The following is a 57,671-nucleotide window of genomic DNA, read 5'->3' on the forward strand; positions in this document are numbered from 1 at the left end:
TGAACAATCAGATAAAATTTACTGATATTTATAAAATAAATGAAACTTCTGTGAAAAAATTTGTCTCAGAAAGGATAGTAAATATTGATGAAGTACTTTCTTTAGATATGTCAGCCAGAGAATATGCTCAAGAAATTGTCAAACAATTAACGGGTAAAAATCGTTTAAATGAAGATAAGGTAATATAGTTTAGTGATTGATTTTATTTGGAATTTATCTTCATTTATTATTGCATTAGGTATTTTAATAACCGTGCATGAATACGGCCATTTTTGGGTGGCTAGAAGAAATAAAGTTAAAGTTGAACGTTTCTCTATCGGTTTTGGTAAAGCTATTTGGCGCAAAACAGATAAACAAGGGACAGAATATGTGGTTGCGCTTATTCCCTTAGGTGGCTACGTTAAAATGCTTGATGAGCGAGTTGATGAAGTTGCTCCCCAAGATAAAGATAAAACTTTTAACAGTAAAACAGTTTATCAGCGTATTGCGATAGTGGCTGCGGGCCCTTTAGCAAACTTTGTTTTTGCAATTTTTGCTTTTTACTTAATGTTTCTATTAGGTATGCCTAGCGTAAAGCCCATTGTTGGAGAAGTAACACCACAATCGATCGCTGCGAAAGGACAAATCACGAGTCAAAGTGAAATTGTCGAGATAGCAGGACAAGCCACACGAGATTGGCAAGATGTGAATTTAGCCTTAGTAGCGAATATTGGCGAACCTCGTTTAGTGATTAAAACGGTAAACAAAGACAGCGCATCAGCGGTAAGTCACCAACTAGATACCCGTGATTGGCAGTTTTCACCAGAAAAAACTTCCGCTATTGAAAGTATTGGTTTAATGCCATTTAGACCAAAAGTTCATAATGAAATTGTGGTTATTGCTAAAGATAGTCCAGCAGAACGGGCGGGATTAAAAATCGGTGATCAGCCAATATCGGTTAATGGAATTGCGGTAAACAACCAATGGCAAATTTTTTCTGAACAAATTAAACAATTCCCTAACCAAGAAATTGTGATTGAAGTTAAACGTGAAGGTCGTATTGAACAATTGACTGCGATTCCAGATAGCATTGAAAGAAATGAGCAGTTGATAGGTTATTTAGGCTTAGCGTCAAAGTCTGATCCATACCCAAAAGAATATCAATTTGAATTATCTTATGGGCCTATTGATGCCATCAGTCAGAGTTTAGATAAAACATGGCAGCTGATTGTCTTGAGTTTTAAGATGATTGGTAAATTAATCACTGGCGATGTTTCAGTTAAAAATTTAAGTGGCCCGATTTCAATCGCACAAGGTGCTGGTGATCATGCGGGTTATGGATTGGTATATTTTTTAGGCTTTTTAGCCTTAATAAGTATTAATTTAGGGATAATAAACCTTTTACCTGTGCCAGTACTTGATGGCGGGCATTTAGTTTATTACGTTATAGAGCTTTTTACCGGTAGACCAGTGCCAGAAAAAATTCAAGAAATTGGATTTAAATTTGGTACACTAGCGTTATTAGGGTTAATGAGTATCGCATTGTTTAACGATTTATCGCGATTATAAATAAGAAGAAGTAGTTAAGTTTATATTTTATGATGATTAAAAAAATTGCCCTAGCGGTTCTGTTAGGTACTTTAGGTACAACAGCTCAAGCTGCAGAAGAATTTCAAGTAGAAGATATTCAAGTTAAAGGTCTACAGCGTGTTGCATTAGGTGCAGCGTTAACTCATATACCTTTTAATGTCGGTGATACACTCAATGATTTCCGCATTTCACAATCAATTAAAGCCTTATATAAATCAGGTCACTTTAACGATATTGCTGTTTTTAGAGATGGTCAACGCGTTATTTTTAAAGTGAGAGAACGTGAAACTATCAGTGAAATCACCTTTGAAGGTAACAGTGATCTTAAAGATGAGCAGTTAATTGAAAGTCTTGATGGCTCCGATATTCGCGTTGGTGAAACGTTAGATAAAACTGTTATTACGGGTCTAGAAGTTGGTTTAGAAGATTTTTATCACAGTGTGGGTAAATACAATGCTGATGTTAAAGCTGAAATAACTCATTTGCCTCGTAACCGTGTGAATTTGAAGTTTGTTTTTACTGAAGGTGATGCAGCTTCTATCCAACAAATAAATATTGTTGGTAATGAAATATTTTCTGATGAAACATTGTTAGATAAAGCAGAGCTAACCTTTGACTCTCCTTGGTGGGATTTTATGGCGCAAGATCGCTATCAAAAGCAAACCCTGCAAGGCGATATGGAAACCATAGAAAGTTACTACTTAGATCGCGGTTACCTACAGTATAAAGTTGATTCAACACAAGTCTCCATGACTCCTGATAAAAAAGCGGTGTATATTACGCTCAACGTAACTGAAGGTGAGCAATATACTGTGAGTGAAGTTGATTTTGTTGGTGATATGGCAGGCTTTGAAGGCACCATTCGAGCGATCAATCCGTTGCGTGCTGATAAATTATATAACGGCGCTGAAGTAACTTATACCGAAGAAACGATCAGTAAATTTTTAGGTCGTTTTGGCTATGCGTATCCTAAAGTAACGACCATTCCTGAAATCAATGAAGAAGATAAAACCGTCAAACTAAGTATCTCAGTCGATCCTGGTAAGCGAATTTATGTTAATCGTATTAATTTCAAAGGTAATCATGTTACCGCAGATCGCGTACTTCGTCGTGAGATGCGTCAAATGGAAGGTGCGTGGTTATCCAATAGTTTAGTTGAAGGCTCTAAAGCCTGGTTACAACGTTTACCTTATATGGAAGAAGTTGAATTTGAAACTATTCAACTACCAGAAGAAGATGATCTTGTTGATATAGAATATACCGTTAAAGAACAACCATCCGGCTCTTTTACTGCGGGTATTGGTTATGGTTCAACCACTAAATTAAGTTTGAACGCGGGTATCCAACAAAATAACTTTTTAGGAACTGGTAATCGTTTAGCGGTCAATATTAATACCGTTAGTTATTCACGCAGTATTAATATGTCCTACACTGACCCATACTTTACGGTTGATGCGATTTCGTTAGGTGGTTCTATTTTCTACAATGAGTTTGATGCGGGTAGTGCAAACTTAGTTGAATATAATAATAAAACTTATGGCGTTGGTTTAAATTTTGGTTTTCCAATCAACGAATATGTACGTTTGAATTTTGGTGTTGGCTACAAGAGTAATGGTATTACTCGTTTACAAACTTATGAGCAAATTCAAAGCTTTTATGAATTATATTCAGATCCAAATGATCCTGACGCAGGTTTAAAATTTGATAACTTTGATATAACCGCTGCTATCTCACGTAGTACTTTAAACCGTGGTACTTTCCCAACCGCAGGTTCGCAGCAAAGTTTATCTTATAAAATGACGACACCAAATTCAGATACCAATTACTTTAAGATCAATTTAGATACTAAATGGTATTTCCCTATTGCCAGAGGTTGGAGCTTTAAAACAAGCTTACAATTAGGTTATGGTAATGGGTATGATAGTATCAATGGTAATGACCAAGTATTACCATTTTGGGAAAACTTTAGAGCAGGTGGTGGTTCGGATACCTTACGTGGTTTTGAAACCAATATTGTCGGTCCTCGTGCTATCTTCCGTTACCCAACATCTATCCCCGGCACACCTGATGCCCTTGGCGGTGGCGGTTGTTGTTTAGGACCAGATCACGATGTTGTGAATGGTTCTCAACGTTCCGTCGGTGGTAATGCTATTGCATTGGCAGGTATAGAATTGATTGTACCAACACCATTCTTAGACGAAGGTTTTACGAATAGTGTGCGGACAAGTTTCTTCGTTGATGCTGGTAATGTTTGGGATACAGAATTTGATATGAATGATTATCGAGATCTAGCACCAAAAGAATTTGCTAAAATTGATGACTATTCTGATGTCGGAAGATATCGTGCTTCAGCAGGTTTGTCTGTTCAGTGGTTGTCGCCAATGGGGCCAATGATCTTTAGTTTTGCTAAGACGCTAAAAGAAGAAGAGGGTGATGACACCAAATTCTTCAACTTTAATATCGGTCAAACCTTTTAAACGGCTAATCGATCCCAATATAATTAAAAATGTGTAAAGAATATCTTTAAGTTAGGAGAAGAAATTGAAAAAACTATTTAAATCAATTGCGCTAGCAACAGTTGCATCAGGGGCTTTATTATCAAGTGCAGCAATGGCTGCTGATCAAAAAATTGCCGTGGTTAATTTCCAAGAAGTTATGGGTAAAATTCCACAAACTGCTGCTGTTATGCAAAGCTTAGAAGCTGAATTTAAAGACGCTAAAGCAGAACTTACTCAACTTGAAAAAGATATTAAGTATTACCAAGAAAAGAAACAACGTGACTCTTCTTTAATGAGTAAAAAAGAAATTGAAGAACTAGATACGAAAATTGCGACTTTTTACCAAGACTACCAAGTAAAAGGTAAAGACTTACAGCAAAAAGCTGGTGCTCGCCAAAATGAAGAAACAAATAAAATTGTTGCTTTAGTTCGTCAAGCGATTGATGGTATTGCGGCAAAAGGTAATTATGACTTAGTACTTGAACAAAAAGCGGTAGTATTTGCTAAACCAGAAACTAGTATTACTGATCAAGTCGTTGAGCAAGTGAGCAAAATTAAATAATAAACTCACCTACTTAATGTCAGGTTATTTATTTTAATTAAAAAGCTAAATTTTTAAAGATACGTTACTTTGTCAAAGTAACGTATCTTTTTATTTCTTTTTCAATAATTAATAGCTTAAACTAGTTATTGAACACTTAAATCCCTTTAATGAAGAAAACGCGATAGATGAGTTATACACTTAAAGAACTTGCCGATAAAATAGGCGCGAGTGTTCACGGAGATGACACTTGTTTAATTAATAGTATTGCCACTTTATTAAATGCAAAAGCTGGTCAAATTGCTTTTTTGTCGAATGTGAAATATCGTCAGCAATTAAGTGAAACCAAAGCAAGTGCCGTTATTATCACTGAAGATTGCCTCGCTGATTGTCATACCAATGCATTAGTGATGGCTAATCCTTATATGGGATATGCACTACTTGCTCAACTATTAGATACAACGCCAAGAACTGCAAATAACGTTCATCCGTCTGCAGTAGTCGATGCAAGTGCAATTATCGGGGCGAATGTTTCCATCGGTGCAAATGCCGTTATTGAGTCCGGTGTTGAATTAGCTGAGGGGGTATCGATTGGTGCCGGTTGCTTTATTGGCAAGCAGGCTAAAATAGGTAAACAAACCTCCCTTTGGGCCAATGTATCTATTTATCATCGAGTTGAAATAGGCGAGAACTGTTTAATTCAGGCGAATACGGTTATCGGCTCTGATGGCTTTGGTTATGCAAATCATCAGGGAAATTGGCTTAAAATACCTCAATTAGGCTCAGTGATTGTTGGTAATAATGTTGAAATAGGCGCAAGCACTACCATTGATCGCGGGGCGTTAGACGATACGATTATTCATGATGGTGTGATCTTAGATAATCAAATACAAATTGCGCATAACGTGGTTATTGGCGAAAATACTGCCATGGCGGCATGTAGTGTGATTGCTGGTAGTACAGTGATAGGTAAAAATTGTACGATTGCAGGAATGGTTGGCATCAATGGTCATATTACTGTTGCTGATGGTTGTGTCTTTACAGGCTTTGCAATGGTGACTAAAAACATCACAGAAAGTGGGGTATACTCATCTGGTTTACCTGTTCAATCGAATAAAGAATGGCAAAAAACCAATGCAAGAATACGTAAACTTGAGTCGACCAATAAAAAAATAAAAGCATTAGAAAAAGAAATATCTTTATTAAAAGGCGAAAGTTCGTCGTAAATTTATTACGCATTTAACTTTCGCTGCTACTCAGTCAATAAGAAGGACAGTGATTTGGAATCGCAAAAAAACGTTATTGATGTTCAAGAAATTCAAACATTAATCCCACATCGTTACCCGATGTTACTTGTCGATCGTGTGTTAGATTACGAAGCAGGTAAATGGTTACACGCTATTAAAAATGTCACCTTTAATGAGCCTGTTTTTACAGGGCATTTTCCTGAGTTAGCTATTTTTCCAGGCGTACTCATTCTTGAAGCGTTAGCACAAGCAACCGGCGTACTAGGTTTTAAAACTACACAAGGGCGTGAAGATGATGAAATGTATTTATTCGCATCTATTGATAATGCCAAGTTTAAAAAGCCAGTAGTCCCAGGGGATACCATGCATTTACATGTGGAATTTGTTAAAGAACGTCGAGGCATGTGGAAATTTTACGGCGAAGCAAAAGTTGATGGCAAAGTTGTCTGCTCTGCCGATTTAATGTGTGCACGTCGTAAGTTGTAATCGCTTAATAGGAGCAAATTCATTTGATTCATGAACAAGCAATCATTGAAGAAGGTGCGGTCATTGGCAACAATGTCACTATCGGACCTTGGACATATATCAGTAAAAATGTCGTGATAGGGGATGATTGTCACATTAGTGCTAATGTGGTGATTAACGGCCCGACTCGAATGGGTAAAGGTAACCGTATCTTTCAATTCGCTTCTATTGGTGAAGATTGTCAAGACTTGAAATATGCTGGAGAACCAACGGAATTAATTATTGGTGATAATAATGTTTTTCGTGAATCATGTACGATTCACCGTGGCACGATCCAAGATAAAGGCATCACGCAGATAGGCAATAATAATTTATTTATGGCATACACACATGTTGCTCATGATTGTATGGTGGGTAATAACTGTATTTTAGCGAATAATGCGTCAATTGCAGGGCATGTTCATGTTGGTGATCATGCTATATTAGGCGGTATGTCTGGTGTACATCAATTTTGTCATATTGGTGCGCATAGTTTTGTCGCTGCTACTTCATTAGTACTAAAAGATATTCCTCCTTATGTGATGGCTTCAGGTAATGCAGCGAAACCTTATGGCTTAAATGCAGAAGGTTTAAAACGAAGAGGCTTTACGGCTGAAACCATTCGCAGTATCAAACAAGCTTATCGTAAAGTTTATCGTCAAGGTTTGACGGTTGAAGTGGCAATGAAAGAGATAAAAGAAGGCAGTGAAAATAGTCGAGAACTACAACTATTTACTGATTTTATTGAATCTTCACAACGCGGAATTATCCGTTAAACGTCTGAATGATGAATTCAGATACTGACATTAAAACACCAGCTGCTCAATCTCCTGTGTTTGCCATCGTTGTCGGCGAACATTCGGGTGATACCTTAGGCGCAGGTCTTATGACCGCGCTTTTAAAACGATTCCCGAATGCCAAGTTTATTGGCATTGGTGGCCCCAAAATGTTGGCGCTTGGTTTTGAAAGTTTGTTTGATATGGAAGAGCTTTCCGTGATGGGGATCTTCGAAGTATTAGGACGGTTAAAACGTCTATTTCATGTCAAAGATAGCCTTGTAGATCATTTTTCTGCTAATAACCCCGATGTCTTTATTGGCATTGATGCGCCCGATTTTAATTTACGTTTAGAACAACAATTAAAAGAGCAAGGGATCAAAACGGTTCATTATGTCAGCCCCAGCGTTTGGGCTTGGCGACAAAAACGTATTTTTAAGATAGCTAAAGCCACGAATATGGTGTTGTCTTTATTACCGTTTGAAAAAAACTTTTATGATCAACACAATGTGCCTTGTACTTTTGTTGGGCACCCTTTAGCCGATGATATTCCATTAACGTCCGATAAAGCTTTAGCAAGAAGTGAACTGTCACTTCCCGAGAAAAGTAAAATACTCGCATTGATGCCGGGAAGTCGTGGCGGTGAATTATCACGTTTAGTGGCACCTTTTTTACAAACAGCACAGCAGTTATTAATTCAAGACGATTCGTTGATTTTTGTGGCCCCTTTGATCAGTGAAAAAAGAGCTGCGCAGTTTAATCAACTTAAAAATGACATTGCGCCTGATTTGCCGGTACAAGTGATTATCAATAACACTCAACAAGTGATGGCCGCAAGTGATTGCCTATTAACCGCATCAGGTACGGTTACCCTTGAAGCCGCCTTGATAAAACGTCCGATGATTATTTGTTATAAATTTAACTTTGTTACTTTCATCATTGCGAAATTAATGGTTAAGCTAGAGTGGTTTTCATTACCAAATTTATTAGCGAATAAAACCTTAGTGCCTGAATTATTACAACAAGATGTATGTGTTGAAAACATATTACCGTTAGTGAAGGAAAGGTTATACAAAGATCAATCTGAGCTCAATCAAGCATTTATGACTATTCATCAAAGCTTACAGCAAAATGCTAGTGAAAAATCTGCCGAAGCGGTCATAAATTTATTGCCAGATAATTTTTCTCACGTTATTTCAACCGTTAACGAGTAAAACGTACATGACTAAAGTGAAAGCTGAAATGGCGCCTTTTGAATACCCCATTGCTTATTGTATTGCTGGTGTCGACGAAGTTGGCAGAGGACCGTTAGTTGGAGATGTGGTTACTGCTGCCGTGATTTTAGATCCCGATAATCCTATTGAGGGTTTAATGGATTCTAAAAAGTTATCGGAGAAAAAACGCCAAACGTTATCCGAAGAAATTAAAGAAAAAGCGCTGGCGTGGTCGATTGGCCGTGCGACACCTGAAGAAATTGATACCTTAAATATTTTACATGCCACCATGTTAGCGATGCAACGTGCCGTACAAGGGTTAACGATTGAACCTGATTATGTGCTAGTGGATGGCAACCGTTCACCGAGTTTTCATCATGAAAGTGGCCAAATTACGAGTCAGTCTGTCGTCAAAGGGGATGCGAGAGTGGCAGAGATAAGTGCTGCATCAATTATCGCCAAAGTCGCTCGAGATGACGAAATGATAGCGTTAGATAAATGTTATCCCCAGTATGGTTTTGCACAACACAAAGGTTATCCAACAAAAGCACATTTAGAGAAGATAATTGAATACGGTGTGTTAGACTGTTATCGAAAAAGTTTTAAACCCGTAGCTGCTGTTATCTCTAATCATCTCTAATAAAAATATAGCGTTGTAGAATCAAAAATGTCCGAATTAGAACATCAGTCTGTAGAGTCCGAAGAAACCACCAACGAACAAGCGCCTAAGTTTGTTCATCTTCGGGTGCATAGTGATTTTTCGATGTGTGATGGCCTAAATAAAGTCAAACCCATTGTTGCTAAAGCGGCAGAGCATAAAATGCCTGCCATAGCGTTAACAGACCAAACGAATATGTGTGGTCTGGTTAAGTTTTATCACGCGGCGCATGGCGCAGGTTTAAAACCAATCATCGGTAGTGACTTTTGGGTAAAAAGTGACGAACTTGGCGATGAATTATCTCGTTTAGTGATCCTCGCTAAAAATAACAAAGGCTATAAAAATTTAACAGAAATAATGTCGAAAGCGTATTTACGAGGTCACATTCAAGGTAAAGCGGTAATCGACAAAAACTGGTTAATTGAATATGCCGAAGGATTAATTTTATTATCTGGCGGTAGAGAAGGGGATATTGGTCTCGCACTCGTTAAAGGTAATCATGATCTCGTTAATGGAATGGTCGCGTTTTATCAACAATATTTTCCAGATCATTTTTATTTAGAATTAATTAGAACGGGTCGCGAAAATGAAGAAAACTACCTGCACTTAGCGGTTGAACTCGCTCGAAATACACATTTGCCAGTGGTGGCCACCAATGAAGTGGTGTTTCTCTCTGCTGATTTATTCGATGCTCATGAGATCCGAGTCGCCATCCACGATGGTTTTACCTTAGATGATAAACGTCGACCTAAAAAATATAGTCCAGAACAATACCTTCGCACAGAAGAGGAAATGATTGAGCAATTTCAAGACATTCCAGAAGCCATTGAAAATACGATAGAAATTGCCAAGCGTTGTAATGTTACTGTCACACTTGGTGAATATGTATTACCAGACTTTCCAACCGAAGGGTTATCGATAGAAGATTACCTCGTGAAAGTTTCTGAAGACGGTTTACAAGAGCGTCTTGAATTTTTATTTGATAAAGACGCCCCCGACTTTGCCGAGAAAAGAAAACCATATGATGAACGCTTAAAAACCGAACTCGATGTTATTAATAACATGGGGTTTCCGGGGTATTTCTTGATCGTTATGGAGTTTATCCAGTGGAGTAAAGATAACAATATCCCTGTAGGTCCAGGTCGTGGTTCGGGGGCGGGTTCGTTGGTGGCATATGCACAAAAAATCACCGACTTAGATCCACTTGAATATGATTTACTATTCGAGCGTTTCTTGAATCCTGAACGGGTATCTATGCCTGATTTCGATGTGGATTTTTGTATGGATAGGCGAGATGAAGTCATCGATCATACCGCAGAGCTTTATGGCCGAGATGCGGTATCGCAAATCATCACTTTTGGAACGATGGCGGCAAAAGCGGTAATTCGTGATGTTGGCCGTGTATTAGGCCATCCATACGGTTTTGTTGATCGTATTTCAAAATTGGTGCCGCCTGATCCGGGCATGACTTTGGCTAAAGCTTTTGAAGCAGAGCCAAAACTGCCTGAAGCTTATGCTCAAGATAACGAAGTAAAAGATTTAATTGATATGTGCCGTATACTGGAAGGCACAACAAGAAATGCAGGTAAACATGCGGGTGGTGTGGTGATTTCACCCACTACCATAACTGATTTCGCACCATTATATTGTGATGATGAAGGGAAAAACCCGGTTACCCAATTTGATAAAAATGACGTTGAAGATGCTGGCTTAGTAAAATTCGATTTCTTAGGTTTAAGAACCTTAACTATTTTGCAATGGGCCATAGAAATGGCTGATAGCAAACTGTTAAAAGCGGGTAAAGAACCCATTGATATTGCTTCAATTCCACTCGATGATAAAAAGTCGTTTTCATTGTTATTGAAATCGGAAACTACAGCGGTCTTCCAGCTTGAATCAAGTGGCATGAAGTCACTTATCGATAAACTAAAGCCTGACTGTTTTGAAGATATTATCGCCTTAGTAGCACTGTTTAGACCCGGCCCTTTACAATCAGGGATGGTAGATAACTTTATTGAACGTAAACACGGTCGAGAAGAGGTTAGCTATCCTGACGCAACTTGGCAGCACGAAGATCTGAAACCAATATTAGAACCGACTTACGGTATTATTTTATATCAAGAGCAAGTCATGCAAATTGCTCAAGTACTTGCTGGTTATACACTCGGCGGTGCTGATATGCTACGTCGTGCTATGGGTAAGAAAAAGCCTGAAGAAATGGCCAAACAACGTGCAGGTTTTGAACAAGGTGCGATCAATCGTGGTGTTGATGGCGAACTTGCGATGAAAATTTTCGATTTAGTAGAAAAGTTCGCGGGTTATGGTTTTAACAAGTCTCACTCCGCCGCATATGCGTTAGTGTCATATCAAACATTATGGATGAAAGCGCATTATCCAGCACCATTTATGGCTGCCGTGATGTCTGCTGATATGGATAACACTGATAAAATCGTCACCTTAGTTGATGAATGTAAAAACATGGGCATTGATTTACTGCCGCCTGATGTCAATAGTGGTCAGTACAAATTTACCGTTAATGATGACAATCAAATCGTTTATGGTATTGGTGCCGTTAAAGGTGTCGGAGAGGGGCCTATTGAAGCCATTATTGCTGCTAGAGAAGAAGGCGGTGACTTTGTCGATTTATTTGATTTTTGTGCGCGACTTGATTTAAAGAAAACCAATAAACGTGTCTTAGAAAGGTTGATAAAATCAGGTGCGATGGATGCGCTTGGTCCTAAAGTCAATCCTAATGGTAAAGAAGGTCCGCATCGTGCGGCGTTATTCGAAACATTACCTGACGCTATTAAAGCAGCAGAACAGCACGCTAAAGCACAATCGTTAGGGCAAGACGATTTGTTTGGTTTGATCAATGAAGAGCCAGAAGATACTCGTCAAGCCTTTAAAGATGTACCTATGTGGCAAGAAGAAGTATGGCTTGATGGCGAAAAAGAAACCTTAGGTTTATATCTCACAGGGCATCCGATCAATCGCTATTTATCTGAGATTAAAAAATATGCTTCAGCCAGATTGGTTGGTATGCAGCCCACGGGCAAAGATAGAACCGCTACTGCCGTCGGATTAGTACTTGGCGTTCGAGTATTAGTAAACAAACGAGGTCGTCGCTGGGCATTGGTAACCCTAGATGATAAAAGTGCCAGAATGGATGTAAGGTTATTTCCTGATGACTATGATACCTTTGCCGATTTACTGGTTACCGACGCAATTTTAGTCTGTAGTGGACAGGTCAGCTTTGATGATTACTCCGGAGGCCTTACAATGACCGGCCGAGATATCATGACAATTGCAGATGCCCGTGAAAATTATGTAACCTCGTTGGATTTACAGGTGGATCGAAATGCTATTTCACAGACCTTTATTGAAGAATTAACGCAAGTGCTGACACCGTATAAAGATGGCACTTGTCCGATACGTGTTTTTTATCAAAGAGATGAAGCACAAGCTATGCTAGAATTGGGCGTACAATGGCGAGTTACTCCAGCAGATGCATTATTGCATCAATTAAATATTTTGTTGGGTGAAGATAACATTGCCTTAAAATTTAAATAGATAGTGCTAAGTGTTAAACACTAAGCATTGTTAGCGTAAAATATAAGTACAACAGAACATAGGTAAGTAAAACATATGTCATTAAATTTTTTAGACTTTGAGCAACCAATCGCGGAACTTGAAGCCAAAATTGAAGAATTGCAATTAGTGAACAATGGTCAGGAGTTAAACCTTGATCTTGAAGAACAAATTACGCAATTACGTGAAAAAAATAAAATTCAAACACAAAAAATCTTTGCGGGTTTAGACCCTTGGCAAACTGCACGTGTCGCTCGCCATCCTCAGCGTCCTTATACGCTGGATTATTTACCACGAATTTTTACTGATTTTGATGAACTATGTGGTGATCGAGCTTATGCAAATGATAATGCCATTATTGGCGGTACAGCGCGATTAGATGGCAAACCTGTGATGGTTATAGGTCATCAAAAAGGACGCTCTACCGCTGAAAAAGTAAAACGTAATTTTGGCATGCCTCGCCCTGAAGGCTATCGTAAAGCGCTTCGTTTAATGGAAATGGCAGAACGTTTTAATATGCCAATTATTACTTTTATTGATACCCCAGGCGCATACCCAGGTATTGGTGCCGAAGAGCGTGGACAAAGTGAGGCTATCGCGACTAACTTAAAAGTGATGGCGCGTTTGAATGTTCCTATTATTTGTACGGTTATTGGTGAAGGTGGCTCTGGTGGTGCGCTAGCCATTGGCGTGGGTGATCGCGTTAACATGTTACAATATTCCACGTATTCGGTTATTTCTCCAGAAGGTTGCGCATCCATTTTATGGAAAACCGCAGAAAAAGCCTCGACAGCTGCTGAAGCGATGGGAATTACGGCAACACGTATTAAAGAACTAGATCTGATAAATAGCATTGTTGAGGAGCCATTAGGTGGCGCTCATCGTGATATGGATGAAATGGCAGCCTTTTTAAAGCAAGCGATCAAAACAGATCTTTCAGAGCTTGAAGGTTTATCAAAAGACGAATTGATTGAAAAACGTTATGAACGTTTAATGTCTTTTGGTTATTGTTAATATTTTTACCATTAACCGTTTAAATGTAGGTCAAGTAGACATTCGATTATTCAAATCTTGTCGAATAGCTCTTTGACCTACACTATTATGATTTTACCAACACTTACAAACTTTCTTAATCATTATCCTCATGCTCCTATAGTTATCGCCTATAGTGGTGGTGTCGACTCGCAAGTATTACTGCACGCTATTGCTCAATTAAAAAAAAATAATATGGTTAACCAAGCGGTGATGGCGATTCATGTTAACCATGGCTTAAGCCAATCGGCAGGTCAATGGCAACAATTTGCAAAACAACAATGTCAATTATTAAACATTGATTTCAAAACCATTAACGTCAATGTGATTGATAAACCTCGGACAAGTTTAGAAGCTCAAGCACGAGATGCACGATATCAAGCATTAGCCGATTTGAGCCCAAGCAATGCGGTGATTTTGACTGGACACCATCAGGATGATCAAGTGGAAACATTTTTTTTATCTTTAAAACGTGGCTCTGGGTTAAAAGGATTATCAGCGATGGCCATGGTTTCATCATTTGCCAACGCAAAGCAAAAATTACTTAGGCCTCTATTACAAATTTCACGAGAAAATATTGTCTGTTACGCTCAAGAAAATCAGTTAACGTGGCTAGAAGATGAATCAAATGATGATATTCGATTCGATCGCAATTTTTTACGTAAAGAGATTTTACCGCAGTTAAAAGCTCGTTGGCTTAACTTTAACGATACTGTGATGCGAAGTACTCAACATTGCCAAGAAGCGCAAAGTATTTTAGATGAAGTTGCCGCCCAAGATTTAGCTCAGTGTATCCAAGCACAACGCGTATTATCTATTGCGCCATTATTGTTGTTATCGCAAGCAAGGTTTAATCTTGTCATTCGATATTTTATTGAACAACATCAAGGCTTAATGCCGAGTCAGCAACAATTACAACAACTTTATCAACAATTAACTGAAGCAGGAAAAGATAAAAACCCAGCCGTGAAGTTGGGCGAGATTTGGTTAAGACGTTTCCAAGATAAACTTTATTTAACTGAAGATTATCAATCTGTTATAAATTGGCGGTATGATTACGATCTCGCCCAAACGCATGGCGAATATTCAATAGAATTGCCAGACGGTTTGGGGGATGTCACTGTGACTTATGATGAATTAAATGTCCATGAAAAGTCATTCACACTCTCTTTGCCTGATTCGCTTCAGTCTATGTCAATTGTCTTTGCACATGATAATCCAAAGTGCTTACCTGAGTATCGACAACAAAGTCGACCATTGAAAAAAGTGTTACAAGAGTTATCAATCCCACCATGGCAACGCAAGCGTCTTCCTTTGTTATTTATAAATGATGAATTAGCTGCCGTTATTGGTTATTTCGTTTGCCAGCCATTTAGTGAAAATAAACATCAACAGAAAATTATGGTTCACTGGCAGAAAGAGTCAGGTTAGAATAAAACTATCAGAGTGTTCCTGCTCTATAACCGTACAATTATTATAATAATCGGAGATTTTATGAATTTAGTTTTAAAGTTAATTGCTGGTATTGTTGCTGGCATGTTAATTGGTTTATACGCGCCAGATGTGCTCGTTCAATTGACTTTTACGATTCAAAACCTAATTGGTCAATTAATTAAATTTACCATTCCTTTGATCATCTTATTCTATATCGCAAGCGGTATTGCCTCATTACCACAAGGCTCCGGATCCTTGTTAGGAAAAACTGTCGGTCTTGCTTATGGTTCTACTATTATTGCGGGCTTACTCGCCTTTATTGTGGCGAGTAATGTATTACCTGGCTTAACTGCTGGTCATCTTGTAGAAGCTGTAGAAGGTGAAAAACTTAAAGGTTTTATTGATATTTCAATTACTCCTTTATTTGATGTTATGACAGCACTTGCCATCGCCTTTATTTTTGGTATCGGTATTAGTGCAACCAATGCAAACTCGTTGCGTACGACTTTAAATGAAGCAAAAGATATTATCGAAATGCTATTAAGCAAAGTTATTATCCCTGCATTACCGTTTTACATTGCCGGTGTTTTTGCTGAAATGACGGTAGATGGTACTGTGTTCAGTACACTTAAAACGTTTGGTGTTGTACTAGTCTTAGCGCTCATTATGCATTGGGTTTGGATCACTGTTTTATATGTGGTTACTGGCGCAGCGACAGGAAAGTCTCCTGCTAAATTGTTAAAAAATATGATGCCGGCGTACTTTACTGCTCTAGGAACTATGTCGAGTGCCGCAACTATTCCTGTTTCTTTAAAAGCGAATAAATCAAATAATGTGAGTGATGGTGTCGCTAATTTCACTGTACCTTTATGTGCCTCTATTCATTTAAGTGGTTCAACTATCACTATTATCACCTGTGCCACCGCTGTGATGTTAATGACTCCTGAATTATCTGTGCCTAGTATTGCTACTATGATGGGCTTTATTTTAATGCTTGGCGTAACTATGATAGCAGCGCCCGGCGCACCAGGTGGCGCAGTAATGGCAGCATTAGGGCTATTGGCGAGTATGTTAGGTTTCACTGATGCGGCATTAGCGTTAATGATTGCACTTTATTTAGCACAAGATAGCTTTGGTACTGCGTGTAATGTCACCGGCGATGGTGCGATTGCATTATGGGTTGATAAATTTGCAGGTGAAGAAGGACTTGATGTCAAAGAACAAGCGAATGAAATAAACAACTAAATTCATTGCTCTATTTATTATATTTAAAGGTCGCTAATTGCGGCCTTTTTATTACTTTCAATTTAAAGATAATTGCATTTTGCATTTTGCATATTTAATTACCATATACGCAATAAAGTGATCGCAGAAAGTCCTGTTAAGAGGCATAATAGCGGCAAATTTTATAGGAGCCTTAATATGCCTACTGAGCAAGCATTAAAAAATCGTAGTAATAATAGTTGTGAGTTTTGTACATCAACAAATAACTTAGCTGTGTATCCTGTACCCCCAACGAGTGATTTAAGCGCTCAACAAAGTGTATATCTTTGTGAAAACTGTATTAGTCAGCTTGATGGCAAAAGCGAAGTAGATATTAACCATTGGCGTTGTTTAAACGATAGTATGTGGAATCAAGAGCCTGCGGTACAAGTTATGTCATATCGTATGTTACATAAACTTTCCACTGAAAGTTGGGCACAAGATGCTTTAGCTATGATTTATATGGAAGATGACGTTAAAACTTGGGCAGAGCAGGGTATTGCAGCCGCAGAGCGTGAAGGACCAACACGCGATAGTAATGGCGCTGAGCTTAATGACGGTGATGATGTAACTCTGATTAAAGATTTGAAAGTTAAAGGGGCGAATTTTACTGCAAAACAAGGCACCTTAGTGCGTGGTATTACCTTAACTGACAATCCTGAGCATATTGAAGGTAAAGTGAATGGTACCCGTATCGTACTAGTCGCTTCTTATTTGAAAAAAGCTTAAATTACATAAAATGTGAAAACGGACTTTATAAATGATTGACATAAAAGTTGGTGGCAGTCATTATCAATTTACCGCATATTGGCATAACTTAATTGCTCAATATCACTATAAAACAATTAAATAGAATTTATTTTAATGAAATACCTTTTAATCCTCCTTTTAGTCAATTGTCGCCAGAAGAGTATGACGAATATCGTCGTGCGCTGGTGGGAATCTACTGTGGATTAAAATGTAAAACAAACCTTTAACATTTTAAAAACCGCAGTTTGTCCACTGCGGTTTTTTGTTTTTTAGCCGAATACTTCAGTGTCAATTGCACTTTTACCAAGGATTTAACCTTGGAATTACGTTAACTCAGGAATGAGAACAAGGAGAAATGCAATGAATGTTTCTACAGCCTATATTGCTGTGGTCCTTATTTGGTCTACAACACCGCTAGGTATTGTATGGAGTAGTGAATCTGTACATCCTACTTTAGCGGTACTTTTGCGTATGTTAATCGCGTTAATATTAGGACTGTTATTAATCAAAATTAATCGTATCTCGCTTCCATGGCATCGTGATGCAGTTAAGCTTTATTTATTTTCGGCATTAGGTATTTTTGGTGGCATGTTACTTTCGTATTATGCTGCCCAGTATATTTCTTCAGGCTTGATCTCACTTATTTTTGGTTTAGCGCCAATTTTATCAGGGGTGATTGCACAAAAACTGATCCATGAGCCCAAATTTACGTTAACAAAAAAAATAGCGCTAGTGGTCGCGTTAATAGGGTTATTCATTGTTTGCTTAGATAATTTGTTGCTATCGCAAAACGGCTATATAGGGATAATATTGGTACTATTTGCTGTATTATTTTTTAGCTTAAGCGGCGTATTAGTTAAAAGTATAACCATTACAATTCATCCATTATCAACGACTATAGGGGCGTTATTATTATGCACTCCTTTATTTTTACTCGTTTGGTTAATTTTTGATGGTTCATTAAATTATCAACAATGGCAACTACGCTCAATTCTGGCCATTGTTTATTTAGGGGTATTTGGCTCTTTGATCGGTTTTATTGCGTATTTTTACGTGTTACAAAAGTTAACGGCGAGCACGGTTGCGCTAATTACCATGATCACCCCAGTGTTGGCGTTGTCGTTAGGTGCGTTATTAAACAACGAACATGTGTCTTTCAATTTAATGATCGGTGCTGTTTTTGTCGTGACAGGTTTAACGTGTTTTCAATGGAGCACTAAGGTCAGTGCATCGATGAAAAAACGGCTTAGAAATTCGCACACGAAAACTCGTTTTTAGTTTAAAGCTCGTTATAATCAGGATTAAATTTTCTTTCACTTTTTGAAAAATAGTTGTTATGAAATCAACCATTAGTTTTAAAAAAGCGAGTCAACTTGATAAACCGTTTTTGCTTGTTCTAAGAAAAACATCAATGACAGCACACTTGGAAAAAGCTGGTCTGGTTATGAATGATCAACAGCACTTTCAACGTATTGATGAATTTTTTACTGATTCACATATCATCTGTAAAGATAACGAGCAAATAGGATTAGTAAAATTTGCCTTGTTAGAAGATAGGTTACATATTCGGCAATTTCAGATTCTACCCGCGTTTCATAATTGCGGTATTGGTACGCGGGTTTTATCGTTATTAAAGAAAAAAGCGCAAGAGAGAAATTTGGCGATTACTTTAAATGTGCTATTGGCGAATCCTGCGTTAAAACTGTATAAGAGACAAGGGTTTATAATAGAAAACGAGACGCAGTTAGAGTATCAAATGCGCTGGCAGCCTAGCGCAGACAAAAGCTACTGAGCCCTTTTTAAAAAGCACAAAATCGAATATAGGTGAACAAATATAAAAATATTTTAGTGATCCGATGGACGATTTTTCAATATAAAACTTAAGGTAGTTTATTGATTGGAATGATTAAAATATTTATAAAAGTATTTGCTGTTGCACTACTCAGTGGTCTTAGATAATTTAATCGCCTCACTGATTTATGAAAGTCTGATATCTTTATCTTTTGTTTATCTTCCAATGGTTAACGGTAACAAAATATCAATTCTTTTATATTCATATTAATTTATGTTGGCGTTTATTAACTTTAATTTATCAAGAACGCCCTAGTGTGTTGCTCATTTAGATTTTGTTAAGGGCTAAATAGTATTTAACGCAATCACTACAAAGAAAAATGCCGATCAACTTATGTGATCGGCATTAATTTAAATGACTGGTTTATTTAGTATTCAATAATACCTTTAAGATTATTGTTTTACCCATACCGCACTAACACCAGGCTCTTCTCCTTGAGTCCACCACTGTGCTGTGTAGGTATCGCCATTATGGATGACTTGATCTCCACCATGATAAATAGCGTTGGGGTTCCAATCACCTGTTGAGGTGTCAGGATTAACCGCTTCCCACGGTCCACCTAAGTCTGGTTGATCACCTTGAGTCCACCATTTAGCTCGATATTCAATACCTTGATAAATCACGATATCGTCGGCGGTATACACAGCGGATGGATCCCATGTATCGCTCGGGTTTGTTACATCAGTATCATTTACCGTGAGATTAAAACTGGTGCTTGATTGTTCTGTACCATCACTCACCGAAACGGTAATTATATATGTGGTGGTAGTTGAAACTTCACCGGCTTGTAATGTGATGCTTTCACCAGAGCCTGTTAATGTTATTCCTGCAGGAACCGTCCACTGATAGCTAAGTGGATCATTATCTGCATCGGAAGCCGTTACGGTAATATTAACCGATACGCCTTCATCAACCGTTAGGTCGTCAATAGGGTCAACTACGGGGGCGTTATTACTCGACGATGGCGCGATAACACGTACCACAACACTTTTACTGACCGTGTCGGTACCATCACTGACGTTAATGATTGCAGTGTAGTCGGTATCTTGACTGACATTTGGTGCGGTAATACTTACGGTTTCAGTATTACTGCCTGAAAGTGTTAATGCACTATCAGCTGTCCAACTATAACTTAAGGGGTCATTATCGGCATCGGTTGCCGTTGCTGTAATAGATGTCGATTCACCCGAATTTACCGAGACTAAATTGGTGACAGACACGACCGGTTTTTTATTCGTCGGTGGCGTACCGTCATCTAAACCTTGGTGCATGGCATTTAAGATATCACCATTATCAGCGTCAATTTCCCAAGCAAATAAACCGCCCAAATCATGTGTTTTAACATACTGACCTTTAGCGATAACAGAACGAGGACTATCATAAGTGATTAATTTACCATTTGAACGATTCCAAACATACGCAGCCTCTGCAGCTTTGTCATAACCAATTTCAAAGCCATTGATACCTGTTTCCGCCGTGCCAATCATATTGGCTTTGATCCCTTTGTAATCTATTACACCAGCTTCCCATACACCTTCTGCAGAAGTACCGGTCAATTTACCATTGCCGGGCGCGGTCATCGGATTACCAGAAATGTCAGCGTTGCTATCTAAGACACCTTCCCAGCCACGACCATACATAGCGGTGCCAACGACGATTTGTTTCGACGGAACGCCTTGCGCTAATAACAAATTTAACGCATTGTCTATGGTATACGACGGTCCTTTGCGAGGTTCGCCTTCATCATCTAAGCCAGTACCATTACATTCATCAGCTGATAAATGGGAACCACAATAAATACCTGTTTGATGACCAGTAACATTGTTCCAAGCCCCATAAAAATCATATGACATGGCAAAGATATAATCCATGTGTTGTGCCGCATTACCATAGTCAACATCTTCAATCTTGTCATAACCGACACCTATAGCGGAAGTCAGTTGATATTCACGGCCAGTATCCGATTCAAGTTCATCTAACATGGCTCTTAATTCAGCCATTAAAGCTACATAGGCGGCTCCATCCTGGGCTGGATCACCTAAGGTAGTACTTGCGCCATCGCCCCCAGGATATTCCCAATCAATATCAACCCCGTCGTAAAACTTCCAAGTCGTTAAAAAGGTTTTAACGGAAGCGACAAAAGTATCGCGATTAGCTTTGTCAGTGAAATAGAAAAAAGGGTCTGATAACGTCCAACCACCAATTGAAGGTAATATTTTCAAATCTGGATAACGTTGCTTTAAAGCCATCATCTGTGCATAAGTACCACGAATAGGATCGCTAGAATCTACACCCGGTAACGCTTTTTGAATGGCTGCCCATGGGTCATGAATGACTACTTCAAAATCGTTTGAGCCTCCACAAGCTTTCACTAAAGCATTGTGACTGCCACCATTTTCAATTTCCTTTAGTGATTCATTTGGGCCACAAATTGGAATAAAGCCGTAAAGAATATGGCTTAGGTTATGGGCTGGAATATTGGTTACGTCAAAGTCGCGACCATAAATGCCCCACTCGACAAAATATGCTCCAGTTACCAAATCTTGTTTTGTTCCATAATCGCCGTTATTAGGATCATAATCCATGGGTAACGGCGCTAAATGTCCACCATCGGTATCGGCAATAACAATTGGTTTTCCATCACTTCGGGCACAGGATGTACCTTCACATAACTCAACATATAAAGTGTGGCGACCAGACTGTTGATAAGGAAAATTAATGACGCCACTTTTAGTGCCTGTTGGTAAAGTGCCTGAGTTAACTAATTGCTGGTCAAAATACACTTTATAGTTATCGCCACCATCGCCACTCCATGCATTCCATTCGATGTTAATGTTAACTTCATCGTGTACGGTAACAATATCTTTATAGGAGCCATTTCCTTCAAGGTCCACTTCTACAAAGGAGTATTCTTGAGGTTCCCAATTTATACTTGGTGTGGATGGAGCAGCAATGGACTGCCAAGACATTACGGCAGTGCTAATCGCCATCATAGTTAATAATCGTTTATTCATGACTTCACCTTTTAGTTATTATTTGTATTGAAATTTATTTAACGCTTTGTAATGCAACCACAAACTATTTAAGTTGTGGTTGGGCATTATTAATTACAGACTTGCTGCCAATCTGCTGTGGTCCCTGGTTCAGTGTTTGTCCACCATTTCGCTTTGAAAATGGCATTATTGTGCGACATTAAGTCACCACCAGTAGCGTGACTTGGATTACCAGCCCAATCGGTTTGTGGCCAATCTGGATAAATCGGAATATCGCTAATTGCAGTGCCTTCGCACTCTCCATTCGGATCAACAGGATCGCTTGGATCAGCTGGATCATTTACTTCAGCAATAGGCAAAGTCGGATATTGAGCACTGAACGCATAAACTTGACCGTCTTTTTCAATTGAAAAATTTACCGGACCTGTGATTGGCATGTAGTACATGACTTGAGCATCTATGGTTTGATTTGGAGTAAATGATTTTGCTTCTCCTCCCCATTCATTAATAAAAGTGATTGAAAAACGATGAAATTCGTTATCAAAGCCACCAATGTTATTACCGGCTGCGTTTGAGGCATTCACTTCTACAGCCATACCAAGTTTCTCTTGTGCATCCCAGTTGGACTTAAATATTGCCGACGTTGCTACAGGTACATCAAAGCTAACTTTGGCTCCGCTTAAATCAAGTTCAGAACGGTTGGTAAAACTAAAGGTTGGGCTAATTGGGTAATTGTTATCACCGATTGGAAAGTCTTTTACGGTAAATTCAATATCGACGGCCTTACTTGGCACGACAAAGTTTGGATTGCCGGTATGGATGTCATATTGAACACCACTTTGTTGAAATTGATTATAAGCCAAGCGAGTTAACGACGAGCCCATAAAGTATTCATCTTGGTCAGCGTCATAATCAAAATCACCCGCCAACTCCCAGAACATGATGCCACCTAGACCATTATTAATGACATATTCTACTTTTGTGGTCATAGACTCTTCATCTTCGATGGAAATAAACACTTTCTTCTGTTCATTCCATAACCAAGGTGCAACGGCTATTTCGTCATAAAATCGTTGGTAAGTTCCAACTAGCTGATCTTGTGGATCATTTTGAGGATCAAGTCCATAAATATTAAGGTAACTAGGTATTACGCCATTTTGGAGGTTTTTTACATGCCATAATGGATTACTTCCTGCCGGGATTTCACGGTCATTTTCAACATCGTGCCATAAATTATCGATTCCAATCGCACCATTTCCACATTGGTTTTTATCACCACTACCGGTACCTTTTGGACATTCGTTTTGATCTGGTAACGGCGCTTGTCCCCATAAACCATTCTCTCCGCCGGATACATCTTTAAAACCTCGTGTATAATAAGGAATACCGATATTAATACGACCCGCACTCAGTGCCCCTCTAAAGTATCGCACCGCCCAGTCGGTATTTAGATAACCTATACCTTCAAATTCTGCGGTTTCATATACCCCCCAGGTTGCTAATTCAGAGTCTTTACCCGTGCCAAATAATGAAGCATTATGACCGACATGTGCATTCCAAGCACCGTGTAGATCATAAGACATGATATTTACGTAATCTAAATATTGTGCCGCTTGGAATGTTTCCATGCCACGTAATAAATAACCCGAAGAAGGGGAGGCGATAGTGAGTAAATAATGTTTCCCTGCAGATTGACCTGCAATATCTAAGGTTTCTCGAAGGGTTTTCATTAATACTTGGTATGAAGCATTTAATCCGGTACGTCTTGCATTTGAAATATCAAAATCATCCGGATGACCAGCATCATTCATAGATGATGGGTATTCGTAGTCAATGTCGACACCATCAAAACCATAGGTTTCAATAAAGTTTACGACACTGTCACTAAAATCTTGAATGCCTTGATAGTTTACACTGCCATCAGCATTGGTGGTCATGGTATAAAAACCGCCGCTGGCGACACGTCCGTTTTCTCCAAAGTAGCCGCCAGTTTCAGCCCAACCGCCAACTGAGACTAAAGTTTTAACATCTGGGTATTGTTTTTTGTATTTGTTTAGAAGATTAAAATGGCCTTTGTAAGAAAACTCAGGATCCATTTCTGCACCCACAACACCGGGCCATTCCATATTAGTCGCGGGATTATTTTCAGCCAGCGGATCGCCAATTGATACCTTGTTATTATCATCTACATGAGCAAAAGCATAATTAATATGTGTGATTTTATCCCAAGGAATATCATTAACTAAATAACTTGGTTGACCGTTAGCGCCATTACGCCAACTGGTGAAATACCCAATAATGCGACGAGGATGATCTGCCCCCATGATCTCCCGGCCATTAACGTCATAGACAGTACAATACGGAGTATTAACATTTGGTGTTTGATATAAGCCTGCAGGGCGGCATTCGTCTGGATCTTCGCTAGTGCTGGTTGCTGTAACCGTCACCGAATAGTTAACCGAATGACTTGCTCCCTCGTTATCGGTTGCCTGTAAAGTAAATGAATATGTCCCCACAGCTGTAGCTTGCCAGCTATAAGTGGCTTGAGCGGCGTTTACCGTAATAAGAGAATGTTGCGCTTGTACAAATTTTAGTTCGTTAATAGTACCGTCTTCATCTGTAGCTGTTAATGTGAATTGAATTGAATCCCCCGGCTGCAAAGGATCTGAATGTGCAGCGGTGATATTAGCTACTGGAGATTGATTACTAGGAGTGGTTGATGATGAAATGACCACGTTGGACGAAACACTTGATGATTCCACTCCTTGATTATCGGTCGCTATGGCGGAAATAACATGATCGCCAACCATTGCTTGCCACTGTGTTTCATAAGGTTCGCTAGTGTCTGTTATCAATAGTTGACCATCAATATAAAATGCAACCTGTGCGACTGATTGATCATCGGTTGCATTTGCAGAGATGACAACGCTGTCATTTTCGGTCGCAGTAAATCCAGAATTCGGAATTAAATGAGTAACTTGGGGCGCTTGATTGCTGACAGCGCTGTCACAGTCGCCCAAAAGAGACCAATCTTGCCATTGACCAGAATTCTCCACAGGGTTAGTTTGTGTCCACCAATTGGCTTCATATAGAGCATTATCGGCAACGACTTGGCTGCCACCGTTATGCGTTTGACCTGTCTGCCATGTCGCTATGCCGGTACAGTCAGCAGCCAGTAATGTAGGTGAAACTAATAGAAAGAATAACGTGCTGATAGCAGTCATTTGAGGTTTTATTTGACTTGTTTTCACTTGAACCCCCTTCGTGGGTTGTGTTGTTATTTTTAGTTGTTCAAAAATTAAACTAGCATACAAATTCCCAAGATTTCAATGATGTTTTTTTCATCAAAACTTAAAATGTAACAATTTTGTAATAATGTAAGCCTTTACATTTTTTATTTAATTAAATAGGAATACCGTGCAAAGTAGAACTGCATTATTCAATGTAAATAGCTGCCAGCTTGGAAAATACAAGCAATGAAATTGCTGTCACTTGTCGATAAAAGTTGGGTAAAAAAAGGGTATGAAAAAAAACGTATATTCTTTTTGGTTATATGTTATAACTGTTTTTGTGTTGTTGGTTGATGCTTTATAAGGGAGAGACTAAGTTTAAAAATTTTAACAAAGGCTATGAAAAACTGATTTAAGGGGCTTATAAATAGAGAAAAAAAGCACTCTAAAGAGTGCTTTTATCAAGTGAACAAAGGTTAGTTGTTCGCTTGTCGATAAGCTTCACAAGCTTGTTCGTCTTCACACTCACCGTATAAATATAAACTATGATTGGTGAGTTTTATTTTATGGTGTTTTGCAATATCAATTTGACGTTGTTCAATAACGTCATCTTCAAATTCAACCACTTTACCGCATTTTAAACACACTAAATGGTCATGATGTTTTTTATGACTTAATTCGAATACTGATTTCCCACCTTCAAAGTGGTGACGCGAAACTATACCTGCATCATCAAATTGGTTAAGAACGCGATACACAGTCGCTAAACCAATTTCTTCGTTATGATCGAGTAAAATTTTGTAAACATCTTCAGCACTAATATGCTGGTTTTGAGGATCTTGCAAAATGGCTAAAATTTTTATTCTCGGCAGTGTAATTTTTAATCCTGCTCTTTTTAGCTCTTCATTTTGATCTGGCATGCAGTTCATTCTCAACTTTATAAATATGGATAAAATTATAGGAGGTATTGAAGTGGGTTAAAAGACTTAATTGTGAAAATTGATGTTTTTTACCAATTATTATTGATTGTTAACTGCGAAAATTCATTCTAAATATCCTTAAAATTCATAAGGATTAACGAACTTTGAATGAGAAAAAGCCCACGTTTACGCGGGCTTTTTCTATGCATCGAAACACTTGATGAGGATTAATCAGCTAATTCTGCTAAACACATTTCATCATGAATTTGATTTACCCATTTATCAACGCGTTGCTCGGTTAATTCGGGTTGTCTGTCTTCATCCACACACAGACCAATGAAAGTATTTTCATCAATTAAGGCTTTTGATGCTTCAAATTCATAACCTTCATTAGGCCAACTACCCACCATAATAGCGCCTTTTGATTCACAAATATCACGTAATGGCTCCATCGCATCACAAAAATATTCGGCATAATCTTCTTGATCACCTAAACCAAAAATAGCGACTAATTTATCAGTAAAATCAATTTCTTCAAGCTCAGGTAAAAAATCATCCCAATCACATTGGTTTTCACCATAATACCAAGTTGGGATACCTAAAATTATCAGATCAAATTCAGCGATCTCTTCTTTTGTACTTTTAGCGATATCTTTTACATCAACTAATTTCTTGCCCAATTTCTTTTGGATCATTTTACTTACAGCTTCGGTGTTGCCAGTATCACTACCGAAAAATAAACCTACAATTGCCATTGAGTTATAACCTTTTTAAATCTTTAATTTTCATCTAACGCTAGTGCTTTTACTAGCAGTGATTCAATTAACTCACTACGGTTACTGCCCGTATTTTTCGCTAATTGATCCAATTGGTTTATCAAGTTTTCATGAATTTTAAATTCAACGCGTTTCAAACCATTCGTTTTATCGCGTTTTACTTGATTTCTTTTATTAATTCTTACCTGAACACTCCGAGAGTGCGGGTTTGTTTTAGGACGCCCAGGCCTTTTATCGTCACTAAATAAATCGATTGTTGTTAAATCTGTTGCTTCTTTTGCCATTGTTAACCTACGCCTTGGCTTTCCCAGATAAACTGAATAATACCTTTTGCAATAAATCCTGCACAACCTAGGAATAATACAAAATAAACCGTATAACGGCCCATTTTAGGTACATCATTTTTTTTCATAATATCGTGAATTGATAACCCTATGAAAATAAAGATAAAAGCAAAAAATAAGTTTAGTCCAATCGTTTCAATTAGTACAAAGTGTTCTGCAAGCATATTCCACCCTAAAAATTTCACGCAGGACTATAGCATAATGCGATGACTAAACACATTATTTTTACCTGTGTTTATACTGGATCTGCAGCAGAAATAGTTAATTTAGATCATGAAAAGTTAAAATAGCTATATTTTCATAAAAATGGATGATTGTTTGTCAAGCTTCCTGTGATAGAAAGCTTTTAACCGAGTTATTAAAAGCCGCCGTTTTTTCAGCATGAAGCCAATGTCCCGTACCTTGAATAATTTTCGCTTTACTGTGAGGGAATAACTGACGGATGATGGGCCGATGTTGTTCGGTGATATAATCAGAATCGCCACCTTTAATAAATAAGGTAGGCTTTTGAAAAACATGACTCCCTTGATAGCCTTTAATAATTTGCGGATAACATTGAGCAATGAACGACAGGTTACATTTAAATGCCAACTTATCTGCCACTTTATGTAAATTCCTCAACAAAAACTGTCTTACGCCTTTATCATCAACGTATTGAGCAAGCTGTTCATCCGCTTGTTTTCTATTGGTTATTTTACTTAAATCAATCGATTGAAGACCCGTAATAATATGATCATGGTGCTGTGGATATTGAACTGGCGAAATATCAGCAACAATCAGTTTATTCACTCGTTCAGGAAAATCTAACGCTACTTGCATCGCTATTTTTCCACCCATTGAGTGACCTAATAAATGCGTTGATTCAATATTTAAATGATCTAAAGTATCGATAATGTCCAGTGCTAAAGTAGGGTATTCCATATTATTTTCATGAAATGATAAACCATGATTTCGCACATCAAGGTTAGTGACACAGAAATCTTGATTTAGCGTTTTCGCCACCATGTTAAGGTTTTCTAAACTGCCAAAAAGCCCATGTATCAAAACGAGGTTTTCACCTTCTCCTGATTGTTGATAATTAAGTAATGCCATTGAAATATTTTACCGTTTTTTAAAATTAAGCGATTGAATGGATGAAAATAATTTGGAATATTGTATTTTGCCTATAGAGACTTAGCAGCAAGCTCAGTATAATCATCTTGTATTAATTATTCTATTAACGTCCCTTAGGTTTTCAATGAAACATATAGAAATAGATGAAGAACTTTATCAATATTTAGCTTCCAAGACACAATATATCGGGGAAAGCGCTTCTTCAATTCTTCGTCGTTTATTATCTTTACCTGCTGATTTATCTGAGCAAAAAACAGCAACACCCAAAAAAATTGAATCGGTTCTTGTGCAATCATCGTCGTCTGACAATACTCCGTTGATTCATCAAAAAACGGTTGCTACTTTACCGCGTACTGCAGAGAGCGTCTTTAATTATATTAATAAAGAAGAGTTAGCCACTCAACGAGGCGTTGTCGGTCGCTTTCTACTTATTCTTTCAGCATTACATCGTGTTCATGGTGAGCAGTTTTCTGCTGTGATCGAAATACGTGGTCGCGACAGATTATATTTTGCGCGTAGTGAACAAGAATTAGCTGAAAGTGGCAGCAGTACTAAACCGCGTCAAATCCCTGATAGTTCATTTTGGGTCATGACCAATTCAAATACGACTCGAAAAAAAATGATGATCACTGAAGTCGCAAAAGCGCTGGGTTATCAAGCAGTTGAAATTGAAAAAATACGAGATTTATTGTAAACACTTTTTAAAATCACCAAATAAAAGGAACTAATATGTCAATTCATCCGCGTGCAGGGCAAACCTCTTTACCAGAAGATAGAGAGAATATTGCTCAAATAGTGACAGATTATTATATCAAGCAACCGGATGTTTCTATTGAGGCACAGCGTGTTAGTTTTGGTACGTCTGGACATCGTGGTAATGCGAAGAAAATTAGTTTTAATGAGCAGCATATTATTGCGATTTGCCAAGCGGTGGCAGAATACCGAACAGCACAAGGATATCAAGGCCCGTTATTTTTAGGGAAAGATACCCATGCGTTATCGGAGCCAGCTTTTGCAACCGCACTTTCTGTCCTGATCGCAAATAACGTTCCTGTGGTAATTCAATCTGATGAGGGTTTTACTCCAACGCCAGTGATTTCACGCTTAATCATTGTCCATAATAAAAACCATGATGACCAAGCCGATGGTTTGATCATAACCCCATCACATAACCCTCCTTGTGATGGTGGCATAAAATATAACCCACCTCATGGTGGTCCTGCTGAAGGTGAAATTACTAAGCTCATTGAAAAGCGGGCTAACGATATTATTGCTAATGAGATGTCAGAAGCAAAACAATTCTCTAATCAACAAGTTCTTAATTCTACGTTACTTACAAAACAAGATTTTATTGCTTTTTATGTTGATGAGTTGAGTCAAGTAATTGATATGGAGGCTATTGCTAAGGCCGGGGTTCATATTGGCGCTGATCCTTTAGGTGGCTCTGGTATTGATTATTGGTCGGTTATTGCCAACAAATACCAATTGAAATTAGACGTGGTTAATCCTGTTGTTGATGCGAGCTTTTCTTTTATGCCATTAGATAAAGATGGCAAAATTCGAATGGATTGTTCTTCTCCTTATGCTATGTCGGGGTTAATTTCATTAAAAGATAAATATGATGTGGCGGTTGCTAATGATCCAGATTTTGATCGCCACGGAATTGTGACGAAGTCGGGTGGTTTAATGAACCCTAATCATTATCTTGCCGTTTCAATTCATTATTTAATGACACATCGTCAATGGCCGAAAAGCTGTAAAATTGGTAAAACGTTAGTGTCAAGTTCGTTGATAGATCGAGTTGCTAAACTTATCGACAGACCACTTTCTGAGGTACCTGTTGGCTTTAAATGGTTTGTCGATGGGCTTCATAGTGCTGAATATGCCTTTGGTGGGGAAGAAAGTGCAGGCGCTTCCTTTATCGCAAAAGATGGCAGTTGTTGGACAACCGACAAAGACGGTTTTGTTATGGCATTATTAGCAGCGGAGATTTTAGCGGTAACGGGTAAAGACCCGTATCAATATTATCTAGAATTAGCAAAAGAGCTTGGCGAGCCGTGTTATGGACGCATTGAAGCCGTGGCATCGCCAGCGCAGAAAAAGGTATTAACTTCATTGTCTGCTGACAATATTACCAGCGATACTTTGGCGGGAGAAAAAATTCTTCAAGTCCTTTCTCATGCACCAGGAAATAACGCTGCGATTGGCGGTATCAAAGTAACCACTGAAAATGGCTGGTTTGCGGCACGTCCTTCGGGAACAGAAGATATTTATAAAATTTATGCAGAAAGCTTTATTAGTCAAGCGCATTTAAACGAAATATTTACCGATGCTCAAAAATTAGTCAATAACGCTTTTTCACAAGCGGGTTTATAACGTAAATTCGATTAATGTGACAAAATAATGGCGAAATTATTTATTTGTGCAATAGTTTGTGTAGAGCAACTATCATGAAGTTAAATGAATGCCTCATAGAACATATATACATCGTCCAACCGTTAAAAAAGATTTATCGATTATTGCAGCGGTAAATCTTTTTTTGTTAATCCTCTATACTCAAGTGGACTTTTTAGCACACTTATATTTTTTCTCCCAAGAACATCAATCTTTGCCGGTAGGCACTTTGTTATTGCTTGCTTTAAGTGTCAGTGTAAGCTTTTTGATTTTCGCTTATCGCCGTATTAAAGAATTAGGTTTAGTCGCAAGTACGTTAGAAAAAATGTCGTTAGTTGACCCCTTATCTGGATTGCCTAACCGACGTGCTGGGCAAATTAGTTTAATTACGTGGTGTGAATTGGCGCAAAAAAAAGATCAATTGTTTACGGTTTATCAAGTAGATTTAGATAAATTTAAAAAAATTAATGACAGTTATGGACAAATTGTCGGTGATGCCGTGATCCAACATGTTGCTCAACGACTGAACAATGTTATCCCTTACTCTGCACAAATATTCCGTTGGCTTGATGATAATTTTTTAGTCGTAGTTCCCTCAAAAGATATCATTAGTCCCAATGAGTTCGCCTTGCAATTACAAGAGTGTGTGAATGGTAAAATCATGCCTGCTACTTTATCGCTGACTTGTAGTATTGCATACGCTGTTTGGCAAAAAACAGATTCTGTAGACCACTTATTACATAATATTGAAGATGCTTTGATCCAAGCTAAACATAAAGGTGCAGGCACTATTCAAGCGGTTTAAATTATATTTTGTTCGGGTTCTTGTGATTACTGCAAGTGATACTAAATGGAAGTGTCGATGAAATGTTTTATCAAGTTGACAAAAACTAAGTTTTTTTCCATCACTATTTTTCGTTAAATAACACATTCATTGATAAATTTACGTACAATATAACCACGTATTTAGCATTTTAAGAAATATTTGTGGATAACATTCAGCAGCAATTACAAGAAACTGGCGACTTTTTATCTTTAACTCGTCAATACGAGTGGTCTTTACCCAATGGTTTTTCATTTACCGTTAAGCATCAAAGCAGCCAAACAAAAAGCAAAGTAACCGTTTTAGAAACGGGATTGATAACCTTTGAGCCTATAGAACGTTCAACAAGCAAAGATATTATTTTATCCAGTGGTGTACATGGCAATGAAACTGCTCCTATTGAAATATGTGCAAAGCTTGTTCAACAACTGATTTTAGGAAAACTCGAATTAGCTGAACGAGTGCTATTTATTTTTGGCAATCCTGCTGCGATGAATATTGCTGAACGATTTGTCGAAGAAAATATGAACCGGTTATTCTCCGGTGGGCATTCAATTGATCAAGGTGCAGGTTCGGGGTTGATCAATAAAGAGCGCCATCGTGCATTATTGCTTGAAAATACTGTCAGTAACTTTTATCTTGAAGGCGCGAAATTATCCGCGTCAAGACAACGATTTCATTATGATCTTCACACTGCCATTCGAGGTGCGAAATACGATAAATTTGCGGTCTATCCGCATACGCATGGTAAAGCAAGAAAAACAGAACAATTACAATTTTTGAAAGCTTGCGGTGTTAATACTATCTTACTGTCAAATTCTCCGACAACCACCTTCAGTTATTATTCTGCTCATCAATTTGGCGCCGATGCCTTCACTGTAGAATTAGGAAAGGTTAAGCCATTCGGTGAAAATGATATGAGTGAATTTGCTCAAGTGAAAAGCACGTTAGAAAAGTTTATCAGTGGCCAACCTCTGCATTATTCGGCATACGATGAAAACGACTTTAATATTTTTGTCATTTCTCAAATTATTAACCGAACAGCAGACAATTTTCGTTTGAACTTTAGTGACGATGTTGAAAATTTCACCGATTTCCCAATTGATTATGTACTCGCACAAGATGGCGAAAATGAAATAAAAGTAAAAAAACAGGGTGAGGCAATCATTTTTCCTAATGCGCAAGTTGCTATCGGACAGCGAGCATTATTAACGGTTGTGCCGACAACTTTGGCTTGATTTTACTCGATTGTGTAAACAAAAGTAGTCAATTTTTAGTGGGCAATTTTGTAATAAAATTACAAGGCTTGCCTTTCAGTTGACGTAAAGGTAAAGTGCGTGCGTTGTTACAACAACGTACTAAACTTATGGGCAAAGACCCAGACAATAATATTACCAAAACACAGAATTAATAATTCTACTTGGTATCAATGCTTGGCAAGTAAAGTGATCCTATACTTGATTCAAGATGGTTATTCGTTCCCCCTTGCTCGCAAGGCTGATAATAAAGAGAATGCTATGAACGCTGAAGTTTATAAAGAAAGCCCGGTTGTCCATCAACCTGCTTTTATTGATGGTCACTCTGTAGAAATCCCTATCCTCAAAATTTTGCAACAAGACGGTAATGTTTATCAAGGTGCAGAATTACCAAAAATTGACCAAGCATTAGCAACCAGAATATACAAAGCATTGGCTTTTCATCGTGTCTTAGACGAAAGAATGGTGGGTGCTCAGCGTCAAGGTCGTATTAGTTTTTATATGGCGGCATTAGGCGAAGAAGCCGCAAGTGTTGGTGGTGCTGCAGGACTTGAAGATCAAGACATGATCATGGCGCAATACCGCGAACAAGGTGCTCTAATGTACCGAGGTTTCTCACTTGAAGACTTTATGAATCAAATGTTTTCTAATGAGAAAGACTTAGGTAAAGGTCGTCAAATGCCGATTCATTATGGTAGTAACGCGTTAAATTATATGACGATATCTTCTCCGTTAGGCACACAAATCCCGCAAGCAGCTGGATATGCTTACGGACAAAAACTGCAAGGAAAAGAAGCGGTCACTATGTGTTATTTCGGTGAAGGTGCTGCATCTGAAGGAGACTTTCATGCTGGTCTTAATATGGCTGCAGTTCATCAAGCGCCAGTGATTTTTTTCTGTCGCAATAATGGATATGCTATTTCTACGCCGGCAGATGAGCAATTTGTTGGTAATGGTATTGCCTCGCGTGGTGTTGGCTATGGCATTAAAACTATTCGCATTGACGGCAACGATATTCTAGCGGTTTTAAAAGCAACACAACTTGCGCGTGAATATGCTTTAGCAGAGAACAAACCTGTCATTATTGAAGCCATGTCTTATCGCCTTGGTGCACATTCTACCTCAGACGATCCTTCTGGCTATCGTACACGTGAAGAAGAAGCAAAATGGCAAGCACACGATCCTATCTTAAGAATGAAAAATTGGATGCTAGCGAATAAATGGTGGGATGAAGAACAAGAAACTGCTTTATTTGAAAGCTTGCGTGAAGAGGTTTTAGCGGCAGTAAAAGTGGCTGAAAAAATTGATAAACCGCCAGTAGAAGACTTAGTTACTGATGTTTATGATCAAGTTCCTGAACACCTTAACAAGCAATTAAATGAGTTAAAACAACATATTAAAAAGTATCCAGAGTCATACCCGTTTACTGCAGGGAGAATTAAGTAATGGCGCAAATGAATTTATTACAAGCGATTAATAATGCATTAGATATTGCCATGGCAGAAAACGACAGCGCATTATGTTTTGGTGAAGATGTTGGTCACTTTGGTGGTGTTTTTCGTGCAACCAGTGGTTTACAAGAAAAGTACGGTAAAACTCGCTGTTTTAATACTCCATTAGTTGAGCAAGGTATTATCGGTTTTGCCAACGGCTTAGCAGCCCAAGGTAGTACACCGATTGCCGAGATCCAATTTGCTGATTATATTTTTCCTGCCTTCGATCAAATTGTTAATGAAGCGGCAAAATTTCGCTACCGTAGTGGTAATGAGTTTGATGTGGGTAAATTAACGATCCGTTCACCCTATGGAGGAGGGATCGCAGGTGGTTTATATCATAGCCAATCTCCTGAAGCATATTTTGCCCATACACCCGGCTTAAAAATTGTCGTACCACGTAATCCGTATCAGGCGAAAGGCTTGTTACTTGCTTCAATTCGTGATGATAACCCCGTGATATTTTTTGAACCTAAGCGTTTGTATCGTGCATCAACCGGCGAAGTTCCAGAAGAAGATTATCAATTACCACTTGGTAAAGCTGAAGTTGTTAAGCAAGGGAGTGATATCACTTTACTTGCTTGGGGTGCACAAATGGAAATTATTGAAAAAGCTGCAGAAATGGCGGAGAACGACGGTATTTCTTGTGAAATCATTGATTTACGTTCGATTCTCCCTTGGGATGTAGACACGATCGCCGCCTCGGTAATGAAAACTGGTCGTTTAGTCATTTCGCAAGAAGCGCCATTAACAGCAGGGTTTGCCAGTGAAATAGCCGCCACCATACAAAGCGAGTGTTTTTTACATCTTGAATCACCGATAGCACGAGTTTGCGGAATGGACACGCCTTATCCATTAGCATTAGAGAAAGAGTATGTTAGCGATCATTTAAAAACATACGAAGCCATTAAAAATAGCGTAAATTACTAGGATTATTAAACATGAGCATTGATTTTATATTGCCAGATATTGGTGAAGGTATCGTTGAATGTGAACTGGTTGAATGGCTAGTAAGTGAAGGGGATACCATCGCTGAAGATCAACCTGTTGCTGATGTCATGACAGATAAAGCTTTAGTACAAATTCCTGCGATGCACTCTGGGGTGGTCGATAAATTATTTTACCAAAAAGGTGAAATTGCTAAGGTTCATCAACCGTTGTTTTCAATGACGCCAAGTGACGAAACTCCATCAGCGGCTAACGATACTATCGCACAAGCAAATGAATCAACAACAGAGCAAAGTGTTGCTGAGACAAGGCAACAAAACTCGTCTGGGGTCATTGTTGAAGACTTTATCTTACCTGACATTGGTGAGGGTATTGTTGAATGTGAGGTGGTTGATTGGCTTGTTAAAGAAGGTGATATTCTTGAAGAAGATCAACCTGTTGCTGATGTAATGACCGATAAAGCATTAGTGCAAATCCCTGCCATGTATGCCGGAAAAGTGGTGAAGTTACATTATGCCAAAGGTGACATTGCTAAAGTACATCAACCATTATTTGCAATAGAAAGAGCGGGTTCAACATCAACAGCCGATACGTCTACTGAGGTGAATACTCAGCAAGCGAGCGCGTCAAAATCAACAAATACCTCCGTTGAAAAACAAGTTGAGCCTAAACTACAAACTGCTAAAGTCATCAATGAAAAAGCGGTAGCAAGTCCAGCTGTTCGTCGTGTAGCTCGTGAGCTAAACGTTAATATTCACCAAGTGCCAGGCAGCGGTAAAAAAGGGCGTGTTTACAAAGAAGATGTTGTTGCGTTTAACAATAATGACGAACTAGTAAGTCAAGCATCTACCTCTGATGTTGTAACAACTCACCAAGCGAGTGCAGGCGGTACACGTACAGAGCCGATTCGTGGGGTTAAAGCTGCGATGGCAAAAGCAATGGTAAATTCAGTTTCAACGATCCCTCATTTTACCTATTGTGAAGAGATCGATATGACGAATTTAATTAAATTGCGTGGCGAACTAAAAGAAGTGTATGCCAAACAAGATATTAAATTAACCATGATGCCATTTTTCATGAAAGCGATGTCATTAGCATTAAAGCAATTCCCAGTGGTTAACTCACAACCGAACGAAGATTGTACTGAATTAACTTACTTTGATGATCACAATATCGGTATGGCGGTTGACTCTAAAGTGGGTTTATTAGTACCGAATGTTAAACAGGTACAAAATAAAACTATTATCGATTTAGCGAAAGATATCATGCAGTTAACTGATGCTGCACGCTCTGGTCGTGTCGCCAGTGAATTTTTGAAAGGTGGTACTATCACTATTTCAAATATCGGAGCAATCGGTGGTACTGTGGCAACGCCAATTATTAACAAACCTGAATCTGCTATTGTGGCGTTAGGTAAGCTGCAAAAATTACCGCGTTTTAATGAAAAAGGTGAAGTAGAAGCGCGTTCTATTATGCAAGTAAGTTGGTCTGGTGATCACCGTATTATTGATGGTGGAACGATCGCTCGTTTTTGTAATTTATGGAAATCATTCTTAGAAGAGCCAAGTAATATGTTAGTGCACATGGCTTAATTTACGATAAATAAATTTAAAAACCTGCTTTTTAGCAGGTTTTTTTATCTCTCAATTTTAACCTTCCATGGAAGTAAGCCGAGTTCAGGTTAAATATAATATGTGGTTAAAAGATATAAATGTTATTTAATCAATATGTTAAAATCATGGAAAACACTAATTATCAGGGACGTTCAGTGAAAAAATTACATCAATACTTAGGCTTTTTTATGCTGTTACCTTTTATTGCTTGGGCGATAACAGGTGTGTTTTTTTTCTTTAAGCCTGGTTATAAAACAGCTTATCAACCTTTAGTTATCAAAACTTATCCGTTAGTACAGAGTGACTTATTTGCTAGAACAATAACGGATACAAGTTTCTCTGAGACGGACTTTTTGGAAAGAAAAAAAGATTGGCTTGAAATTAGGCAGCTTAAGACTATTTTAGGCGATCATGTTTTAGTCAAAACAGAGCAAGGTTGGCAACATATTTCACCTACGTCATTTGAAATTATTGCTCCCCCCGATAAACAAGCGATTTATCAGTTAGTTAATGATGCCATTAAAAGCAATAAAGCGAGATATGGTGAAATTAAGTCAATTGATAACTTTTTAATTACAACTAGTACAGATGTTAGAATAAATCTTAATTGGCAAGGCATGACCCTGCGGCAACAAGGCGTAGATACAGATTTTATTAATACCATTTATAATATTCATTATTTACGTTGGACAGGCATTAAAGCGCTTGATCAAGTGTTGGGTGTGGTAGGACTATTTCTTGTGGTTTTACTCGCGGGTTTAGGCGTTATGATGACTTTCACACGTAAAAAAGCACTTAACTAAAGTTGTGGTCAGACCTCTTGTTGTGTAAAGTAGTTTTACTTGTTAATTAATCAGCTGGTTCTTATGCAACAAGAATCTTTATACATTAATGATGGCGAGCACCAATTACACCTTCGTCATATCGTCAAAAAACCACATGGCATTCCTGTGCTTATGCTTCATGGCACCATGGAGAATGGAAAAATCTTTTATACTGAGTCAGGTCGAGGACTCGGTTGTTATCTTGCTGAACATGGTTTTGATGTTTATGTGGCAGATTTTCGGGGAAAAGGATTAAGTAAACCACCCATAGCAGAGGATGCAGAGCACGGTCAATGGGAAATGATCAATCACGATATTCCTCTTTTTATCGATTTCATTAAAGCGCGTACTAAGCAACCGATGCATATTGTCTGTCATTCATGGGGCGGTGTTTTACTAAAAGCATTTTTAGCCAGAAATCCTGATCGTGTTGAGGATATAGCTCGTTTAGTTTTTTTTGGTACAAAAAGAGTGATTCATCAAACGCACTTTAAAAAGAAATTGAAAATTGATTGGTTCTGGCGATGGCTAGCGCCAAAATTAGCCAAGCACAAAAGATACATTGATCTAGTTAAGCTTAAAGCGGGTTCAGATAACGAAACTTTTCTTTTTTTACAACAAAGTATTCCTTGGTTAAATGAATCGATATGGCAAGATAGTCATGATAATTTTAATTATCATGACGCTAATAAAGAGGTTAATTGGCCTGCATCATGGCATTTAACCGGAATAAACGATTCTTTATTAGGACATCCTGAAGATGTGAAACATTTTATTGCTGAATCAAACCCACAAGCTAAATTCTCGGTGCTATCTGTTAAAGCGGGTAACTTAGTTGATTATGATCACATTAATATATTAACGCATAAATTAGCGGTGAAAGATCATTTTCCTAAGGTATTATCTTGGCTCAACAAGTTTAAAAATGAATAAAAAGTTAAGGTTAAGCACCTTAGGTAATTCGTTTTGAAACTTTACCAATACGCTATGTTATTTATTTAAACTAAAAGAGCCACAATGTATGGCTCTTTTTATTTATTCTTTTCGTCCTATCAATAACCTTTTAACTGAGCCATGCATGCTTTTCTGCTTTATTGGCTAATACAATTAACGTAATAGCTATAATCAACACCATAATCGGCATTATTACGCTTGCTGTACCGTAAACGGCCATTGAATCTATCACAAAGAACGAATGATAGTTTTGTACTATTACGCCAACTACAGAAGCGATAAGTAATATTTTTGCCATTTTCTTTTTTAGCACTAATAATAAACTACCGAGCGTTCCTGCTAATACTGCGATAGCAAAAGCGGCGGTCGCCCACATAGGTAAATCATTATATAAAGCTTGTTCTTGGCTTGGTAATTCACTGATCATTTCAGGCGTCATCATGATATGACTAACAAACGCCATTAAGCCAAGTAAATTCCAAACAAAAGCAAGTATTGCGGTAACCTTGAACCATTTAGGAATTGCTATTTTTTCTGTCATTTTTATTTCCTCATTTTTATAGTTTTTATTATTGATGAACCTGTTGAGTGTAGTAAATAAAAAGCAATATTGGAATTGTCTCTTCATTTATATTACATTCGCAATCCAAGATGATTTACTGAAATTACAAGGTATTATGCAAAATATATTAATAATAATGATACTGTTATTCATTGCTTCATGCAGTTCTAAAACACAAGTGCATCTTTATACGAATCATTTACCTCAAAATAAAGTTAACGAAGTAGTAAGTGCTATAGATAAAAGTTCATTTAACGTGATATTAAATCGCTTACCTTATCCGAATGATATTAATGACAATGCCATTGTTTATTCTCCTAGCCTCAACAGTAGAGACCGTTTAAATGCTTTAATGGCCGTGTTATCAAAGCTAGGATTTAATATTTCTACTGCCAGTTTAATATCTGCCAATAACCATTCCTTTACTGAAAATAATTTAGGGTTATATTTATTTCCTGAAGGATACGTTCAGCCTGAGGCAAATAGTATTAATAATACGTATCAAATCCCTTTAGTGAACGAATATGGCGCAACAGATTGTCAAGATGCGACAACTTTATACTTAAAAGAACCGGATGAATTTATAATTGAAATTAATAAATGGGATGATAAAAAAGAAGATTACCTTCAGTCGTACATTGAAGGAAAATGGCGGTTGTTAAACGATGATTTTTTGCATTTAACTCACCCGTCATGGGATAAATCATTAGTCTTCAAAAAGAGTCATTATAAACGCAATGAAATTAACGGCATAAGTAAAGGAGTGCAATTTATCCCTCTTGAGTTAGGGGTAAGTGATAAGGTGTTTACAAACATTTATTCAAATGAAGCAAAGGCTATACATTGTACATATAGCATCAGTTTAGCCTTGTAATGTGTTTAGTTCGTTCAAGGGATAAAGCCATTTTACTCGGTTTATCCCTGAGTGCTTGCTGATAATTATCTTACGTTAAACGACGTTAAGCTTTTTGAATGTGACTTTTAAACACGACTATAAATAAAAGTAACAACAGGGCCATCAAAGAAGTAGAGCCGCCATGGCCATGACTTTCACTGTGATATTCAACATAATCTGGATCGTAATCACTGCTTTCTAGTGGTAATGCATATAACGCATTGGTATTATCTGAGCTATACGAGGCAACAATATCGCTATAACCTACTTCATATAAATCAATTAATACATCATAATTATCTGAAATATAACCTTGGTTTAAGGTGGTATACACTTCGTATTGATCATTTTCACTTTCACCGTAAATCGAAAAGATATCGGTGGTATAATAATGAATCCAATCGCCACCATTTTTACTTAAATACAGCTCAGCGTAAACATTTGCCTGATCAATATGATAAGTATCAATCACATCGGCATCAAACGTGACACTAAAGGTTTGATAAAAACCATCTTCATCATAATCTTCAATTAATTGGCTAAAACCATCGTAAATATTAAAGCTTCGATACCAGTTATTACTTGAAACCGCGCTATCTTGCGCCGTCGATGCTGCGTTATTGTTCGCTAACATCGCAGGTTTTGTTTGTTTAAACACTTGCTGTTTTTTTAGGCTTAAGATTTGATCGCGTGTTTTACCCTGTAGGCTGTTACTTAACGTGTTTTCAACGGTTTTTAATTGTTTGATGGCTTGGTGTTGTTGCCAATTTTGCTTAAGGCTTCCGACAGATATTGTCTGGTTGTTAGCTATCGACTCATTTGCCATAGTTAATGCTGAAAATAAGGTCAATAGTGCTACTAGGTTTAATGACTTGAACATAATAATATCCTTGAAAATGTATTCGTTAAGCGCATTTAACCTTAGTTAATCTGAATGTTAGCTGAACAACTAAATTGCATGAATAAAAATTAATAATAAAAAACTAGCGCTAATTGTTCACTGATACGAATCATAGACAAGGTGTTCAGCATTGATTCAGTTTACCTCTTTAAAATATCAACGGGTCAGTAAGGATAATTTTATGGAATTGGTGGTGGTTTACTTTTACACTGAGCCTAGTTTTTAATTAACTCAGTATTGGTAGGTGAAATGAGCTCTATGACTAAGGTTTCAAAATTGTTGATGATAAGCGTCTTAAGTAGTGTTGTTACTACTTGGTCTTTCTCTGCGATGCCTGTTGCCGCATACCATGGTGCATATATTCAAGGTGCTAAATCAAGTTCACTTGCTATTAGCAGTTCACAACAGGCTGCTCGAATAGTTAAATCGCAATTTGGTGGCAAAATATTGAAAGTGCAACGAACGAAAGTTAATGGTAATAGCGGATATAAAGTCAAAGTATTAAAGAATAATGGTCATGTTATTACGGTTACGGTTGATGCCGTATCGGGTCGAATTTCAGGAAGATAAACAATGCGCGTATTATTAGTTGAAGATGATCTTGATTTACAGCAACAATTAAAAATCCAGTTAGAAACCGCAAAATATAGTGTTGACCTTGCTGATGATGGCGAAATAGGTTTATTTCAAGGACAAGAATATAACTACGATGCTGCGATTATTGATTTAGGTTTGCCAAAAGTAGATGGTAAAACCTTAATTAAATCATTAAGAAGCCAGGGGATCAGTTTTCCTATTTTAGTTTTAACGGCACGTGATCGATGGCAAGATAAAGTGGACGGTTTAGATGCTGGCGCTGATGATTATCTCACTAAGCCTTTTCATCAAGAAGAATTGCTCGCTCGCTTAAATGCACTGATCAGACGTAGTGTTGGTCAATCAAGTCCTGTGATCTCCAACGGACCTTTTGTTTTAGATACAGCGAGTATGTTAGTAAAAGTAGATGATAGTGAAGTCAGCTTAAGTAGTTATGAATACAAGGTCTTCGAATACTTAATGCTCCATCAAGGTCAGGTAAAATCTAAAACTGAATTAACAGAACACATTTATGATCAAGACTTTGACTTAGACTCAAATGTCATTGAAGTTTTTATTAGACGATTACGTAAAAAACTTGATCCGCAAGGGCAATATCAATTTATTGAAACATTGCGCGGCCAAGGCTATAAACTTCGTCAATTTCCGTCTGACTAAAAGCAATGATAACTCACTTTTTTCATCGTTATTTAAATTCGTTAAAGTCTCGCATTATTGTCAGCGCGTTAGTTTTGGTCATGGTGATTTTGCCCATTGTTGCTTTTTTTATTTCAAACGCTTATCAAAAACACATGAATGCCAGTGTTGAAAATGAACTGGTCGCTTATTCTTACTCTATATTAGCGGTAGCTGAGTTTGAAGATGGCTTGTTACTGATGCCTGAAGCGTTAGCTGAAAATCAGTTTAATACCAGTGAATCCGGGTTATACGCGTTAATGACTTCTAAAGGGAATATTCCTCGAACATTATGGCGTTCTGCGTCATTACTTGCCATGGTGATCCCTTATGAGTTGCAATCTCCTCAGGTTGGTGAAAGTCGTTTTTATTCGATTCCAATTGTTGATATTAATCACTTTGTTTATAGCTTTTCGGTAAGTTTTTCAGATAGTTCAAGTGAAGAAAACACTCAGCAAGAAATGACCTTACATATCATTAAACAACAAGCCGATTATCAAATGTTGATGGCTGAATTTCGTCAACAACTTTGGTTAGGGTTATTTGTGTTAATGGCGGTGTTGTTACTCTTACAATTCATTTGGTTGAACTGGAGTTTAAAACCGCTCGCTATTTTGAAAAAAGAAATTTTAGGGATTGAACAAGGCAAAGAAAGCTTACTGAAAGAAAAGTATCCGCAAGAATTAAAACAAGTTACCGAGCAACTAAATACCTTGTTAATCACAGAACAAAATCAACGAAAACGATATCGAAATGCTTTATCTGATCTCGCACATAGTTTGAAAACACCTTTAGCTGTACTGCAAGGTCAATTATCCGCTGAAGATGTAAACCAGAGTCAAAATCAGCTTGATGAAATCAATGCTATGATTGAGCACCAATTAAAACGTGCGCAGAGTGCTGGACAATCCTCATGGCATTTAGGTGTTAAAATTGCTCCATGTGTTGAAAAATTATTAAATAGTTTGCAGAAAATATATCAAGATAAAAACCTTTTTATTAATAAACGGATGCAAACTGACATAATCTTTAAAGGTGATGAGGCGGACTTTTTGGAGATAATTGGCAACTTAATGGATAATGCTTGTAAAGTTGCTAATCAGCAGGTGCTCTTAACAATTAGTAAAATCGAGTCGTCGTTAATTATTTCGGTTGAAGATGATGGTTGTGGAATTGCCGACGATAAGATTGACAGCATCTTACAGCGTGGTACGCGAGCTGATACTTATGCGCAAGGTCATGGTATCGGACTCGCTATTGTCCGAGATTTGGTAGAAAGTTATCAAGGAACATTAGTCATCACTACTTCAACAGAGTTGGCCGGAGCCAAATTTACAGTGTCGTTTTCCAGTTAATTGTAGTCTTATTTTTATGAATGGATGTGAATTATATCGAAAATTAACATTCGTTCAGTATTCATTCAGTTTACGACGAGTAAACTGAAAATCATAGCTCACAGAGAGGTGAAAACTATGATTAGCTCAATTAATTCAATCAATCAAACAGCACTAGAACCAAAATCTCGAAAAAGAATTTTTTCGTCGAGCATATTTTCTTCAGCCATGATGATTTCTGCTTTAGTGCTTTCTACAGGAGTTATGACATCAACTGCTGTTATAGCGGATGAAAACACTCAACAAAGTCAGTCAGAGGGCGTTCAGTTTAGCCAAGCACAACTCGAACAACTATTAGCGCCTATCGCGTTATATCCCGATACTTTACTTACTCATATTTTAATTGCAGCCACCTATCCGTTAGAAGTGATAGAGGCGGATCGATTTATTAAAGAACATGATAATAAAAACGGGCAAGAAATTTTATCGAAAGCAGCCGACAAAGATTGGGATCCTAGCGTAAAAGCACTTGTCGCTTTTCCTCGAATCGTTGAAAACCTAAGTAATGATCTTGATTGGATGAGAAAACTTGGCGATGCATTTTTACAAGATGAAGTTAGCGTTTTAGCAAGTATTCAAACTTTAAGACATCAAGCCGATGAAGCTGGCAATTTATCGCAAATGGATAATGTCGATATTGTTAGAGAAAAACAAACCATCATTATAGAACCGGCTGAGCCTGAAGTCATTTATGTGCCTTATTATGATACTCGTGTAGTTTACGGGCATTGGCGATGGTCACACTATCCGCCTGTGTATTGGCATCGTCCAAGACATTACGCGTATTATCACGGACCTTTTTATTGGCATTCATCGGTGCATATCGGTTTTGATTTCTTCTTTAGTGCTTTTCACTGGAGTAATCACCATGTGGTGAGACACCATCACAAAAAACGTTATTATCATTCAAATAGACGCATAGCGACAAGCCATCACGCTAAACGTTGGAGTCATGATCCTCAGCATCGCCGTGGCGTGGCTTATCGTAGTAAAAAAGTGAAACATCGTTATAGCAGCAATAGACCAAGTGTTGAGCACGACCGTGTGATCCGCCATAATCATAATAAAGTAGTAGTAAACACAAGTTATAAAAACAAAAATAACTTGAAAAATCATAGTGTTAAAAAGGTGTTACCTAAGACTGTTACCCGAAAACATCAGCAAGTTGCTCAACGTTTAAAAAACAAAAGCAGGGTTAAAGTTCAGCATAAAACCACTCGAAACGTTTCAAAAAGGGATCATAAACTTGTTAATAAACAGCGTATAGTGAGCCATCAGAACAAAGTGGTTAGCAAAAGAACAACGCAGCAACCGGTAAACGTTAAATCGTTCGACAGAAACTCTCAAAAAGTTGTGGCGCAAAAACAGCATAAAGCGAGTCAACCTGTTTATAAAACACAAAGTAAGCATGTGGACAGAAAAAGCAGCCAGAAAACATATAAAGCAAGGGGAGGTCACTCTAGTAATAAGTCTACCCGAGTGGCAAAAAGCAGCTCAACAAGAACTAAATCGTCTGCTAATCGAAGCAGACAACATCATAAATAATCTTGTTTGACTGAAAAGTAAAATACCGCAGCTACTTTGTTGTTGCGGTATTTTTTTCGTTCAAATGAGGTGTTTCGAATGAAAAATTGCGTGAATGTATCCGCTAGTTAATATATTTTACCGCGTTTTTTTACTTGATTAACATCAACGCGTGTTGGGGTAATATCGCCGTTAACAAGACCTTGTGTAGCAATCGATAAACTTTCAATTACCTGAAGCATAGAAGATAAGTTTAAACTTGCTAAATCATCTGATACTTGATGATAATGTTTATCTTTATCTAACTGTGTACTACTAAAGCTATGAGCTGGCACGCCTAAACGAGCTAATGTCGCATTATCTGAACGATAAAATAATTGCTGCTCAGGGTAAGGGTCTTGATGTACTTTATTGCCTTTATCTTTTAAGCTTTCATTAAGTAAGCTGCCTAAATTTGAGCGTTCCATACCTGTCATCCACATTTCACCAGGACCAAATTTAGAAGGTTTTCCTATCATTTCAATATTTATCATCGCGACAACATCATCGGGATTTAATTGTTGTGAAAAATAACGCGACCCAAAGCCACCAATTTCTTCCGCGGTGAAAGCACTAAACATTAATGTACGCGCATTATTTTCTTTCTTTGCGTAGTATTGCGCGAGGTTAATGACTGCTGTTGTCCCAGAGGCATCATCATCAGCACCGTTATAAATAACATCTGCATTATCATGCTTATTACTCGCAGGAGTGATGCCTAAATGATCATAATGTCCTGAAAATAGAACGATTTCTTTCGGTTTTTTCTTACCCGGTAATACGCCCACCACATTAGTCAGTTTATGTTTGGTAAGCTTTGATGTTGCCGAAATGTTTACAGATTCAAGCTGTTGTTCATCGGTTAATACCATGACTATGGCGCCTTGGTGCTCAAGCTTTAATTTATTTAATCCGCGAGCAAAGTAACCTCGATAGCTCGAAAATAACTTTGCATGAGCCGTGTTTATTAACACTAAGTGTTTGCCGCCGGTTTGATTAAGCGAACTAATAACTGCTCGCATGTTATCGTCTTTGCCAATGACATGCGTAGAAAAATCTTGTGGTATCGTCCAATTGAAATGTTCAATGGTACTTGCCATGGTTATGTGTTTATCTGCTATTTCAAGATCATTGATAACAGCGCTAAGCTTTTCAGGCGCTATATTGATTAATTCAAAAGACTGTAAGAAAGATTGCTCACTTTCCAATGGCACTAAACCAATTTCCTGAAAACGCTGACTGATATAATTAGCCGCTTTATCAATATCTTCAGAAAAATTTGCCCGGCCATTGAGCTCATTACTTGCTAAAAAAGTAATATCTTTGGTCATTGAGTCGAGGGAAATATTATTGGCAAAAACATTCACAGAAGTGCAGAGAGTGAAACTCAAAGACAAAGCCATCGTTAAAGCATTTTTTGCCAACATTATATTTGTTTTTTTTATCATCATTATTTAATTATTGTGAGGAGTTGATCATACTATTGAAGATTTAGTGTGACTTTGCAATAACTTAACATGAAGATACTGAGAGGATTACTCCTCAAACTGTAAAGTTTCTTTTTCAATCAATAAGCTTTCATCGCCTATTGTGAGCCACAACTGACCATCTTGAATACTGGCTTGAATTTCCATCGTGCGATTTAACAATTTCGTTAAGTTTTTGATCGTTTCAGCATTAAAGCGCGATACCGTTAAATTTTTATATTGGGCGAGTTTATTTTTATTTTGCTGCCACCAAACGTCAAACGGTGAGCTATAGCCATATAAAACAGTATGCTGTGCTTTGTTACAGGCTTTTTTGATTCGTTTTTCATCCGGTTGACCTAGCTCAATCCATAATTCTATTTCTTCAGAATAATTGATTTGCCATAGTGCCGCTTCATCTTCATCGCTTAAGCCTTTGCCAAAGGCTAAATGTTCATGAGCATGTAAAATATATGCGAGAAAACGTGTCATTAAACGAAAATCTGTTTCAGAAGGGTGCTGAGCTACCGTTAAATTTAATGTATCGTAATAATCTCTATCCATATCGGATAAATGAATGGTTGCTTTATAAATAGTTGATTTCAAAGCCATATGAATTGGTAATAATAAGCTTAGTAGTTAGTAGTTTTTATTATACGCTTCATTTCAACGCTTTATACACTCTTTTTACCTTAATGGCTTAAATACATGAAAAATTCATCAAAGCCGTTTTTACTCATTGGGATTGAATTTGGGAAATATGGCTTATTCAATGGTCATTTTTTCTCCTTTGTCTACACTGTTTTTAGTGAATTTTTTCGTAAAGTAACAATGAGAGGCATCGTTTACTCTCGTGCAACCAGCAAGGATGTTAAAATGAAACGTATTATTATTTGTGCTGATGGAACTTGGAATCGGCCTGAACAATTAGGCAAAGATCAATATCCTACTAGTGTTCTGACATTTGCTCGGCATTTATTGCCGGAAGATGATACGGGCACTAAACAGGTAGTTTTTTATGATTGGGGAATAGGTTCTTATCATGACCAATTATCTGGTGGTGCATTTGGTGCGGGCTTAGAAAAAAATGTCTTAGACGGTTACCGATTTTTAGTTCATAACTATGATATTGGTGATGAAATATATTTGTTTGGTTTTAGCCGAGGTGCATACACCATTAGGAGTTTATGCGGCTTAATTAATAATTGTAGTGTATTAAAAAGTGCTGAAGGGCGATTAGTCGAAAAAGCCTTTGATATTTATAAAACGAAAAAGCATACGCCAAAAAGTCAGTTTGCCAAAGATTGGCGAGCCGAACACTCAATAGCGAATCAAGTAAAAATTCACTTTGTAGGCGTTTGGGATACCGTTGGGGCGTTGGGATTACCCTTTAGTATTTTTGGCTTAATAAAAGATAAACATCTTTTTTATGACAGAAAATTGGGCAGTAACTTGAAAACTGTGCGGCACGCATTGTCACTCGATGAAACTCGCGATGATTTTGAAGCAACAATTTGGCAACCAAGAGATGATGTTGATTTAGCGCAAGTATGGTTTGCTGGTGTTCATGCGGATATAGGGGGGAGTTATAAACCTGATAATGATGGCAAAGTCTTGTCAGACATTCCCATGCAATGGTTATTAACCGAGGCAGAAAATAGCGGTTTGGCGTTTGATAATCAATTAAAACAACGAGCATTAAGAGCACATAACTGCGCTAATGCAAGTCAACATAATGAATATAAAGGTAAATATAAATTACTGGGTAAACGTATTAGAGAAATACCGGCTCAAACTGAAATTCCAACCTACGTACATTCAAGTGTACAAACGCGCTATTTATCGAGCTATAAAAGTCAACCGATAGAAAACTATATTAAGAAACATGGGCAATGGCCACCCATTTGGTGATAACTCATATAGTTTATAAAGATTCTATCACCAGTTGATTTCTGCCGTTTTCTTTCGCTTGATAGAGTAATTTATCTGCTTTAGCTAATACATCTGCTGGTGTAATGGATTGGTCGCTTTCAACAATAACGGCACCAATACTGATTGTAAGAAACTCTGAGGCTAAAGAGTATTCATGCTTAATGGCTTTTTCTGCTAGTGCTTTCATTACATTGTTAATAATTAATTGAGTACCTTCAATATTACTATCGGGTAAGATAATTAAAAATTCTTCACCGCCGTATCGCGCGACAAAATCGCGTGGCCGTTGTAACACTTCTCGAAAACTTGTGGCGACTTTTTTTAGGGCTGCATCTCCAGCACCATGACCATAATGGTCATTGTAATGTTTAAAATAGTCGACATCGATAAGCGCAACCGCTAATTTTTTATGATCACGTTTATTGGCAGCAAGTTCATCGGCAAGCACAATATCCATTCTACGTCGGTTTGAAATACCCGTTAACGCATCTAAGTGTGCAACTTCGTTGAGCATTTTTCTTTGCTTTATTAATTCTAAATGCATCATGACGCGAGCGATAACTATGTTTGCTTTAAAGGGCTTATAAATATAGTCACAGCCACCTAAGTCAAAACCTCGCTCTTCATCATCGCTATTGGCTAATCCAGTAACAAAAATCACTGAAATATTCATGGTTTTTTTATCACTTTTTATTTCTTCAATCACTTCAAAACCAGAGCGATCAGGCATGATCACATCAAGCAACATTAAATCTGGAAGATGTTTACGAGCAAGTTCAACGGCTTGTGCACCGTTTTTAGCAAAAATGATTGTCGCTTCATCTTGGAGTAATTCTTTGAGTATCTTTCTGTTAGCTTTTTCATCATCAACAATTAAGACTTTTTGTGATAAATTTTTCATAATGGCTTACTTTCCATGTGCTTGCTTTTATCTGGTTGTTAATTATTGCTAATCTAAACAAAGAAACTACAAGGTATTAAATATCACTTTAATATTGTTAAGTGCATCTTCGTATTCAATATCTTCAATAGAATCAGCGATATTTTTAGCAATAGTCTGATGTTTAGTATTTTTTGTTAACGATATTAACCTTGGTAATAAATCTTCTACTTCGGCATTTTCATCATTTATTAATTCTTTAATTTCAACAAGTAATGCTTTTAATTGACCATTGAAATATTCAACATTGGAAATTTCTGACTGTGTATCAACCTGATCTTCTTGTGTTATTTCATTCGTTACAGATGTTATCGCAATTAAAACATTATTTAATTCAATGCAGGTTGAAGCCATGATTAAATCAGCTGACTCAGGCTTGTTTTTTAATTGTGCTTCTAATTCTGTAGCTCGTTTCGTTAATGTTGTTGCTCCAATATAGTTTGCATTGGATTTTAATGAGTGAGCAACCCTAAAAGCTTCATCATAGTGTTTGCGTTGATATATCTCTCGTAAACTATCGACGGTATCGCTATAATTTTTAGTAAAATCTATAACTAATTGTTTGTAAATATGGGCTCTACCGCCCATAGCTTTAATGGCATTATTGACGTCTAAAATAGTTAGCTTTGATAATTCAACAATAAAATTATCAGCACTGTTGTTGTGGATAGCATTATTTTCATTATGACTGTTTGATAGCTTTGCATTTTCCAAAGACTTTATCTTCTTTTCAGCCCCTTGATTTTGCTTGTTTGACTCATTGACTAACCATTTTGACAGTAATAAAAACAGTGCATTAGGATCGATAGGTTTAGTGAAATAATCATTCATACCAACATCAAGACATTTTTGTAATTCTTCTTGCATCGCATGTGCAGTCATCGCAATTATCGGTAATTTAGCAAACTTTATTTGACGGCGAATTTCTTGTGTGGCGGTAATTCCATCCATTACAGGCATTTGTAAATCCATAAAAACAATGTCATATGTTTTTTCAGCTAATTTATCTAACGCTATTTTTCCGTTTTCTGCAATGTCAATTTTAGCGTGTGTTTCTTCTAAAAAGCCTAACACTACTTGTTGGTTTAATTCGTTATCTTCCACCAATAATATATCAGCGTGAGATAAATCTAATAATCCATTTTGTAGCGTTTGAGATTGTTTATTAAGGTTATCTAATTTTAATGCATCCATCATCGCGTTCAATAATACCGAGGCATCAACAGGTTTTTCTAAGTAGCCATTGATCCCCGCAGCTTGCGATAGCGAAATAGCATCGCTTTTATCGAACGCTGTGACCATTAATACTGCCGGTAAACTTTGTTGCTGAATATTTTGATTAATAGCATGGGCAAGCTCAATACCGTCCATTTTTGGCATGCGCCAATCGGTGATCACTAAGTCGAAAGGTTGCTCTAAAATCACGGCACTATTAATGAATTCTAAGGCGGATTCTGCATCATTAGCTGTGGTAATTTTACAGCCAAATTGTTCGAGTAAATCTACAATGACATTTAAACATAGAGGATTGTCATCTACGACTAATACATTAACGCCTTCAATCATCACACTGTTGGCTTTAATTAATTCACTTTGTTCCACTTCTTCAAAATTAACCGTAAAGCCAAAAGTGCTTCCTTGGCCTAATTCACTTTTTACCCAAATATCACCATTCATTAATTCAGTAAGTTGTTTACAAATTGAAAGCCCTAAACCGGTTCCGCCAAATTTACGCGTGATAGTGTCATCTGCTTGGTTGAATGACTGAAATAGGTGTTCGATTGAGTCTTCACTTAAACCAATACCAGTATCGGCAACATTAAATTCTATTTTATTTGGATCTTGTTCGTTTAATTTTACTTCAATTAACACGTGTCCTTTTTCAGTAAACTTAACGGCATTGGTTACTAAATTGACTAATATTTGTTGCAAACGTATCGGGTCAGATTTAATTTGTTTTGGCAGATTTGGTGCGGTTTTAACAATTAACTCTAAACCTTTGCTATGTGCTTTTAAAGCACAAATGTTGGCGGTTTTTTTCAATAAACCTTCAATATTCATCACCACAGATTCTATGGTCATTTTGCCGGCTTCAATTTTAGAGAAATCCAAAATATCATTGATTAAGCCGAGAAGGGCTTGAGAAGCATCTTGAGTTTTTTGTACTAAATCTTTTTGATGATTATCGAGTTTAGTTTTTAACGTTAAATGACTTAATCCTATAATGGCGTTCATCGGCGTACGAATTTCATGACTCATTTTCGCTAAAAATTCACTTTTCGCTTTTGTTGCTTTTTCTAGCTCTGAGGTACGATTTGCTACTTGAAATTCTAAATTTCGATTAATGTCGAGTAAGCTTAAATGGTTTTCTACCCGCGAGAGTAGTTCATGCTTTGAAATTGGTTTACTTAAATAGTCATTACCACCAACAGCAAAACTTTCAACTAGGTCAATGACTTGGTTTTTGGCGGTTAAAAATATGACGGGAAGTTCGTTAACGGAAAACGATTTTCGTAATGTTTTACACACTTCATAACCAGACATTTGCGGCATCATCACATCAAGCAAAATTAAATCATATGGTCGTGTTTCTGCTGAGCTGCTTTGTTGAGCCTGTTGTTCAGCGGCTTGGTCAATCATTGCTAGTGCTTGGCTGCCACTCGAGGCTTCAGAAAGTTGATAACCTAAAAGGTTTAGATGGTTCAACAAAACCTGTCTGTTAATAGGGTCATCATCAACGACTAAGATATGAAATTTTTGATGATCAATCGTAACTTCTTTATCTTGATTAAGTTCCTGCTCGCTTACAGTGATGTACTCAATTTCACTGTCTAAATGTTGTAAGCGATTCAGCTTTTGTTGGTTTGCTGATTTAACTACGTTAGTAACATCGGTAATTTGGTCGGCATTTATCGGTAAAGTAAAGGTAAAACAACTACCTTTATTTTCAGTTGAAGTAACAGATATTGAGCCATCATGTAATTCAACCAATTGTTTGGTAACGGCTAAACCTAAGCCAGTACCACTTTGATGACGTTGGCTATGACCTTGTAATTGTTCAAATGAATTAAATATTACCGATAACTTATCTTGCGCAATTCCGATACCGGTATCAGTCACCGAAATTTTGATATGCTTGCCACTTAATTCTGCATCAACAGTTACTTCACCTTGTTCAGTAAATTTAATGGCGTTACCTATCAGGTTATACAGAATTTGCTCTAATCGATTTTCATCAGCATTGACTAGCGGCAATGTATTGACAACGTTATTTTTTAAGACGATTGGTTTGTCACCAATTAAAGGGGTTGATACGGTTAATACCACATCGGTTAAACTGTGTAGTTCAACCCCACTAGTATTGAGTTTAAGGTTTTGATTTTTCATTTTTGAAAAATCAAGAATGTCATTCACTAGGTGCGATAGTCGTTTACCACTAGCCACAATCATTGCTAAATTTTTATTGGCATTTTCAGGTAATTGACCAGCAACGCCATCAATTAAAGACTCTGCTAAACCTATTATGCCATTTAACGGCGTACGTAGCTCATGGGAGGTATTGGCTAAAAATTCGTCCTTTAATTTATCGGCGCGGGTTAACCGCACATTGATGGCTTGTTCTTTTAAACGTTGATAGTTTTGGCGATACAAAATATAACCAATTAATCCAACAAATAAGCATAGATATATCGAATAAGCCCACCAAGTTTGCCAAAGTGGTGGTAACACGTGTACGGTTAATGACTTGCCTTGTTCATTCCAATATCCGTCACCATTACTTGCTTTTACTTTTAAAATATAATGACCTGCGGGCAAATTGGTATAGGTAGCACGACGGTTTTTAGCGTCAGTATAAATCCATTCATCATCAAAGCCCTGTAACATATAAGCATACTGATTATTCATTGGCTCTGAAAAGTGAAGGGCAGCAAACTCAAATGAAACCAGTTTTTCGTTGTAGGTCAACGTTAACTCTTCAAGTTCATTAATCACCGAGTCAATTGTGAAGGTATCTTTATTGGTTTTGTTTTGTGATAAAACGACTGGCTCGTTATGTACAAGAAAGTCAGTCAAAACCACTTTCGGCGGGGTAGTATCATCGACAATATTTTCAGGATAAAAATGGTTGTAACCGTTTACACCTCCAAAAAACAATTCGCCTGATTTGCTTTTGTAAGCAGAAAAGGAAGCAAACTCCTTTGATTGAATGCCGTCACTTTCGTCGTAATTTTTAAAGGTTTCATTTGCCGGATCAAATTTTGATAATCCATTATTGGTACTGAGCCATAAAAAACCTTGATTATCTTCTAATATGGTATAGATCACATCATTTGGTAAGCCATCTTTTTCTTTATAAACGGTAAACGTTTCGGTTTTTGGGTCGAATTTATTGAGTCCTGAAAAAGTTCCTATCCAAAGGATATTGTTTTTATCTTCATGAATATCAACAATAAAATTACTGGATATTGTATTTTTATTGTCTTTATTAAATTTATAATGAGTAAATTGTTTAGATTCAAGGTTATATTTATTTAATCCCCCATTTTGTGTGCCAATCCACAAATTACTTTCCATATCTTGATATATGGCCCAGATGTTGTCATCTGATAATGAGTTTTCATTTTGAGGATCATGTTTAAAATGTTGAAAAGTGTTTTCTTGAATATCAAAGCGATTTAATCCGCCTCCCCAGGTCCCTAACCATAAGGTATTTTCATCTTGTTGGATAATATCTAAAACGGCTGGGTGGCTTATACTGTTGGGGTTATCCGCTTGATGGTTAAAATGTGCAAAAGTATGGTTTTTTATGTCGAGAAGTTCTAAGCCAGCATTAACTGTTCCAATCCAAACGCCATTGTTTTCATCTAACAAAAGTTTAGCAATACCATTTGAGCTAATACTGTTAGGGTTAATTGGTTGATGTTTGAAATGGGTATATGTACCATTTTTTTTGTTAAATAAGTTTAACCCAGCATCATAAGTACTTAATAAAAATGTATCATCAGGTAGCGACGCAAATCCCATCACCGTATTGCTGCTTAATGAGTTTTTGTTGCCTTTTTCCTGATTGATATGATTAAATTGCTCATTATTTAATTCATATTTATCCAAACCATAAACATAATTGCCAATCCAAATGTTGCTTGATTTATCAGCAATAATGGCTGTAATTTGATTATGACCTAAGCTGTTTGGGTTGGCATCATTGGCTTGAATTAACTGAAAATCATCAGTGATTAGATTATATCTAATCACTCCTTTTGTTTGTGTTCCTACCCAAAGTTCATCGTTAGTAAATAAAAAGCTATTGATGTGCTTATAGGTAAATAAATTTAATCGTTCATCATTGTTGAGCATTAAATTGTTGTTTAAATCGTATAAAAGAATGCCACTTTTTGTTCCTATCCACAATTTTTGATCATGAATGGCTAGCGTATTAATATTGTTATTATTGATGATAGGAGTAGCTTGAAGTGTTGTTAGGTTTAATTTTAACAGTCCTTCGTTTTTTGTCGCGACCCATAAGTTATTTTGTTGATCAATTTGTAATGCTAAAATGGTTGAATTAGGGAAGTAGCGTGTAAAATTAGTTCCATCAAAGCGATTTAATCCTTTCTCCGTGCCAATCCACATGGTCGCTTGATAGTCAAGAACCATGCTATTGATCACATTGTTACTTAAACTATTGTGATCAGATGGACTATGGTTATAGGTGATAAAATCATTCGTTTTTCTATTAAAACGGTTCAAGCCAGATATTGTACCAACCCAAATATTATGGAATTCATCTTCAAGTAAAGACTTAATGTGGCTATTTGACAGAGTATTCGTTATTTCAGAATCACTTTTGTAAACAGTGAAGTTATAACCATCAAATCGATTCAAACCATCTCCTGTACCAACCCACAAAAAACCTTGTTCATCTATGAGCATTGTTTGTACTGATGCTTGAGATAATCCTTGGTCTCTATCGTAGTGTTCAACATAAAAATCTTTTGCGAATAAAGGCATTACAAATAAATTTAGACAGAGTATTGCGAATAGCATTAATTTTAAGTGCATTGAACAGCCTTTCGGTTTTAATCTAATTAGTGAGTTAGCTACCAAGCGTAGCTTAAAGTTAATCCTATATTTCGACAAGTTATTATTTAAGCAACACATAATTAATAAACACTTGACATTATTTTAATATAAAAACTATTCTGTATCGGTTGTTTAAATCATCGTTATTTTTAATTAACTTATTTAAAGCAACTGGTTATAAATCATTTATTTAATTTTCTAAGGAAAGCACATGTCAAATAATAAAAGCAATACTGAACATTTACATGAGGAAGGCGTAGTAAATAAGGCTGAACTAAGTGATGAGCATATCAATGCAATAGATAGTTTATCAGCAGAAGAAATCGAACAAATAAAATCTATCCATAAAAATGTAAATAAAGATAATGATAATCCTGTAGGCATTTTCTTTTAATGTTTGAAAAAAAACTACAATTAAGTCACTTTGAGCGTTTGCAAAATAGTATTAAACTATTTAAATCAAGGTGCTCTTTAGTTAGCGAAAAAAGCTTACAGTTAGCTTGTTTTCCTGAAGTGGTGAGAGAACAAGCTTATATTAATTACTGTGTTTCAAGCTCTACAATCCCATTGCTCACAGAAACTATTCGTTGTGCTAAGTTGTTACCTCATGATCCTATCGCAAAATTGTTAATTCCGTATATGGAAAAGCATATACCAGAAGAACAAGGGCACGATCGTATTGCATTAGAGGACTTTATCCGATTAGGAGGTACTAAAGAGCAAGCACTTGAAAGAATTCCCCCTGGGAATATCTCTGCTCTTTTAGGTTCTCAATATCATCTGATTCGACATCATCCTGTCGCGTTTATGGGGTATTTATGTGCCACGGAAGTTAATCACCCTACCGTAGAATACGTAGAAAATTTAATTAACATTTCTGGGAAACCACGTGAGTGTTTTACCGCAATGTTACTGCATGCTACGGTTGATATTGGACATAAAGAAGACATTATTACTACCTTAAATTCATTACCACTGACTGAAGAACATTATAAAATTATTGAGATGAGTGCATTTCAGTCTTATCGTTATATTGCGTTAGTAATGGAAGATGTTTGTAAAGTGGCACCGGTTAATAATAAAGCTACAGCATAGTTTACTTATGATTTAAAAAGAGCATTTTATGCTCTTTTTTTTGGGGTAAATTTAAACAATGGATAAACATAACATGGAAATAGTCCATCAAAGAACGTTATTGCCTGATCCTCATGACGATAGAGATCATAATTTTTGTGATATTCATGGCGCTAAATCTTCTTATTTTTGTGATATAGATTGTCAGAATAAAGTAAAAGAAGAAATCGCCTCATACACTTTAAATAAAGTTGATTTAAGGTCACAACTTACTTCAGAAATTATTAATCAAGGTTTGTTAAATTCATGTTCTGCCTGTGCCATTGCGGTTGCATCAGAGTTATATTTAATAAAAAAAAGCCAACCCTTTATCGATGAAAATGCCAGCAATATCGATGCCTCACAAATGTTTGTTTATTACAATGAACGTGTATTGGAAGATAAAGTTGATATTAATGCACCTGTTTATATCCGCAATGGCATTAAGTCTTTATTTAAACACGGTATTTGTTCTGAAAAATCTTGGCCATATCCTGAAATGATGTTACCAGAAAGTTTAAAAACTGTTGTAGCAAATGGTTCAATGGCAGAAATACAACAAGAATTATCTCGTGTGATGACAGAGCATCAAGCAGATATTCAAGCGGCAATTAAAGAAAAACCTTCTAAAGCGGCAATCACGCAAGCAAAAAAACACATTATAAATCGCTATTGTAAACTGAACGAAGAAGATGATTTAACTGAATTAAGGTTAGCGTTATCAAAAGGTTTACCGGTTATATTTGGCATGAACGTGCCGAAAAGTTTTTATGCCATTGGTGAAGATGGTGTAATGACTATGCCTTGTCCTACTGAGGCGCGACTTGGCGGACACGCTTTACTCGCGGTAGGTTATGATGACGACAAAAAAGTGTTTATCGTGAGAAACTCTTGGGGGGATGAGTTTGGTGATAAAGGTTATTGCTATATGCCGTATGAATT

Annotated in this window: 47 protein-coding genes (2 of these 47 cut by a window edge); 34 read left to right on the forward strand and 13 right to left on the reverse strand. The window is 37.2% G+C overall.

Going from position 1 to position 57,671, the window contains the following annotated elements; all coding sequences use genetic code 11:
- The 16 genes from ispC to RM573_RS12820 all read left to right on the forward strand — a co-directional run.
- Positions 1-188, forward strand: the 3' portion of a protein-coding gene (gene ispC / locus RM573_RS12745; protein ID WP_311582617.1) for a 1-deoxy-D-xylulose-5-phosphate reductoisomerase. 1,048 nt of this gene lie to the left of the window's left edge; only the last 188 of its 1,236 coding nucleotides appear in the window; the start codon falls outside the window, past its left edge; its stop codon occupies positions 186-188.
- A 4-nt stretch (positions 189-192) separates the two neighbouring features.
- Positions 193-1,548: a sigma E protease regulator RseP gene (gene rseP / locus RM573_RS12750; protein WP_311582620.1), complete on the forward strand. Its 1,356-nt coding sequence runs from the start codon at positions 193-195 to the stop codon at positions 1,546-1,548.
- 29 nt (positions 1,549-1,577) lie between these two features.
- Positions 1,578-4,046, forward strand: coding sequence for an outer membrane protein assembly factor BamA (gene bamA / locus RM573_RS12755; RefSeq protein ID WP_311582623.1), 2,469 nt, complete (start codon positions 1,578-1,580; stop codon positions 4,044-4,046).
- A gap of 64 nt (positions 4,047-4,110) precedes the next feature.
- Positions 4,111-4,629, forward strand: a complete 519-nt coding sequence (locus RM573_RS12760; protein ID WP_311582626.1) for an OmpH/Skp family outer membrane protein — start codon at positions 4,111-4,113, stop codon at positions 4,627-4,629.
- 167 nt (positions 4,630-4,796) lie between these two features.
- The gene (gene lpxD, locus RM573_RS12765) at positions 4,797-5,834 is read left to right on the forward strand and encodes a UDP-3-O-(3-hydroxymyristoyl)glucosamine N-acyltransferase (protein ID WP_311582629.1); all 1,038 of its coding nucleotides are present in this window, start codon (positions 4,797-4,799) and stop codon (positions 5,832-5,834) included.
- Positions 5,835-5,888: 54 nt separating this feature from the next.
- Positions 5,889-6,341, forward strand: a complete 453-nt coding sequence (gene fabZ, locus RM573_RS12770; RefSeq protein ID WP_311582632.1) for a 3-hydroxyacyl-ACP dehydratase FabZ — start codon at positions 5,889-5,891, stop codon at positions 6,339-6,341.
- A 23-nt stretch (positions 6,342-6,364) separates the two neighbouring features.
- Positions 6,365-7,135, forward strand: a complete 771-nt coding sequence (gene lpxA / locus RM573_RS12775) for an acyl-ACP--UDP-N-acetylglucosamine O-acyltransferase (RefSeq protein ID WP_311582635.1) — start codon at positions 6,365-6,367, stop codon at positions 7,133-7,135.
- A gap of 8 nt (positions 7,136-7,143) precedes the next feature.
- Positions 7,144-8,349 (forward strand): lipid-A-disaccharide synthase, encoded by a 1,206-nt coding sequence (gene lpxB / locus RM573_RS12780; RefSeq protein ID WP_311582638.1) that lies wholly within the window; start codon positions 7,144-7,146, stop codon positions 8,347-8,349.
- Positions 8,350-8,356: 7 nt separating this feature from the next.
- Positions 8,357-8,989 carry a ribonuclease HII gene (gene rnhB, locus RM573_RS12785; RefSeq protein ID WP_311582641.1) on the forward strand — a complete coding sequence of 211 codons (633 nt, stop codon included), beginning with the start codon at positions 8,357-8,359 and terminating at the stop codon, positions 8,987-8,989.
- Positions 8,990-9,016: 27 nt separating this feature from the next.
- Positions 9,017-12,577 carry a DNA polymerase III subunit alpha gene (gene dnaE, locus RM573_RS12790; RefSeq protein WP_311582644.1) on the forward strand — a complete coding sequence of 1,187 codons (3,561 nt, stop codon included), beginning with the start codon at positions 9,017-9,019 and terminating at the stop codon, positions 12,575-12,577.
- 75 nt (positions 12,578-12,652) lie between these two features.
- Positions 12,653-13,609, forward strand: coding sequence for an acetyl-CoA carboxylase carboxyl transferase subunit alpha (gene accA / locus RM573_RS12795; RefSeq protein WP_311582647.1), 957 nt, complete (start codon positions 12,653-12,655; stop codon positions 13,607-13,609).
- 72 nt (positions 13,610-13,681) lie between these two features.
- Positions 13,682-15,058: a tRNA lysidine(34) synthetase TilS gene (gene tilS, locus RM573_RS12800; RefSeq protein ID WP_311582649.1), complete on the forward strand. Its 1,377-nt coding sequence runs from the start codon at positions 13,682-13,684 to the stop codon at positions 15,056-15,058.
- A gap of 63 nt (positions 15,059-15,121) precedes the next feature.
- On the forward strand, positions 15,122-16,306 hold the full coding sequence (locus RM573_RS12805; protein ID WP_311582652.1) for a dicarboxylate/amino acid:cation symporter: 1,185 nt from the start codon (positions 15,122-15,124) through the stop codon (positions 16,304-16,306).
- Between the two features lie 177 nt (positions 16,307-16,483).
- Positions 16,484-17,053 (forward strand): PhnA domain-containing protein, encoded by a 570-nt coding sequence (locus RM573_RS12810; protein ID WP_311582654.1) that lies wholly within the window; start codon positions 16,484-16,486, stop codon positions 17,051-17,053.
- Between the two features lie 381 nt (positions 17,054-17,434).
- Entirely contained in the window at positions 17,435-18,352 is a 918-nt protein-coding gene (locus RM573_RS12815) for a DMT family transporter (RefSeq protein WP_311582656.1), read from the forward strand.
- A 58-nt stretch (positions 18,353-18,410) separates the two neighbouring features.
- Entirely contained in the window at positions 18,411-18,866 is a 456-nt protein-coding gene (locus RM573_RS12820; protein ID WP_311582659.1) for a GNAT family N-acetyltransferase, read from the forward strand.
- Between the two features lie 452 nt (positions 18,867-19,318).
- Here the strand turns inward: RM573_RS12820 and RM573_RS12825 are convergent, their stop codons facing one another.
- From RM573_RS12825 to RM573_RS12855, 7 genes are all read right to left on the reverse strand, one after another.
- On the reverse strand, positions 19,319-21,940 hold the full coding sequence (locus tag RM573_RS12825; RefSeq protein ID WP_311582661.1) for a glycosyl hydrolase family 18 protein: 2,622 nt from the start codon (positions 21,938-21,940) through the stop codon (positions 19,319-19,321).
- 89 nt (positions 21,941-22,029) lie between these two features.
- Positions 22,030-25,143 (reverse strand): glycosyl hydrolase family 18 protein, encoded by a 3,114-nt coding sequence (locus RM573_RS12830; protein ID WP_311582968.1) that lies wholly within the window; start codon positions 25,141-25,143, stop codon positions 22,030-22,032.
- Between the two features lie 482 nt (positions 25,144-25,625).
- Positions 25,626-26,069: a ferric iron uptake transcriptional regulator gene (gene fur / locus RM573_RS12835; RefSeq protein ID WP_303451699.1), complete on the reverse strand. Its 444-nt coding sequence runs from the start codon at positions 26,067-26,069 to the stop codon at positions 25,626-25,628.
- Between the two features lie 227 nt (positions 26,070-26,296).
- Entirely contained in the window at positions 26,297-26,824 is a 528-nt protein-coding gene (fldA, locus tag RM573_RS12840) for a flavodoxin FldA (protein WP_303451701.1), read from the reverse strand.
- A gap of 23 nt (positions 26,825-26,847) precedes the next feature.
- Positions 26,848-27,129 (reverse strand): LexA regulated protein, encoded by a 282-nt coding sequence (gene ybfE, locus RM573_RS12845; protein ID WP_311582666.1) that lies wholly within the window; start codon positions 27,127-27,129, stop codon positions 26,848-26,850.
- 2 nt (positions 27,130-27,131) lie between these two features.
- Positions 27,132-27,353, reverse strand: a complete 222-nt coding sequence (locus tag RM573_RS12850; RefSeq protein ID WP_311582668.1) for a DUF2788 domain-containing protein — start codon at positions 27,351-27,353, stop codon at positions 27,132-27,134.
- A gap of 157 nt (positions 27,354-27,510) precedes the next feature.
- Positions 27,511-28,281, reverse strand: a complete 771-nt coding sequence (locus RM573_RS12855) for an alpha/beta fold hydrolase (protein WP_311582671.1) — start codon at positions 28,279-28,281, stop codon at positions 27,511-27,513.
- A 145-nt stretch (positions 28,282-28,426) separates the two neighbouring features.
- Between RM573_RS12855 and seqA the strand changes: the two genes are divergently transcribed.
- From seqA to RM573_RS12900, 9 genes are all read left to right on the forward strand, one after another.
- Positions 28,427-28,996: a replication initiation negative regulator SeqA gene (gene seqA, locus RM573_RS12860; protein ID WP_311582673.1), complete on the forward strand. Its 570-nt coding sequence runs from the start codon at positions 28,427-28,429 to the stop codon at positions 28,994-28,996.
- Positions 28,997-29,031: 35 nt separating this feature from the next.
- Positions 29,032-30,678: a phosphoglucomutase (alpha-D-glucose-1,6-bisphosphate-dependent) gene (gene pgm, locus RM573_RS12865; protein WP_311582676.1), complete on the forward strand. Its 1,647-nt coding sequence runs from the start codon at positions 29,032-29,034 to the stop codon at positions 30,676-30,678.
- 88 nt (positions 30,679-30,766) lie between these two features.
- Positions 30,767-31,501, forward strand: coding sequence for a GGDEF domain-containing protein (locus RM573_RS12870; protein ID WP_311582678.1), 735 nt, complete (start codon positions 30,767-30,769; stop codon positions 31,499-31,501).
- Positions 31,502-31,683: 182 nt separating this feature from the next.
- Positions 31,684-32,757 (forward strand): succinylglutamate desuccinylase, encoded by a 1,074-nt coding sequence (gene astE, locus RM573_RS12875; protein WP_311582681.1) that lies wholly within the window; start codon positions 31,684-31,686, stop codon positions 32,755-32,757.
- 279 nt (positions 32,758-33,036) lie between these two features.
- Positions 33,037-34,221, forward strand: coding sequence for a thiamine pyrophosphate-dependent dehydrogenase E1 component subunit alpha (locus RM573_RS12880; RefSeq protein ID WP_311582683.1), 1,185 nt, complete (start codon positions 33,037-33,039; stop codon positions 34,219-34,221).
- Positions 34,221-35,198: an alpha-ketoacid dehydrogenase subunit beta gene (locus RM573_RS12885; RefSeq protein WP_311582686.1), complete on the forward strand. Its 978-nt coding sequence runs from the start codon at positions 34,221-34,223 to the stop codon at positions 35,196-35,198. The genes RM573_RS12880 and RM573_RS12885 overlap by 1 nt, the downstream gene beginning before the upstream one ends.
- An 11-nt stretch (positions 35,199-35,209) precedes the next feature.
- Positions 35,210-36,808 (forward strand): dihydrolipoyllysine-residue acetyltransferase, encoded by a 1,599-nt coding sequence (locus tag RM573_RS12890; protein WP_311582688.1) that lies wholly within the window; start codon positions 35,210-35,212, stop codon positions 36,806-36,808.
- 119 nt (positions 36,809-36,927) lie between these two features.
- The gene (locus RM573_RS12895; RefSeq protein ID WP_311582691.1) at positions 36,928-37,632 is read left to right on the forward strand and encodes a PepSY domain-containing protein; all 705 of its coding nucleotides are present in this window, start codon (positions 36,928-36,930) and stop codon (positions 37,630-37,632) included.
- A gap of 63 nt (positions 37,633-37,695) precedes the next feature.
- Positions 37,696-38,586: an alpha/beta fold hydrolase gene (locus tag RM573_RS12900; RefSeq protein ID WP_311582693.1), complete on the forward strand. Its 891-nt coding sequence runs from the start codon at positions 37,696-37,698 to the stop codon at positions 38,584-38,586.
- A 130-nt stretch (positions 38,587-38,716) separates the two neighbouring features.
- Here RM573_RS12900 and RM573_RS12905 read toward each other — a convergent pair whose 3' ends face one another.
- The gene (locus RM573_RS12905) at positions 38,717-39,148 is read right to left on the reverse strand and encodes a hypothetical protein (protein ID WP_311582695.1); all 432 of its coding nucleotides are present in this window, start codon (positions 39,146-39,148) and stop codon (positions 38,717-38,719) included.
- A 136-nt stretch (positions 39,149-39,284) separates the two neighbouring features.
- On the opposite strand from RM573_RS12905, the gene RM573_RS12910 reads away from it, so the two are divergent.
- Positions 39,285-40,043, forward strand: coding sequence for a hypothetical protein (locus tag RM573_RS12910; protein WP_311582697.1), 759 nt, complete (start codon positions 39,285-39,287; stop codon positions 40,041-40,043).
- A gap of 85 nt (positions 40,044-40,128) precedes the next feature.
- Here RM573_RS12910 and RM573_RS12915 read toward each other — a convergent pair whose 3' ends face one another.
- Complete coding sequence (locus RM573_RS12915) at positions 40,129-40,944, reverse strand: choice-of-anchor H family protein (RefSeq protein ID WP_311582699.1); 816 nt, start codon at positions 40,942-40,944, stop codon at positions 40,129-40,131.
- Positions 40,945-41,214: 270 nt separating this feature from the next.
- Between RM573_RS12915 and RM573_RS12920 the strand changes: the two genes are divergently transcribed.
- The 4 genes from RM573_RS12920 to RM573_RS12935 all read left to right on the forward strand — a co-directional run bounded on the left by RM573_RS12920 (position 41,215) and on the right by RM573_RS12935 (position 45,176).
- Positions 41,215-41,535, forward strand: a complete 321-nt coding sequence (locus RM573_RS12920) for a PepSY domain-containing protein (protein WP_311582701.1) — start codon at positions 41,215-41,217, stop codon at positions 41,533-41,535.
- Between the two features lie 3 nt (positions 41,536-41,538).
- Positions 41,539-42,219 (forward strand): response regulator transcription factor, encoded by a 681-nt coding sequence (locus RM573_RS12925; RefSeq protein WP_311582704.1) that lies wholly within the window; start codon positions 41,539-41,541, stop codon positions 42,217-42,219.
- A 5-nt stretch (positions 42,220-42,224) separates the two neighbouring features.
- A complete protein-coding gene (locus RM573_RS12930) occupies positions 42,225-43,592 on the forward strand; it encodes an ATP-binding protein (protein ID WP_311582706.1) in 1,368 nt (455 codons plus the stop codon).
- A gap of 117 nt (positions 43,593-43,709) precedes the next feature.
- A complete protein-coding gene (locus RM573_RS12935; RefSeq protein WP_311582709.1) occupies positions 43,710-45,176 on the forward strand; it encodes a DUF3300 domain-containing protein in 1,467 nt (488 codons plus the stop codon).
- Positions 45,177-45,283: 107 nt separating this feature from the next.
- On the opposite strand, the gene RM573_RS12940 is transcribed toward RM573_RS12935, so the two are convergent.
- Both RM573_RS12940 and RM573_RS12945 read right to left on the reverse strand, forming a co-directional pair.
- Complete coding sequence (locus RM573_RS12940) at positions 45,284-46,621, reverse strand: M20/M25/M40 family metallo-hydrolase (protein WP_311582712.1); 1,338 nt, start codon at positions 46,619-46,621, stop codon at positions 45,284-45,286.
- Positions 46,622-46,729: 108 nt separating this feature from the next.
- Entirely contained in the window at positions 46,730-47,272 is a 543-nt protein-coding gene (locus RM573_RS12945) for a YaeQ family protein (protein WP_311582714.1), read from the reverse strand.
- A gap of 96 nt (positions 47,273-47,368) precedes the next feature.
- On the opposite strand from RM573_RS12945, the gene RM573_RS12950 reads away from it, so the two are divergent.
- A complete protein-coding gene (locus RM573_RS12950; protein ID WP_311582717.1) occupies positions 47,369-48,571 on the forward strand; it encodes a T6SS phospholipase effector Tle1-like catalytic domain-containing protein in 1,203 nt (400 codons plus the stop codon).
- A 13-nt stretch (positions 48,572-48,584) separates the two neighbouring features.
- On the opposite strand, the gene RM573_RS12955 is transcribed toward RM573_RS12950, so the two are convergent.
- Both RM573_RS12955 and RM573_RS12960 read right to left on the reverse strand, forming a co-directional pair.
- On the reverse strand, positions 48,585-49,493 hold the full coding sequence (locus RM573_RS12955) for a GGDEF domain-containing response regulator (RefSeq protein WP_311582720.1): 909 nt from the start codon (positions 49,491-49,493) through the stop codon (positions 48,585-48,587).
- A gap of 66 nt (positions 49,494-49,559) precedes the next feature.
- On the reverse strand, positions 49,560-55,595 hold the full coding sequence (locus tag RM573_RS12960; protein WP_311582723.1) for a response regulator: 6,036 nt from the start codon (positions 55,593-55,595) through the stop codon (positions 49,560-49,562).
- A gap of 232 nt (positions 55,596-55,827) precedes the next feature.
- Between RM573_RS12960 and RM573_RS12965 the strand changes: the two genes are divergently transcribed.
- The 3 genes in view from RM573_RS12965 to RM573_RS12975 are tightly spaced (at most 58 nt apart) and all read left to right on the forward strand, a layout consistent with a single transcriptional unit that may run on beyond the window.
- Complete coding sequence (locus RM573_RS12965; protein ID WP_311582727.1) at positions 55,828-56,010, forward strand: hypothetical protein; 183 nt, start codon at positions 55,828-55,830, stop codon at positions 56,008-56,010.
- Positions 56,010-56,711, forward strand: a complete 702-nt coding sequence (locus RM573_RS12970; RefSeq protein ID WP_311582730.1) for a heme oxygenase-like domain-containing protein — start codon at positions 56,010-56,012, stop codon at positions 56,709-56,711. The genes RM573_RS12965 and RM573_RS12970 overlap by 1 nt, the downstream gene beginning before the upstream one ends.
- 58 nt (positions 56,712-56,769) lie before the next feature.
- Positions 56,770-57,671: the 5' portion of a C1 family peptidase gene (locus RM573_RS12975; RefSeq protein WP_311582733.1), read on the forward strand. The gene runs 76 nt beyond the window's last position; the window shows 902 of its 978 coding nt (coding positions 1-902); its start codon is at positions 56,770-56,772; the stop codon falls past the right edge of the window.

This window comes from Thalassotalea castellviae (genome assembly GCF_031846185.1).
Lineage (GTDB): Bacteria > Pseudomonadota > Gammaproteobacteria > Enterobacterales > Alteromonadaceae > Thalassotalea_H > Thalassotalea_H castellviae.

Bases quoted from the DNA above. Each gene is read 5' to 3' on its own strand.
- ybfE (WP_311582666.1), bottom strand. From the start codon at position 27,129: ATGGCAAAAGAAGCAACAGATTTAACAACAATCGATTTATTTAGTGAC.
- RM573_RS12830 (WP_311582968.1), bottom strand. From the start codon at position 25,143: ATGACTGCTATCAGCACGTTATTCTTTCTATTAGTTTCACCTACATTA.
- fldA (WP_303451701.1), bottom strand. From the start codon at position 26,824: ATGGCAATTGTAGGTTTATTTTTCGGTAGTGATACTGGCAACACCGAA.
- RM573_RS12940 (WP_311582712.1), bottom strand. From the start codon at position 46,621: ATGTTGGCAAAAAATGCTTTAACGATGGCTTTGTCTTTGAGTTTCACT.
- RM573_RS12810 (WP_311582654.1), top strand. From the start codon at position 16,484: ATGCCTACTGAGCAAGCATTAAAAAATCGTAGTAATAATAGTTGTGAG.
- RM573_RS12935 (WP_311582709.1), top strand. From the start codon at position 43,710: ATGATTAGCTCAATTAATTCAATCAATCAAACAGCACTAGAACCAAAA.
- fur (WP_303451699.1), bottom strand. From the start codon at position 26,069: ATGCCAGATCAAAATGAAGAGCTAAAAAGAGCAGGATTAAAAATTACA.
- RM573_RS12920 (WP_311582701.1), top strand. From the start codon at position 41,215: ATGAGCTCTATGACTAAGGTTTCAAAATTGTTGATGATAAGCGTCTTA.
- RM573_RS12930 (WP_311582706.1), top strand. From the start codon at position 42,225: ATGATAACTCACTTTTTTCATCGTTATTTAAATTCGTTAAAGTCTCGC.
- RM573_RS12965 (WP_311582727.1), top strand. From the start codon at position 55,828: ATGTCAAATAATAAAAGCAATACTGAACATTTACATGAGGAAGGCGTA.
- RM573_RS12960 (WP_311582723.1), bottom strand. From the start codon at position 55,595: ATGCACTTAAAATTAATGCTATTCGCAATACTCTGTCTAAATTTATTT.
- RM573_RS12855 (WP_311582671.1), bottom strand. From the start codon at position 28,281: ATGGCATTACTTAATTATCAACAATCAGGAGAAGGTGAAAACCTCGTT.
- RM573_RS12955 (WP_311582720.1), bottom strand. From the start codon at position 49,493: ATGAAAAATTTATCACAAAAAGTCTTAATTGTTGATGATGAAAAAGCT.
- seqA (WP_311582673.1), top strand. From the start codon at position 28,427: ATGAAACATATAGAAATAGATGAAGAACTTTATCAATATTTAGCTTCC.
- RM573_RS12820 (WP_311582659.1), top strand. From the start codon at position 18,411: ATGAAATCAACCATTAGTTTTAAAAAAGCGAGTCAACTTGATAAACCG.
- dnaE (WP_311582644.1), top strand. From the start codon at position 9,017: ATGTCCGAATTAGAACATCAGTCTGTAGAGTCCGAAGAAACCACCAAC.
- RM573_RS12950 (WP_311582717.1), top strand. From the start codon at position 47,369: ATGAAAAATTCATCAAAGCCGTTTTTACTCATTGGGATTGAATTTGGG.
- RM573_RS12885 (WP_311582686.1), top strand. From the start codon at position 34,221: ATGGCGCAAATGAATTTATTACAAGCGATTAATAATGCATTAGATATT.
- RM573_RS12925 (WP_311582704.1), top strand. From the start codon at position 41,539: ATGCGCGTATTATTAGTTGAAGATGATCTTGATTTACAGCAACAATTA.
- RM573_RS12890 (WP_311582688.1), top strand. From the start codon at position 35,210: ATGAGCATTGATTTTATATTGCCAGATATTGGTGAAGGTATCGTTGAA.
- lpxB (WP_311582638.1), top strand. From the start codon at position 7,144: ATGATGAATTCAGATACTGACATTAAAACACCAGCTGCTCAATCTCCT.
- pgm (WP_311582676.1), top strand. From the start codon at position 29,032: ATGTCAATTCATCCGCGTGCAGGGCAAACCTCTTTACCAGAAGATAGA.
- RM573_RS12880 (WP_311582683.1), top strand. From the start codon at position 33,037: ATGAACGCTGAAGTTTATAAAGAAAGCCCGGTTGTCCATCAACCTGCT.
- bamA (WP_311582623.1), top strand. From the start codon at position 1,578: ATGATGATTAAAAAAATTGCCCTAGCGGTTCTGTTAGGTACTTTAGGT.
- RM573_RS12945 (WP_311582714.1), bottom strand. From the start codon at position 47,272: ATGGCTTTGAAATCAACTATTTATAAAGCAACCATTCATTTATCCGAT.
- RM573_RS12825 (WP_311582661.1), bottom strand. From the start codon at position 21,940: ATGAATAAACGATTATTAACTATGATGGCGATTAGCACTGCCGTAATG.
- RM573_RS12895 (WP_311582691.1), top strand. From the start codon at position 36,928: ATGTTATTTAATCAATATGTTAAAATCATGGAAAACACTAATTATCAG.
- RM573_RS12870 (WP_311582678.1), top strand. From the start codon at position 30,767: ATGCCTCATAGAACATATATACATCGTCCAACCGTTAAAAAAGATTTA.
- RM573_RS12905 (WP_311582695.1), bottom strand. From the start codon at position 39,148: ATGACAGAAAAAATAGCAATTCCTAAATGGTTCAAGGTTACCGCAATA.
- RM573_RS12805 (WP_311582652.1), top strand. From the start codon at position 15,122: ATGAATTTAGTTTTAAAGTTAATTGCTGGTATTGTTGCTGGCATGTTA.
- RM573_RS12910 (WP_311582697.1), top strand. From the start codon at position 39,285: ATGCAAAATATATTAATAATAATGATACTGTTATTCATTGCTTCATGC.
- RM573_RS12970 (WP_311582730.1), top strand. From the start codon at position 56,010: ATGTTTGAAAAAAAACTACAATTAAGTCACTTTGAGCGTTTGCAAAAT.
- RM573_RS12815 (WP_311582656.1), top strand. From the start codon at position 17,435: ATGAATGTTTCTACAGCCTATATTGCTGTGGTCCTTATTTGGTCTACA.
- RM573_RS12915 (WP_311582699.1), bottom strand. From the start codon at position 40,944: ATGTTCAAGTCATTAAACCTAGTAGCACTATTGACCTTATTTTCAGCA.
- accA (WP_311582647.1), top strand. From the start codon at position 12,653: ATGTCATTAAATTTTTTAGACTTTGAGCAACCAATCGCGGAACTTGAA.
- rnhB (WP_311582641.1), top strand. From the start codon at position 8,357: ATGACTAAAGTGAAAGCTGAAATGGCGCCTTTTGAATACCCCATTGCT.
- lpxD (WP_311582629.1), top strand. From the start codon at position 4,797: ATGAGTTATACACTTAAAGAACTTGCCGATAAAATAGGCGCGAGTGTT.
- RM573_RS12900 (WP_311582693.1), top strand. From the start codon at position 37,696: ATGCAACAAGAATCTTTATACATTAATGATGGCGAGCACCAATTACAC.
- RM573_RS12850 (WP_311582668.1), bottom strand. From the start codon at position 27,353: ATGCTTGCAGAACACTTTGTACTAATTGAAACGATTGGACTAAACTTA.